Genomic DNA, 55,938 nt, shown 5'->3' with positions numbered 1-55,938 from the left:
GGCCATCCGTTGTCGCTGAAGCCGTACGACGCGGCCGACCTGGTCTCCTTCAACGGCCCCTCCAAGGGCGAGAAGGCCGACCCCGACAAGCCCCTCGAAGTCACCGTCAAGGATGACGACGTACGCATCACCGATGTGACGGCCGTCGACACGCAGGGCCGCCATCTGGCGGGCGAACTCGCCGCCGACGGACGGCGGTGGCACTCCACCACCTCGCTCGCCGCCGGCACCCGGTACACCGTCAAGGTCTCCACCGAGAACGGGGACGGGGCCCCTGGCAGCCGCACCTACGCCTTCGGTACGACCTCGGCCAAGAAGTTCCTCAAGGTCGCCTTCGGCCCGCAGGCGGGCACCTACGGCGTCGGACAGCCCCTCACGGCGGAACTCAGCGCTCCGGTCAAGGACAAGGCGGCCAGGGCCACCGTGGAGCGCGGGCTGCAGGTCCGGTCCACACCCGCGGTCACGGGCTCCTGGTACTGGGTCGACGACAAGACCCTGCACTACCGGCCCAAGGAGTACTGGCCCTCCGCCGCCACCATCGACGTCCGCAGCAACCTCAAGGGCATCAAGGTCAGCAACGCCCTCTACGGGGCCGCCGCGAAGCCGCTGAAGCTCACCACCGGCGACCGCATAGAAGCGATCACCGACGCCTCCGACCACTCCATGACCGTGCTGCGCAACGGTGAGGTGATCAACACCCTGCCGGTCACCACGGGCAAGCCCGGCTTCGACACGCGCAACGGCGTCAAGGTGGTGCTGGCCAAGGAGCAGTTCGTACGCATGCGCGGGGAGAGCATCGGCATCGCCGCCGGCTCCTCGGAGTCGTACGACCTGCCCGTCTACTGGGCGACACGCGTCACCTGGAGCGGTGAGTACGTCCACGCGGCGCCCTGGTCGACCGGCTCACAGGGCAGCGCCAACGTCAGCCACGGCTGCACGGGCATGAGCACCGCCAACGCCCAGTGGTTCTTCGAGACCGTACGTGAGGGCGACATCGTCAAGGTCGTCGGGAGCGACGGCGAGACGATGACGCCGTTCGACAACGGCTTCGGCGACTGGAACCTGGACTGGGACGCCTGGCGGAAGGGCAGTGCGCTGCACGGGGGCGGCACACCGGACTCGGGCACCGACGTCGAGGCGGCGCGGCTGCGCCCCCAGGTCTGATCCGGGGGTGCCTCACCCCCGGGAAGGGCAGTGGCCCCTCTCAGGCCTCCACGGAGAGCCTGTTGCGCAGCAGGGCGGCCAGGGCGTCCGCGAAGTCGACCGGGTCGACCGGATGGGTCACCGCGGAGTCGGCACGGCTCCACGTGGCCAGCCAGGCGTCCTGGGGGCGCCCGATCAGCAGGAGCACCGGCGGGCAGTCGAAGATCTCGTCCTTGATCTGCCGGCAGACGCCCATACCGCCCGCCGGAGCCGTCTCGCCGTCCAGCACGCAGACGTCGACACCGCCACCGTCCAGCGCGCTCAGGACGGCCGGGAGGGTCGCGCACTCCAGGAACTCCACCTGAGGCACGTCGGCCGCAGGCCTGCGGCCCGCGGCCAGCCTCACCTGCTCACGGGTGTTGGCGTCGTCGCTGTAGACCAGGACCGTGGCGGTCGGCTGCATTGTTCCTCCGTGACATCCGTGTCTTCGGGGCGCTCTGAGCTCTCGGGGCATGAACCGTTGGGCGGATCGTACTCCGGCGGACAGCCTGTCAGCACCGGTAATGACAGCGTTTCGCTGGGCCGTTCGGTGAGGACACACCCCACTGACACACCGAACGGCACCCCCCGGAGTGAGGGCGGGATAAGCGACCGACATAATGTCGGTCGTGGCGACAGCAACGACAGTAGAAACCGGGCACGCGCACCCGTCGGTCAATCGGCCGAACCTCACCAGCGTCGGAACCATCATCTGGTTGAGTTCCGAGCTGATGTTCTTCGCGGCCCTCTTCGCGATGTACTTCACCCTGCGATCGGTGATGGGACCCGCTCACTGGAAGGAGATGGCTCACCATCTGAACTTCCCGTTCTCGGCGACGAACACCACGATCCTGGTGCTTTCCTCTCTCACCTGCCAGCTCGGCGTATTCGCCGCGGAGCGGGGCGATGTGAAGAAGCTCCGCACCTGGTTCATCATCACGTTCGTGATGGGTGCGATCTTCATCGGAGGCCAGGTCCTCGAGTACACCGAGCTGGTCAAGGAGGCGGGTCTCTCCCTGTCCTCCGACCCGTACGGCTCGGTGTTCTACCTGACGACCGGCTTCCACGGTCTGCATGTGACAGGCGGTCTCATCGCCTTCCTGCTCGTACTCGGCAGGACATACGCGGCCTCGAGATTCACCCACGAGCAGGCCACCGCCGCCATCGTCGTGTCCTACTACTGGCACTTCGTCGATGTCGTCTGGATCGGCCTGTTCGCCACGATCTACATGATCAAGTAACCGGGCTCGCACCCACCCACCATCGACGCAGAAGATCCTGACACCGGGGTAATCCGTGAAAAAGCTCTCCGCACGACGACGCCATCCGCTGGCGGCGGTCGTCGTACTACTCCTCGCGCTGGCGGCTACCGGGGGGCTGTACGCCGCGTTTGCGCCTGCGGGTAAGGCGCAGGCCGACGAAACCGCCCAGTCCCTCGCCATCGACGAGGGCAAGAAGCTCTACTCCGTAGGCTGCGCCAGCTGCCACGGAACCGGCGGTCAGGGCACCTCCGACGGGCCGTCCCTCGTGGGCGTCGGCTCCGCCGCCGTCGACTTCCAGGTCGGTACCGGACGTATGCCGGCCCAGCAGCCGGGTGCCCAGGTACCGAAGAAGCCGGTCATCTACTCCCAGGCCGAGATCGACCAGCTCGCGGCGTACGTCGCGTCCCTGGGCGCCGGTCCGATCACCCCGACCGACAGCCAGGTCGACCCCGCGGGCGCCGACGTGGCCAAGGGCGGCGACCTGTTCCGTACGAACTGCGCGCAGTGCCACAACTTCACAGGTGAGGGCGGCGCGCTGACACACGGCAAGTACGCCCCGAACCTCGAAGGCGTGAGCCCGAAGCACATCTACCAGGCCATGCAGACCGGCCCGCAGAGCATGCCGTCCTTCCCCGACAGCACCATGCCGGAGCAGGAGAAGAAGGACATCATCGCGTACATCAAGACCGTCAACGGCGATGATGCCGAAACCCCAGGCGGCCTCAGCCTCGGTGGTCTCGGACCGGTCAGTGAAGGTCTGTTCGCGTGGGTCTTCGGGCTCGGCGCCCTCGTCGCAATTGCCGTTTGGGTCGCGGCCCACACCGCTAAGGCCAAGAAGTCATGAGTAGCCAAGAGATTCCAGAAGAGGTCCTGCCCGCAGAGCAGGACACCGCGCACGGCGCGGTAGAGGGTGCCGGCGATCCGTTCGCCGACCCCGGGCTGCCGGCCCACCGGCCGCGCATCCAGGACATCGACGAACGTGCCGCGCGCCGCTCCGAGCGAGCCGTCGCCTTCATGTTCACGCTGTCCATGCTGGCGACGGTGGCGTTCATCGCCTCCTACGTCATCTTCCCGGTCGACCAGATCGTCTACATCTGGCCGTTCGGGCACGTGAGCTCGCTCAACTTCTCCCTGGGCCTGACCCTGGGCGTGGCGCTCTTCTGCATCGGAGCGGGGGCCGTCCACTGGGCGCGCACCCTGATGTCCGACGTGGAGGTCGCCGACGACCGGCACGCCATCGAGGCCGAGCCCGAGGTCAAGGCGAAGGTTCTCGCCGACTTCGCGGACGGTGCCGCGGAGTCGGCGATCGGGCGGCGCAAGCTGATCCGCAACACCATGTTCGGCGCGCTGGCCCTGGTGCCGCTCTCCGGCGTCATGCTGCTGCGCGACCTCGGCCCGCTGCCGGAGAAGAAGCTCCGCGTGACCCTGTGGGCCAAGGGCAAGCAGCTCATCAACATGAACACGATGGAGCCGCTTCGTCCCGAGGACGTCGTCGTCGGTTCGCTGACCTTCGCCATGCCCGAGGGCCTGGAGGAGGACGCGCACGACTTCCAGACGCAGATCGCCAAGGCCGCCCTGATGATCATCCGCATCGAGCCGGACAACATCAAGGACAAGCGCGAGCGTGAGTGGGCCCACGAGGGAATCGTGGCCTTCTCCAAGATCTGTACCCACGTCGGCTGCCCGATCAGCCTGTACGAGCAGCAGACGCACCACGTGCTCTGCCCGTGCCACCAGTCCACCTTCGACCTCTCCGACGGCGCCCGCGTCATCTTCGGTCCGGCCGGTCACGCCCTTCCGCAGCTGCGGATCGGTGTGAACAGCGAGGGCAACCTCGAGGCGCTCGGCGACTTCGAAGAGCCCGTCGGTCCTGCCTTCTGGGAGCGCGGATGACTACTGCGACGGATTCAAAGCGCAAGGCGCCCGCCGGTGAGCGGGTAGCCGACTGGGCGGACGGCCGGCTGGGCATCTACGGCCTGGCCAAGGCCAACATGCGCAAGATCTTCCCGGACCACTGGTCCTTCATGCTCGGTGAGATCTGCCTCTACAGCTTCATCATCATCATCCTCACGGGTGTGTATCTGACGCTGTTCTTCCACCCGAGCATGAACGAGGTCGTGTACCACGGCTCGTACGAGCCGATGCAGGGCATCCGGATGTCCGAGGCCTACGCCTCGACGCTGGACATCAGCTTCGACGTCCGCGGTGGTCTGCTCGTACGGCAGATCCACCACTGGGCCGCGCTGATCTTCCTGGCCGGCATGTTCGTGCACATGATGCGCGTCTTCTTCACGGGTGCGTTCCGCAAGCCCCGTGAGATCAACTGGATGTTCGGCTTCCTGCTGTTCGTCCTGGGCATGTTCACCGGGTTCACCGGCTACTCGCTCCCGGACGACCTGCTCTCCGGTACGGGTGTCCGCTTCACCCAGGGCGCCATCCTGGCGACGCCGATCGTCGGTACGTACCTCTCGATGTTCCTGTTCGGCGGGGAGTTCCCCGGCGGCGACTTCGTGGCCCGGTTCTACTCGATCCACATCCTGCTGCTGCCGGGCATCATGCTCGGCCTGGTCGTGGCCCACCTGATCCTGGTCTTCTACCACAAGCACACGCAGTTCGCGGGTCCCGGCAAGACCAACAAGAACGTCGTCGGCATGCCGCTGCTGCCGGTGTACATGGCGAAGGCCGGAGGGTTCTTCTTCCTCGTCTTCGGTGTCATCACCGTCATCGCGGGCATCGCCTCGATCAACCCGATCTGGGCACTCGGCCCGTACCGCCCGGACCAGGTGTCCACCGGCGCCCAGCCCGACTGGTACATGGGCTTCGCCGAGGGTCTGATCCGAGTGATGCCGGGCTGGGAGATCAACCTGTGGGGCCACACGCTCGTCCTGGGTGTGTTCATCCCGCTGACGGCCTTCGGCCTGGTGCTCGCGGCGATCGCGGTCTACCCGTTCATCGAGTCCTGGGTCACCGGGGACAAGCGCGAGCACCACATCCTGGACCGCCCGCGCAACGCCCCGACCCGTACGGCCTTCGGTGTCGCATGGATCACGGAGTACGTGATCGTCTTCATCGGTGGTGGAAACGACCTGTGGGCCACGCACTTCCACCTGTCGCTGAACGCCATCTCGTGGTTCGTCCGGATCTTCATCTTCGTCGGCCCGGTCATCGCGTTCATCGTGACGAAGCGGATCTGCCTCGGCCTCCAGCGCCGCGACAGGGACAAGGTGCTGCACGGACGCGAGTCCGGCACCATCAAGCGCCTGCCGCACGGTGAGTTCGTCGAGATCCACGAGCCGCTCAGCCAGGGCCAGCTGCACACGCTCACCGCGCACGAGCAGTACAAGCCGGTCGAGATCGGCCCGACGGTCGACGAGAACGGTGTCGAGCGCAAGCCTTCGGCGCTGCAGAAGCTGCGGGCCAAGCTCAGCAAGAGCTACTACGGCGAGCAGAGCCAGATCGCCAAGCCCTCCGCCGAGGAGTACAAGGAGATCACCAGCGGCCACGGCCACCACTGATCACCTGAGCTGATCGCCACAGCAGGAGCCCCGTCCATTCGATGGACGGGGCTCTTCGCTGTCCCCGGGGCTGGATAGGGTGGGGGGATCCCTTTATCGGCTGTGGACCCCAGGAGCGGACCATGAACGTTGTGACCCCGGACGGCGGCGACAGCGTGGCGGACCGTTCCTGGCCCGGCGTGCTGATGCCCCTCCTGCGCGGCGAGAGCCTCACGGCCGAGGACACCGCGTGGGCCATGGACCGCATCATGAGCGGCGAGGCCACCGACGTACAGATCGCCGGCTTCGTGATCGCACTGCGCGCCAAGGGCGAGACCGTCGACGAGGTCACCGGACTCGTACGCACCATGTACGAGCACGCCCACACCATCCAGGTGCCCGGCCGCACCGTCGACATCGTGGGCACCGGCGGCGACCTGGCCAAGACGGTCAACATCTCCACCATGTCGGCGATCGTCGTCGCCGGGACCGGCGCCAAGGTCGTCAAGCACGGCAACCGCGCCTCCTCCTCGGCGAGCGGGGCCTCCGACGTGCTCGAGAAGCTCGGCGTCAACCTCGAGCTGACCCCGCAGGGCGTCGTCCGGGTCGCCGAGGAAGCGGGCATCACCTTCTGCTTCGCGGTGAAGTTCCACCCCGCCCTGCGGCACGCGGCGAGGGCTCGCAAGGAGCTCGGCACGCCGACCACCTTCAACATCCTCGGCCCGCTCACCAACCCCGCCCAGGTGCGCTCCCAGGCCGTCGGCGTCGCCGACCTCAAGATGGCGCCCATCGTCGCGGGTGTGCTCGCCGACCGGGGTAATTCGGCGCTGGTCTTCCGGGGCGACGACGGCCTCGACGAGCTGACCACCACGGCGACCTCCCGGGTCTGGATCGTCCGGGACGGCGCCGTGCGCGAAGAGGCCTTCGACCCGCGGGACGTCGGCCTGGAGCTGGTACCGGTCTCGGCGCTGCGCGGTGCCGACGCCTCGTTCAACGCGGACGTCGCCCGGCGGATGCTGGACGGGGAGACAGGTCCCGTACGCGAGGCGGTGCTCCTCAACTCCGCCGCCGCGCTGGTCGCGCTCGACCCGGGCGAGGGCACGCTGAACGAGCAGATCGCGGCCGGGATCGCGCGGGCCGCGGAATCGATCGACTCGGGTGCCGCCAAGCGCGCGCTGGAGCGCTGGGTGGCTGCCAGCAACGCCTGAGGCCAGGCAGGGTGAGGCGGGGCGCAGTCCGGATCGCGGACTGCGCCCTTGCGCATGTGGCCACGTATGGCAAGATGCTGCGCAGGTCATGAGTGACAGCGAATAAGCCCCGGCTCGCTGTCCGGCAACCCTCCGTCCGTGGCGGGGTGCCCCGGGTGAAGACCAGGCCGCAGGCAGCGAGGTCTGTGGCAAGCGCGGGCCCCTAGGCATCTGTGAATGCCATCCCCCGGGGTCCTGGTCCCCAGGGAGCCTCTTGTGAGCAAGCGAATGCGATAGGGCTCAACGCCCTTCTCCGCGCACCCTTTTCTCTTTTCCCTGCGCTGCCGCGTATCTGCCGGCGCCGGGATTTCGCCTGCCTGTTACGGGAGTTCGCCATGTCTGTCTCCACCGCTGCCGCCGACCAGTCCATTTGTGCCCCGCTGCCGGTCCTGGGGGCGGATGTCACCGTTCCGCTGGTTACGGGCGGCGAAGTCACCTATGCCGCCCTCGACTACGCGGCGAGCGCCCCGGCCCTGCAGCGGGTGTGGGACGACGTGGCCGCCTACGCCCCGTACTACGGCAGCGTGCACCGCGGCGCCGGCTACCTCTCGCAGCTCTCCACGGACCTCTTCGAGAGCAGCCGCGTCACCGTCGCGGAGTTCCTCGGCTGCCGTGCCGAGGACCAGGTGGTCTTCACCCGCTCGACGACGGACTCCCTCAACCTGCTGGCCGCCGCACTCCCCGCCCACTGCCAGGTGTTCGTGTTCGAGACCGAGCACCACGCCTCGCTGCTGCCCTGGCGCGACGCCCGGGTGACCTGCCTCGACGCCCCCAGGACCCCCGCCGAGGCCGTCGTGACGCTGGAGCGTGCGCTGGCCGACCGCGACCCCTACGGGCCCGCACTGGTCTGCGTCACCGGCGCGTCGAACGTCACCGGCGAACTGTGGCCGGTGAAGGAACTGGCCGCCGCCGCCCATGCGCACGGTGCCCGGATCGTCCTCGACGCCGCGCAGCTGGCCCCCCACCACCCGGTGGACATCGCGGAGCTGGACGTCGACTGGGTCGCCTTCTCCGGGCACAAGCTGTACGCGCCGTTCGGCTCGGGCGTCCTCGCGGGCCGGGCCGACTGGCTGCGGGACGCGGAGCCGTACCTCGCGGGCGGCGGCGCCTCCCGCAAGGTCGCCCGGCGCGCCGACGGCGGCGTGGACGTGGAGTGGCACACCACGGCGGCCCGGCACGAGGCCGGATCGCCCAACGTGATCGGCGTCTACTCCATCGCGGCGGCCTGCAAGGCCCTGACCGAGGCCGGGTTCGACCAGCTCGTCGCGCGTGAGCAGCAGCTCGTCACCCGGGTCCGTGAAGGCCTGGCCGAGGTCCCCGCGGTCAAGGTGCTCTCCCTGTTCGGCGACGACGCCCCGAGGGTCGGAGTCATCTCCTTCGTGGTGGAGGGCTGGAACAGCTCGCACTTCGCCGCGGCGCTCTCCGCGGAGTACGGCATCGGGGTCCGCGACGGCCTGTTCTGCGCCCACCCGCTCGTACGGACCCTGCTGGGCAGTGAGCCGCAGGACCCGGGCGAGTGCGGTGCCCCGGAGGCCGAGCCGGGCGAGCGGTCCCTCAACGCCATCCGGGTGAGCTTCGGGGCCGGTACGCCGGACGAGCACATCGAGCGGTTCCTGGGCGCGGTCCGCGAGCTGGTGGGCGCGGGTGCCCGGTGGACCTACCGCACCGAGGACGGCCGCTGCGTCCCGGACAGGGGTGCGGCGCAGGTCTGACCGGGCCGCGTACGACTTCGGCCGGGGACGGGAGGCAACTGCCCCGTCCCCGGCCGAAGCCGTACGCGCCGTCCGTCCTACGCGTCGAGACCGATGGCGAAGGCCGCCTCGAGGTCGTGCTGCGAGTACGTCCGGAACGCCACGTGTGTGTCGGTGCCCTCGACACCGGGGATCTTGCTGATCCGGCCCGGAATGACATCCGCCAGATCGTCGTGCCTGGCCACCCGGACCATGGCGATCAGGTCGTACGTACCGGTGACCGAGAAGACCTCGCTGACGCTGTCCAGCGCGGCGACGGCCTCGGCGATCTCGGGAATCCGGTCCACGCTGGTTTTGATGAGCACGATCGCGGTGATCACGGCTGGCTTTCTCCCTCGGTGGCCGTGGCTGGAGACTTCACTCTAGCCCCACCCCGGTAGCGCCCCCAGGCGTAGAGGAACCCGGCCGCGAAGCCCGCGACATGGGCGAGGTAGGCCACGCCGGGGCCGCTGCCCGCGCCCTGCGCCGCCAGCCACTGCAGCGCGAACCAGAAGACGAGCACGATCCAGGCCGGGAAGCGCAGGGGCAGGAAGAAGAGGAACGGGAAGAGGCTGGTGACCCGGGCCCGTGGAAAGAGGTACAGGAACGCGCCGAGCACCGCCGAGATCGCCCCCGACGCGCCCACCAGGGTCTGGTCGGATCCGGAGTGCGCGACCGCGTAGACGACCAGGGCCAGATAGCCGCAGCAGACGTAGAAGAAGACGAACTCGGCCCGGCCCATGCGTTCCTCGGCCATCGCCCCGAACACGTACAGGAACAGCATGTTGCCCAGCAGGTGCAGCCAGCTCCCGTGCACGAAGAGGGCGGTCAGCGGGGTGAGGGCCGCGTGCGCGGAGCCGTCCAGGAGTTCACTGGGGATCACGCCCCACCGCTCGAAGTACCCGGCCTGCGCGGCGAGCAGGGCGTCCGCGGTGCCGTACGCCGGGTTGAACCCGGAGAGCGGGCTGATCAGGAACACGGCGGAACAGACGGCGATGAGCCCGTAGGTGACCGGTGCGCCGCCCGCCGAGGCCGCGAACTCCCTCGCCCGCTCACGCCACCCGGCATCCCGCCCATCGATCACGTACAGAGCATGACGCACCGGCGGAGAACGTGACAGATCGCCTCGCCGTGCCACCGGGTAAACGCGAGGCCGTAGGGTTACCGCAGGACATTCGCAGTTCGACGGCGCACCGCGAGATCGAAGACCTGGGCAGTACGAGCTCGACGAAAGAGGACGCAACGATGACGACGGTTCCCACGCCGACCGACGGGACCCGCTGGCGCTGCACGCTCTGCGGCAATCTCACCCGCTTCGATGTGACGCGCTCCTCCAAGGTCGTGGAGTACGTCCACCTCGACCTGGCCGGGGAGTCGAGTGTCGAGGAGCGGGAGGTGGTCAGTGAGACCATCGAGTCGGTGCGCTGTCGTTGGTGCAACGCGGTGGACCAGATCGAGCTGGTCGACAGGCCGGGTGCCGACTCCTGACGGGGCCGTGCGGACAGACATATTGGGGTGATGGATGGTGGAGCAGCCGACAGGCGGCGCCGGACCGGCCGACGCGGCCGACGGCGCCGCGGAGTCGCTCGACCGTCCGCTGCCCGAGGGCGTGCGCCGCAAGGTCGTGGCGCTCGTCTCCGACGCGTTCGGCGGCCTGACCGTCGGCGAACTTCCCCCTCAGCTCAGGCAGTACGCCCGCTTCACCCCGAGCAGGCGCGCCAAGTTCGCGGGCAACGCCATGGCGGCCGCCCTCGAGAGCGACCCGGTCTTCCGCCGGCGCATCGGTGAGCGGATCGGCCAGGGCCAGCCGGAGCTGGCCGCCGCGCTGGAGTCCGGCGCGCCGCCCGCGGCCGCCGATCCGGTCGACGTGGCCGCCGCGGCGTACGTGCTGCGGCCGGCCGGCTGGGTCAAGCTGGTGGCCGCGGCGGGCGAAGAGGTGCAGCGGGCCGACGCCGAGCGGGTGGACGAGGAGACCCGGCGCGAGCTGGAGAGGCTGCGCGAGGAGCTCGCCCACGCCCGCAGCCACACCAGGAACGAGACCGAGCGGCTGCGTTCGGAACTGGACGCGGCCCGCAAGGAAGCGGAATCCCTGCAGCGCAAACTGCGCAGCGCCCTCAGCGAGGTGAAGCGCGGCGAGGCGGCCCTGCGCAAGGGCAGCGCGGAGGCGGACACCGTGCGCGCCGAGGCCGCCGCCCAGGTGTCCGCCGCCGAGAGTGAGTCCCGGCGGCTGAAGGCGCGCCTGGCCGAGGCGGAGACCTCTGTCGAGGCGAGCCGCAGAGCGGCCAGGGAAGGGCGTTCCGTCGAGGACATGCGGCTGCGGCTGCTCCTGGACACCGTGCTCGACGCCGCTCAGGGACTCCGCCGTGAACTGGCGCTGCCGCCCTCGTCGATCCGCCCGGCCGACAGTGTCGAGGCGGTGGAGCCGGGCCGGATGTCCCCGAAGGACATTGCGGCCAGGGCCCTTTCGGAGACGGATCCGGCGTTGCTCGACCAGCTGCTCGCGCTGCCGCAGGCGCATCTGATCGTGGACGGCTACAACGTCACGAAGACCGGCTATCCGCAGATGCCGCTGGAGAAGCAGCGGTTGCGGCTCCTGGGCGGCCTCTCGGTCCTCGCCGCACAGACGGGCGCCGAGATGACCTGTGTCTTCGACGGGGCCGAACTGGCCGCACCCGTCCTGCTCGCACCGCCGCGCGGAGTGCGTGTGCTGTTCAGCAAGGCGGGCGTGACGGCCGACGAGCTGATCAGGCAGCTGGCCCGCGCGGAACCGCCGGGCAGACCCGTCGTGGTGGTGTCCACCGACCGGGAAGTGGCCGACGGGGTGGCGAAGGCGGGCGCCCGGCCTGTCGCGTCCGCATTGCTCCTGAAGCGCCTTTCGCGCGTCTAGTTCGTCATGTGCCGCATGTGTGACTTGCCGGAATTTTGGGAACGTACCGTCAAGTCGCCACTACACGCGGTGTGATGAAAGTAAAGAAGTGCCTGGTGTGACGAGATTTTTCTTGTGAGGATTTGAACTGATCACAGGATGGTCACTAGGGTCAGGCCTCGAACCTTCGCACGGTTGATCACCCACCAGGGGTGACAGCGAAGGAACCGCCGAGTCCGTGACGTGCACGGAGCCGGGGATTCAGTCCCCCACAGCCCGGTAGGCGGCTCGAGGAAGAAGGAGCTCGCCTTCGTGGCGTCCCACCGTCGTCCCAAGCAGCCGAGCCGCACCCGCGTGACCGTGCTCACCGCGACCGCCGCTGCGGCCGTGGCCCTCACTTCCCAGGCTGCGCACGCCGATCCCAAGCCGACCAAGAACGAGGTCAAGGCGAAGGTCGACAAGCTCTACCACGAGGCCGAGGCCGCCACCGAGAAGTACAACGGGGCCAAGGAGCAGCAGGACAAGCTCAAGAAGCAGGTCGACGCGATCCAGGACAAGGTCGCCCGCGGCCAGGACGAGGTCAACACCATGCGCGGCGAGCTCGGTTCGCTCGCCACCGCGCAGTACCGCTCCGGTGGGATCGACCCGTCCGTCCAGCTCTTCCTCGCCTCGGACCCGGACACCTTCCTCGACCAGGCTTCGGCGCTCGACCAGCTGACGGCCAAGCAGACCGAGTCGCTGCAGAAGATCCAGTCCAAGCAGCGCACCCTCGCGCAGCAGCGCAAGGAAGCGCAGGCGAAGCTCGGCGACCTCGCCGACGTCCGCAAGACGCTGGGTGAGAACAAGAAGAAGTTCCAGGGCAAGCTCGCCGACGCCCGGGAGCTCCTGAACACCCTCACCGCCGCCGAGCGGGCCAAGATGGCCGCGGACGACCAGCGCGCCAGCCGCGCCGCCGGTGAGCGTGTCAACCTCGGCAACGAGGTCCCCGCGTCGGCTCTCGGCGGTGCCGCCCTCCGGGCCGCCGCCACGCAGCAGGGCAAGCCGTACGTCTCCGGCGGCACCGGCCCGAACTCGTTCGACTGCTCGGGTCTGACCCAGTGGGCCTACGCCCAGGCCGGCGTCCAGATCACCCGCACCACGTACACCCAGATCAACGACGGTGTCCGGATCGGCCGCAGCGCCCTGAAGCCGGGCGACCTGGTCTTCTTCAACAACACCTCGCACGTGGGCCTGTACGCGGGCAACAACCAGATCCTGCACGCCCCGAAGCCGGGCACCGTGGTCCGCTACGAGTCGATGGACTACATGGGCACCTTCCAGTTCGGCGTGCGGATCTGACGCCCGAACGGGCGAATCGCCGCACCCTTCGCTGAGCCCCGCCCCGCCGGAGACCGACAGGTCACCGGCGGGGCGGCGCTGTTTGCCCCCTTCCCGGGCCCGGCGTGGCCTTTGGCCGCTCCGTGGTCGGCCGGTTACTGTCTGCGCTGCCGTGCAGCTCCCGGTCGTCGGTCCGCCCTCCAGGGCGGCAGGGGCTGCGCACATCTGCGTACAGCGGAAGGGAGTGCGGCTTCCTGTGGTGTCGCATCGCCGTCCCACCCGGCCCGGCCCCGCCAGGGGCATCGGGGCCACCGTCCTGTCGGCCGCCGCGGCCACCGCGGCGGCCACCCTCGGCGCAGCCCCGGCGGGCGCCGAACCGCAGGACACGCGGGAGAGCACGAAGGCCAGGGTCGACCGGCTGTACGGGGAGGCCGAGCGCGCCACCGAGCACTTCAACAAGGCCCGGGAGAACGTCGGCCTGCTGCGCGGAGAGGTGGACAGGGCCCAGGACGCGGCGGCCCGCGCCCAGGAGGGCATCAACCGGATGCGGACCGCCCTCGGCTCCATGGCGGGCGCGGAGTACCGCTCGGGCGGCATCGACCCCTCGCTCGCGCTGCTGCTCTCCTCGGACCCGGACACCTTCCTGGACCGGGCCGCCGCCCTGGACCGGCTGGGCGACCGCAGGGCCGTCCTGCTCCACAAGCTCCAGCAGGCCCAGCGCAGGATCGCCCAGACCCGTGCCGAGGCCACCGGCGCCCTCGCCGGGCTGGAGCGCAACCGGGCGGCCGTCACCCGGCACAAGCGCACCGTCGAGGGCAAGCTGGCCCGGGCCCGGCAACTGCTGCACTCGCTGCCCGCCGAGGACCGCGAGAGCCTCGGCCGCGCCTCGCGGTCCGCCGGGCAGGAGGCGTTTCCCGCTTCCGGTACCGCCTCCCCGCGCGCCCTGGCGGCCCTCATGGCGGCCCGGCAGGCGCTCGGCAGCCCGTACGTGTGGGGCGCCGACGGCCCGTCCGCGTTCGACTGCTCCGGTCTGATGAAGTGGGCGTACGCCCAGGCCGGGGTCAGCCTGCCGCGGACCTCGCAGGCCCAGCGGCACGCGGGCCGCATGGTGCCGCTCGCGGAGGCCAGGCCCGGGGACCTCGTCGCCTACCGCGCCGACGCGAGCCACATCGGGATGTACGCGGGGAACGGCCAGGTCATCCACGCCCCGTACCCCGGTGCCCCGGTGCGCTACGACCCCGTCGGCATGATGCCCGTCTCCTCGGTGACCCGCGTCTGACCGTACGATCGGCTGGATGGCTGTTCGGACGCGGAACGCGCGGCGGGGGTGCACCCGCACACGGAGCACGGCGGGCGCCGTGCTCGCCGGGCTGCTCCTCGCGGCCGCCTGCTCCGCGCCGCAGGACTCCGCGGCCGGCCTCACCGCCGAGGACGTCGGCGCCACCCTGGACCGCAGGGCCGCCGCGGTGATGGGGCACGACACCGACGCCTACCTGGCCTCGCTCGACCCGCGGGCCACGTCGTTCCGGGCGGCCCAGCGCACCGAGCTGGAGAGCATGGCCGACGTACCCCTGGAGTCCTGGGCGTACAAGGTGAAGGACGTGACCGGGAAGGGTTCCGACCGGGTCACCGCCGACGTCGAGCTGCGCTACCGGTTCAAGGGCTACGACAAGGCCCCGATGTCCTCGGCCCGCACGGTGGAGCTGGTACGCCGCGGCGAGGACGGGCCCTGGTACATCGCCGCCGATCGGGCCGGCAAGGACGCTCCGGGGCTGCTGTGGCAGCAGGGCGACGTCCAGGTCGTCCGCGGCACGCACAGCCTCGTCCTCGGTGTCGGCCGCCGCGAGGGGGAGCTGCGCCGGATCGCGGACACCGCGGACCGTGCCGTGCCGGCCGTCTCCGCCGTCTGGCCGGAGCCCTGGGCGGAGCGCGTGGTCGTGCTCGTACCGGACTCCGTGGAGGACATGGCGGGCCTCCTCGGCTCACCCGTGGCGAGCTACCGCGGCATAGCGGCCGTCACCACCGGTGAGGTCGGCGGCACGGGCCGGGCACCCGCGGACCGGGTGATCGTCAACCCGCAGGCGTACGGAATGCTCGGCGAGTTCGGTCAGCGGGTCGTCCTCACCCACGAGACGGCCCACGTGGCCACCAGGGCGCACACCTCCGCGGCCACACCGGTATGGCTCTCCGAGGGCTTCGCCGACCGGGCCGCCTACCTCCAGGAGAGCCGCACCGCCGAGGAGATCGCACCCGAGCTGGCCGGCGCGGTCCGCCGCGCCGAGCTGCCCGCCGGGCTGCCGGTGGACGAGGACTTCGGCTTCGGCGGGGACGCGGCCACCCTCGCGAAGGCGTACGAGGGCGGCTGGCTGGCCTGCGAGCTGATCGCGCAGGACTGGGGCGAGGAGAAGCTGATCGCCTTCTACAAGGCCGTCGGGGCCCGTTCCGGGCGGGACGGGGCGGTGGAACAGGCCATGCGGACGGAGCTCGGGACGACTCCGGAGGACTTCACGGTGCGCTGGCGGGAGTATCTGCGCGAGCGGCTCGGCTGAACCGTCCCTCGCGCCCGGTCCGCACCCCCGGTACCGTCTCGCGCCACAGCCGCCGCGCGGCGCTCAGCGTCGCCGCGAGGAGCAGGCCGTTGCGTACGACGAGGAGCGCCACGCCCTCCGCGTCGCTGGCCACGACATGCGCGAACCCCAGCGGGAACTCCAGAAGGGTCACGCCGGTGGCCACCAGGACCAGGCACGCCGGCGGTGCCATCCTGCTGCCGCGGAACACCAGGCACACCGAGGCCAGACCGACCAGCCACACCATGTACTGCGGGCTGATGACACGGCTGGTCGTGGTGAACAGCAGCACCGCCGTGAACGCCGCGTCCGCCGGGGTGTGCACCGCGAACGTGCGGGCCCTCAGCCGCCACACCAGCAGCCAGCCGAGGGCCAGGACGCTCAGCCCCAGCGCCAGCGTGCTCACCGGCCCGACGTGGGCACCGGCGAACTCCATCGAGCCGTACCGCAGTTCCACCCGGCCCTCCCAGCCGAACTGCCGCGCCAGATGGAAGACCAGCGCCCCCAGCGACTCGACCTCCAGCCCCCGGTCCCGCTGGAACGTCAGGAACGCGAACGCGCCGGGCAGAGCCGCGGCGGCCGCCAGGAGGAGCCCGCCGGCCGTCACCGCCGCGGCCGACCAGGAGAGCCGCGTGGCCCGCCCCCGTGCCGTACCCGCCAGCAGCAGGACCGGCCACACCTTCATCAGCGCACCGAACGCCGCCAGCGCCCCCAGGACCCGCGGGTGGCGCACCCCGGCCAGCAGCGCCGCCACCGCGACCGCCGTCACCATCAGGTCGTACCGCGCGTACACCGTCGGCCCGAGCAGCGGCACACCCGCCACCCACACCCAGGCGCCCGCCGCCCGGGTACCTGGGCGGCCGGACGCGTACAGCAGGAGCAGAAGCACCAGGGCATCGCACGCCAGTACGAGGACGAAGAAGGCGGACGCGTACTCCAGGAAGGGCAGCAGCGCCGGGGAGAGCACGGCCAGCGCGGCGGCGGGCGGGTACTGCCAGGTGACGTCGGCCAGCGGATACGAACCGGCGCGGAGCACCTCGTACCAGCCGTGGTAGATCACGGAGACATCACTCGTGACGTCCGGGCCCGGCACCGTGAACACCTTGAAGACGCAGAGCAGCAGCGCCGCTCGGGTGAGGATCCAGGTGGCGAGGAGCAGACGCATAACCGTCATGATGCCGTTGCCTGATGTGCGGGAGCCGTCAAGCAGGGCCGGTCGGCAGCCCGGTACTGTCGGCGGCGATGGACAAGACCTTGATCGTGACCAACGACTTCCCGCCCCGCCCCGGTGGCATCCAGGCCTTCCTGCACAACATGGCACTGCGCGTGGACCCCGGCCGGCTCGTCGTCTACGCCTCCACCTGGAAGCGCGGCGCGGAGGGCCAGGAGGCCACCGCCGCCTTCGACGCGGAACAGCCCTTCACCGTCGTACGCGACCGTACGACGATGCTGCTGCCCACCCCGCGGGTCACCCGGCAGGCGGTCCGCCTCCTGCGCGAACACGGCTGCTCCTCCGTCTGGTTCGGCGCGGCGGCCCCCCTCGGCCTGATGGCCCCCGCGCTCCGCAGGGCCGGAGCACGCCGCATCGTGGCGACCACCCACGGGCACGAGGCGGGCTGGGCCCAGTTGCCCGGGTCCCGGCAACTGCTGCGCCGCATCGGCGAGGGCACGGACACGATCACCTACCTCGGCGAGTACACCCGCTCCAGGATCGCCGCCGCCCTCACCCCCGAGGCCGCGGGCCGCATGGTCCAGCTGCCGCCCGGTGTCGACGAGTCGACCTTCCACCCGTCCTCGGGCGGGGACCGCGTCAGGGCCCGGCTGGGGCTCGCGGACCGGCCCGTCGTCGTCTGTGTGTCCCGGCTCGTCCCGCGCAAGGGCCAGGACACCCTCATCCTCGCCATGCCCGCGATCCTGGCGCGGGTGCCGGACGCCGTCCTGCTGATCGTCGGCGGCGGCCCGTACGCGGGGCAGCTGAAGAAACTGGCGGCCGAGACGGGCGTCCAGGACTCCGTGCGCTTCACCGGGCCGGTGCCGTGGGAGGAACTGCCCGCCCACTACGGCGCGGGGGACGTCTTCGCCATGCCCTGCCGCACCCGGCGCGGCGGGCTCGACGTCGAAGGCCTCGGCATCGTGTACCTGGAGGCGTCAGCGACCGGACTGCCGGTGGTGGCGGGCGACTCGGGCGGCGCTCCCGACGCGGTGCTCGACGGCGAGACCGGGTGGGTGGTGCGGGGCGGCTCGGCAGAGGAGTCCGCCGACCGGATCGTCACCCTTCTCGGGGATCCCGAGCTGCGCCGGCGGATGGGGGAGCGGGGCAGGGCCTGGGTCGAGGAGAAGTGGCGCTGGGACCTGCTCGCGGAGAAGCTGAAGACGCTGCTCTGAACGAGTACGACGAAGCGCGTACGACGAAGCGCGTACGACGAAGGGGCCCGCACCGTCGTGGTGCGGGCCCCTCGTCATGCGTACGGCCATGTCGAGCGGCCGGCCTCGTCGTGCGGCCGGCCTCGTCGTGCCCTCAGGCGCGGTAGATCGACTCGACCTCGTCCGCGAAGTCCTTCGCCACGACGTTGCGCTTCAGCTTCAGCGACGGCGTGATGTGGCCCGCCTCCTCCGTGAACTGCTGGGCCAGGATGCGGAACTTGCGCACCGACTCCGCCTTGGACACCGCCGCGTTGCCGTCGTCGATCGCCCGCTGCACCTCGGCCAGGAGATCGGCGTCCTCGCGCAGCGACACCGCCGTCGAACCGGCCGGCTTGCCGTTCTCCTCGGCCCAACGGGAGAGGAACTCCTCGTCGAGGGTGACCAGGGCGCCGATGAACGGCCGCCCGTCGCCGACCACCATGCACTCGGCCACCAGGGCGTGTGCGCGGATCCGGTCCTCGATCACGGCCGGGGCGACGTTCTTGCCGCCCGCCGTGACGATGATCTCCTTCTTGCGGCCGGTGATCGCGAGATAGCCGTCCTCGTCGAGCGTGCCGATGTCGCCCGTGTGGAACCAGCCGTCGGCCAGCGCCTCGGCCGTCGCCGCGTCGTTCTTCCAGTACCCCGTGAACAGGTGTTCGCCGTGCAGGAGCACCTCGCCGTCGTCGGCGATGCGCACGACCGAGCCGGGCAGCGGCTGGCCGACCGTACCGATCTTCTGCCGGTCCCACGGGTTGAACGCCGTTGCGGCGCAGGTCTCGGTGAGGCCGTAGCCCTCCAGCACCGTGAAGCCGATGCCGCGGAAGAAGTGGCCGAGCCGCTCCCCGAGCGGCGCGCCGCCCGAGATCGCGTACTCACCGCGACCGCCGAGCACGGCCCGCAGCTTGCTGAACACCAGCTTGTCGAAGACCTTGTGCTTGACCTTCAGGCCCACCGACGGGCCCTGCGGCGTGCCCAGCGCGCGGCTGTACGCGATCGCCGTGTCGGCCGCCCGGTCGAAGATCTTGCCCTTGCCGTCGGCCTGCGCCTTGGCGCGCGCCGAGTTGTAGACCTTCTCGAAGACCCGCGGCACACCGAGGATCAGCGTCGGGCGGAACGAGGCCAGTTCGTCGGTGAGGTTCTTGATGTCCGGCACACAGCCGAGCTTGATCGGGGCCATCACCGAGGCGACCTCGACCAGCCGGCCGAAGACGTGCGCGGCGGGCAGGAAGAGGAGGACGGAGCACTCACCCGTACGGAAGAGGGGCTTCAGCCGCTCCACCACGTTGCCGCACTCCGCGAAGAAGCTGCGGTGGGTCAGCACACAGCCCTTGGGGCGGCCCGTGGTGCCCGAGGTGTAGACGATGGTGGCCGGGTCGTCGGCCTTGGCGCTCACCATGCGCAGATCGAGGGTCTCGTCGGAGACGCCGGCGCCCGAGGCGGTCAGCTCGCCGACCGCGCCCCGGTCGATCTGCCACACGTGCTGCAGCCCGGGGAGCGCGTCGCGCACCGAGGCGACGGACTCGGCATGGGTGTCGCTCTCCACGATGACCGCGACCGCACCGGAGTCGCCGAGTATCCACTGGACCTGCTCGGCGGAGCTGGTCTCGTAGACCGGCACGGTGACCGCGCCCGCGCTCCAGATGGCGAAGTCCAGCAGGACCCACTCGAAGCGGGTGCGGGACATGAGGGCGACCCGGTCGCCGGGCTGGATGCCCGCCGCGATCAGACCCTTGGCGGCGTCCCTGACCTCAGCCAGGAACTGGGTGGCCGTGACGTCCGTCCAGACGCCGGCCACCTTGCGGCTCATCACCGCAACATCGGGATGCTGAGCGGCATTGCGGCGGATGAGATCCGTCAGGTTGCCGTCCGTTGGGACCTCGTACAGGGCCGGAAGGCTGAACTCGCGCAAGACTGCTGCTCCTCATCGGGCTCCGGTTCCACGGCTCTGTGTGACGCACCGGATCGGTCCAAGACTGGCAGATGCTCAGTGGGGTGAGCACGACTGGACTGGCGGGACGTTACCCATCAGTACTCGGTTCCGGATAGGGGGTTCCGGCCAGATGTCTTATGCATCACACATATAAGTGGTCCTTGGGTGCACACTAGTCCACCCCTGTCACGACCCGGAAGTATCCGCAGGTCCGGTGGGCTCTACCCAGCGCGGGTGCGGAGAACCTAGGGTGATCTCCATGCGAGCCAGCGGACCGGACGGTCGAGACGCAACCGCCACCCGCGGTACGCGCGTGCACGTGGTGAGTGACGTGCACGGCAACACGGAGGCGCTGGCACGCGCCGGGGACGGCGCGGACGCCCTGATCTGCCTCGGCGACCTGGTTCTCTTCCTCGACTACGCGGACCACTCGCGCGGCATCTTCCCGGACCTGTTCGGGAAGGACAACGCGGACCGCATCGTCGAACTGCGCACGGCACGCCGCTTCGAGGAGGCGCGCGACTTCGGCCGTGCCCTGTGGGCGGGCAGGGACCGCAACGCCGCGATCCTGGGAGCCGTGCGCAAGCAGTACGCCGAGATGTTCGCCGTCCTGCCCACCCCGACGTACGCGACGTACGGCAACGTCGACGTGCCCCAGCTCTGGCCCGAGTTCGCCGGCCCCGGCACCACGGTCCTGGACGGCGAGCGCGTCGAGATCGGCGGCCGGGTCTTCGGGTTCGTCGGAGGCGGCCTCAAGACCCCGATGAACACCCCGTACGAGATCAGCGACGAGGAGTACGCCGCCAAGGTCGAGGCGCTCGGACCGGTGGACGTCCTGTGCTCGCACATCCCGCCCGAGGTGCCCGAGCTGACCTACGACACGGTGGCCCGCCGCTTCGAGCGGGGCAGCCGCGCGCTCCTGGACGCCATTCACCGCACCCGCCCGAGGTACGCGATTTTCGGCCACGTTCACCAGCCGTTGGTACGCCGGATGCGGATCGGCGTCACCGAGTGCGTCAACGTCGGCCACTTCGCGTCGACCGGGCGGCCCTGGGCCCTGGAGTGGTGAGGGCCGCGGGTCCGGGCCCGCGGACGGGGCGTGGACGGGGCGGCGCCGGGTACGCGATAGCCTGCACACGGCAGGCCTCTGCCGAACGCGACCGGTACACCGCACTGGAGGGCCACGGCGATGGCTGAACACACCAGCTCGAGCATCACGATCGAGGCGGCACCGGCCGACGTCATGGGAGTGATCTCCGACTTCGCCCGCTATCCGGAATGGACCGGCGAGGTGAAGGAGGCCGAGATCCTGGCCACCGACGACCTGGGCCGCGCCGAGCAGGTCCGGCTGGTGCTGGACGCCGGAGCGATCAAGGACGACCACGTCCTCGCCTACACCTGGAACGGCGCGAACGAGGTCAGCTGGACCCTCGTGAAGTCCCAGATGCTGCGTGCCCTCGACGGCAGCTACGCGCTCGCCCCCGTCGGCGGCGACCGCACCGAGGTCACCTACCGGCTGGCCGTCGACGTCAAGATCCCGCTGCTGGGCATGATCAAGCGCAAGGCCGAGAAGGTCATCATCGACCGCGCCCTGGCCGGACTGAAGAAGCGCGTCGAGTCCGTCCCGAAGGCCTGATCACGTGCGTACGGTCCTCGTCACCGGCCCCGGCGGCGCAGGCCGTACCACCGTCGCGGCGGCGACCGCACTGGCCGCGGCCCGCAGCGGCCGGCGCACCCTCCTGATCTCCTCGGACGCCGTACCCGGCTTCCCGGCAGCCACCGCACCCACCGAGGTCACCGACGGGCTCCACCACGCCCGAATCGACTCCGGCGAGCACTTCCGCAGCGAACTCGTCGCCCTCCAGGACCGGGCGTCCGGAGCGCTCGACCTGCTCGGCGCGGGCCGGCTGGACGGTGAGGAGCTCACCGAGCTGCCCGGCAGCGCCCAGCTCGCCCTCCTGCACACCCTGCGCCGCGCGGCCGAGGGCGACTGGTCGAAGGACGGCTACGACGTCCTCGTCGTCGACCTCCCCCCGCTGGCCGACGCCCTCGCCCTGCTCGCCCTCCCCGGCCAGCTGCGCCGCTACCTGCGCCGCCTCCTGCCCCAGGAACGCCAGGCCGCCCGCGCACTGCGCCCGATGCTCGCCCAGCTCGCCGGCGTCCCCATGCCGGCGCAGTGGCTGTACGAGGCCGCCGCCCGCAAGGACGCCGAGCTCGCCGCGGTCGAGGCACTGATCGAGGACAGCTCCACGACCGTCCGGCTGGTCGCCGAACCGGGACCGGCCGCCGAGGACACCCTGGGCGCCGCCCGCACCGGACTGGCGCTGCACGGACTGCGCGTCGACACCCTGGTGGCCAACCGCATCCTGCCCCGGCACTCCTCCGACCCCTGGTTCGCCGGTCTCGCCGCCCAGCAGGAGAAGAGCCTGGACCGCTGGCACCAGGTATGGGCCCCCGGGACCCCGCTGACCGAGGTGGCCCACCTCGGGCGTGACCCGCAGGGCCTCGACGACCTCGCCCTCCTGGGCGAGGCCTGCGCACCCGACGACCGGACACCCGGCCGTGCCGGGGACCCCTCGTGGACGGAGGACACCCGGAGCGAGGGGGGCGACGGCGTCCTCGTCTGGTGCCTGCCCCTTCCGGGAGCCGTCAAGGAGGAGCTGCGGCTCGTCCGGCGCGGTGACGAACTGCTCCTCACCGTGGGCGCTTTCCACCGGATCGTGCGCCTCGAGTCCGCGCTGCGCCGCTGCACCGTCTCAGGGGCCGCGCTGACCGACGGGGTCCTGCGTGTCCGGTTCACGCCGGACCCCGCGCTCTGGCCGAGGACACGATGAACGGCGTACCACCGTTCGGGTAACGTCGGTAGTACGTGGTCCGTGGGGCCACCACAGGCAACCGCGTCGCAGGAGTCCGCCATGAGTGAAGCCACCGATCGTCCCGTCGACGACGACGCGTGGGCCGAGGCCTGCGCCGAGGACCTCGAGGCGGAGAAGGCCCGTCGGCGGGCCCAGTACGGGCCGCAGCCCGGATCCGCCGCGGAAGAGCTGCGCAAGCTGATCGACGCGGTGGCCGACAAGGTCACCTCGCTCCAGTCGCCGCTGCTCGGCATGGCCGCCCAGGGCACCGTCCAGCAGGTGATCAGGCAGGCCAAGTCCGCGGTCGAGCCCGTCATCGAGCGCAATCCGGACCTCTTCGACCATCTCGCCGCCGCCGGCAACGAACTCCTCGCCGCCTACCGTTCCGCGGTCGAGGGCCAGGAAGGCCGCTGGACCCGCGGCACCGAGGGCGCCGGAGGCTCCACGGGCAGTACGACAAGTACCCCGGGCCCGGCGAAAAAGGCCGCCGACGACCCCTCGGACCCGCGTGACGAGGGCCCCGGCGGCAGCCAGAACATCGACCTGGACTGACCGTGGGCAGGAAATACCCGTCCCCGGCTCGGGTACGGTTGGCCGTAGCGGGGCTCGACCGAAACTGAGGGATTCATGGGACTCACCATCGGCGTCGATATCGGCGGCACGAAGATCGCGGCTGGAGTGGTCGACGAAGAGGGCCGGATCCTCTCGACGTTCAAGGTATCGACCCCGCCGACGGCCGAAGGCATCGTCGACGCGATCTGCTCGGCCGTGGCCGGGGCGAGCGAGGGACACGAAGTCGAGGCGGTCGGCATCGGCGCAGCCGGATATGTCGACGACAAGCGCGCCACCGTGCTGTTCGCTCCGAACATCAACTGGCGCCACGAGCCGCTCAAGGACAAGGTCGAGCAGCGCGTCGGCCTGCCGGTCGTCGTCGAGAACGACGCCAATGCGGCGGCCTGGGGCGAATACCGCTTCGGTGCCGGCCAGGGGCACGACGACGTCATCTGCATCACGCTCGGCACCGGCCTCGGCGGCGGCATCATCATCGGCAACAAGCTGCGCCGCGGACGCTTCGGTGTAGCGGCGGAATTCGGTCATATCCGGGTTGTCCCGGACGGCCTGCTCTGCGGCTGCGGAAGCCAGGGCTGCTGGGAGCAGTACGCATCCGGACGGGCACTCGTCCGGTACGCGAAGCAGCGCGCCAACGCCACCCCGGAGAACGCCGCGATACTGCTGTCGCTCGGCGACGGCACGGTGGACGGCATCGAGGGCAAGCACATCAGCGAGGCCGCCCGGCAGGGCGACCTGGTGGCCGTCGACTCGTTCCGTGAGCTGGCCCGCTGGGCCGGAGCCGGACTCGCCGACCTCGCGTCGCTCTTCGACCCGTCGGCGTTCATCGTCGGCGGCGGCGTCTCGGACGAGGGTGAACTGGTCCTCGACCCGATCCGCAAGTCGTTCCGGCGCTGGCTGATCGGTGGCGAGTGGCGTCCGCACGCCCAGGTCCTCGCGGCCCAACTGGGCGGCAAGGCAGGCCTGGTGGGCGCGGCCGACCTGGCGCGCCAGGGCTGAGCCCACAAGCACTACGACGACGGACGCCCGTCGCGCCCTGCGGGGAGCGGCGGGCGTCCGTCGTATCGTGCTTCGCATGGTCACGACGCCGATGCCGCTGCCCGACTCCCGTACCGAGCCGGACGGTTCGGCCGTCATCAGAGTGCTCAGCTACAACGTCCGCTCGCTGCGCGACGACACCGAGGCGCTGGCCCGCGTCATCCGCGCCTGCGCACCCGACCTGGTGTGCGTCCAGGAGGCCCCGCGCTTCTTCCGCTGGCGCAAGGCGGCGGCCCGGCTCGCCGCCATGACCGACCTGGTGATCCTCAGTGGCGGCGCCCCCGCGGCAGGACCGCTGCTGCTGTGCTCCCTGCGCGCCACGGTGGAACGCACCGAGGACGTCCTGCTGCCGCTCACCCCCGGACTTCACCGCCGGGGCCTGGCCACGGCGGTGGTACGGATCGCGGGAGCCAGGCTCGGGGTCGTGAGCTGCCATCTCAGTCTGCGGCGCGAGGAGCGCCACGCCCAGGCGGGACTCCTGCTCGCACAGCTCGACGCGATGGACGTCCCGCACGCCGTCGTGGCGGGCGACCTCAACGACGTACCGGAAGGGCGGGCGTTCCGGCGGCTGGCAGGACGGCTTCAGGACAGCCGGTCCGTACGTCCCTGGGGTGGCGAGTACACCTTTCCGCCCCACGCACCGGTCAAGCGCATCGACGCGGTCTTCGCGACGGACGGCATCGAGGTGCTCGGATGCGGTGTCCCGGCGGGCCTGCCCGGAGTCCTCGAGGCGGACCTGCGGGCGGCCACGGACCATCTGCCCGTACTGGCCGCCCTCAGAGTGCCCGCGGGGGGCTGAACGCGCGTCGGGGTCAGACGACCGCGCCGCGCCCCGGGTCGTCGTCCTCTTCGTCGTCATGGGGCATCCGGGCCACCAGGGTGGCGAAGCCGCCCAGGAAGCCGCCGATGCAGAGCGTGGTGAGCCACCACGTCATGTCCCACTGCAGCAGCACCGCGACGAGCATCAGCACCGGGCCGCCGACGACCGCGAGCCAGGCGAACTTCGCCGTCACATCGGCCTCGGGCAGCGGCGGCGGCTCCGGAGGGACGAAATGCCCCTCCTCGCTGTCGTCCGGATCGTCGACGTCGCCGTCCTGGGGTTCCACCACGTCGTAGTCGCGCGGGCCTGACACCCCGGGAGCGAAGACGACCGAACTGCCGAGCGGCTTCTTCTCCGGCGGCTTGCCGGGCGCCTTCTTGCCCGCGCCCTTGTCCGCGTCGTCACCCGCGCCCGTGTCCGTACCGGGCAGGGTGTTGAGCTGGTCGTCCTCCAGCAGGGCGAGGTCCTCGATCGACTTGAACGGCTTGGCGCCCGGCGGGTCCGGCGGCTCCTCGCCGTATCCGGCGACGATCGCCTCCCAGGCCGCGGCCTCGTCCAGCGGCCGGACCTCCTCCGTACCCTCGGGGACGGCCGTCCCCTCCGTGGGGCGCGGTTCGCGCTCCTCGTCACTGCCTGCCCGCTCCGCGTCGTGCTCAGCCACCGGACGTGCTCCCCTTCCTACCGACGCTGGGTGCGAGGCGGCCGATGAACCGGTAGCTCTCATCGAAGATCCGCTCCGCATCGTGGTCCAACGTCGCCACGTGGTAGCTCTGTTCCAGCAGGATCTCCTCGACATCCCTCGACGACACCCGGCTGAGGATCCGGGCCGAGTCGGCCGGCGGCACGACATGGTCCTGCGGGCTGTGCAGCAGCACGATCGGCTGCGTGACCTGAGGCAGCTCGGCGTCGACCAGCCGGAAGAACTTCCGGACCGAATGCGCGGCGTGCAGCGGCACCCGGTCGTAACCGACCTCTTCGGAGTCCGCCATGGCGATATCGCTGGTCAGCCCCTTCGTCGTCCGCACCAGATGCCGGGCGACCGGCAGGGCGTACGCGGACAGACCGTGCACCTTGTTCGCCGGGTTCACCAGGACCAGGCCACGGATCGCGTCGCCGTGCTTCGCCGCGAGGCGCAGCGACAGCGCGCCCCCCATGGAGAGCCCGAAGACGAAGACCTGCTCGCACCGGGCCAGCAGGACGCGCAGCTCCCGGTCCACTTCCGCGTACCAGTCCTGCCAGCCCGTGACCGCCATGTCCTCCCAGCGCGTGCCGTGTCCGGGCAGCAGCGGGAGGGACACGGTCAGGCCGCGCTCCGCGAGGTAGTCGGCCCAGGGGCGCAGCGACTGCGGCGATCCGGTGAATCCGTGACAGAGAAGGACGCCGACCTCTCCGCCCTCGTGGCGGAACGGCTCGGCTCCAGGAAGGACCGGCACCGGGGTCTCCTGTTCATGAGCGGGACGGGGGCGTGCAAGGGGAGTGCAAAAGGATTACTTCACCGTACGCGACCGGACCGACACCGACCAGGGCCGTCACTGTCCGAGCCGTCGTCTCCGGGTCATCGATTCCCGGCCGCCGGCCGGCCGGGGTGCCCGCCGCGGCGGGGAGCACCGTCACATGCCGGGCGGAAGAGGCCGAGGCCCCACAGGCTAAGGTCGGACGGACAGCACACAGGAGGCATCCGAGTTGATCTACGGCGCAATGAAGTTCTCCATCGGCGGGTCTCTGAAGCTCGCCTTCAGGCCGTGGGTGGAGGGCCTGGAGAACATCCCCGAACAGGGGCCGGCGATCCTCGCGAGCAACCATCTGTCGTTCTCCGACTCGTTCTTCCTGCCGGCCGTCCTCGACCGCAAGGTGACGTTCATCGCCAAGGCCGAGTACTTCACCGCCCCCGGAGTGAAGGGCAGGCTCACCGCCGCCTTCTTCAAGGGCGTGGGCCAGCTCCCGGTGGACCGCTCCGGTGGCCGCGGCGCCGGTGAGGCGGCCATCAGGGCCGGCATCCAGGTCATCGAGAGCGGCGGGCTCTTCGGCATCTACCCGGAGGGCACCCGGTCACCCGACGGACGGCTCTACCGGGGCAAGCCCGGCGGTCTCGCCCGGGTGGCCCTCGCCACCGGCGCACCCGTCATCCCCGTCGCGATGATCGACACGGAGAAGATCCAGCCACCGGGCCAGGTGGTGCCCAAGCTGATGCGCCCGGGCATCAGGATCGGCAAGCCGCTCGACTTCAGCCGCTACCAGGGCATGGACGGGGACCGTTTCATCCTGCGCTCGGTGACCGACGAGGTCATGTACGAGATCATGAAGCTCTCCGGCCAGGAGTACGTGGACATCTACGCGACCGCGGCCAAGCGCCGGATCGCCGAAGAGGCGAAGAAGAAGGGGACGGAACGGTCCGGCGCGTAACAACGTCGTTCACCGTCCGGGGCAGGAAACGGGGGAGGGGACATGGCCAAAATCGAGCGGGTCGTACGGATGTCGGTCGAGCAGCCGCTGTGGCGCGCGCTGACCGCGTACCGCGTACTGACGCTGATCTACGCGGTGCTGCTCGCGGGCTTCCGCGACAAGACGTACGACCGTCCCTGGGTGACCATCGCCTTCCTCGCGGTCATGGGCATCTGGACGCTGGCCACCCTCCCCAGGGTGGCGGGCGCCGCGAGCTGCACCAAACGCTTCCTCGGCATCGACCTCGCCATCGCCCTGACGGGGATCCTGCTGTCCCCGCTCGCCGACTTCAGCGCCCGGCACGTCGACGGCCCGACCCTTCCCTCGATCTGGACCGCCGGCTCGGTCCTCGCCTTCGCGCTCAAGGGCGGCTGGCGCTGGGCGGCCTTCGCCTCCACGCTCGTCGCCGCCGCGAACATCGTCGAGCGCGGCGAGCCCAGCCGGGACACCTTCCACAACGTCCTGCTGGTCTGGGTCGCGTCGATAGCGATCGGCTACGTCGTCGAGGTCGCCCGCGCCAGTGAGCGCACCCTGGCCCGCGCCCTGGAGATCGAGGCCGCCACCCGGGAGCGCGAGCGCCTCGCCCGCGACATCCACGACAGCGTGCTGCAGGTCCTCGCGATGGTGCAGCGCCGGGGTTCGGCGCTCGGCGGCGAGGCCGCCGAGCTGGGCCGGATGGCGGGCGAGCAGGAGGTCGCCCTGCGCACCCTGGTCTCCAGCGGCCTCGTGCCCACCACCCGGGTCTCCGAGGACACCGCCGAGGGCGCGGTGGTCCGCACCGTGGACGTGGACACCGACGAGGAGTCCGGGTCCGCATGCGATCTGCGCACCCTCCTCGCCCGGCACGCCGGCTCCCGGGTCAGCTTCGCGGAACCCGGCGCACCGGTGCTGCTCGCGTCCGGCGCCGCGCGTGAGCTCGCCGCCGCGGTGAGCGCCGCGCTGGACAACGTGCGGGTCCACGCCGGAGAGGGCGCGCAGGCCTGGATCCTGGTCGAGGACGAGCCCGACGAGGTGATCGTCACGGTCCGGGACGACGGGCCCGGCATCCCGGAGGGCAGGCTCGACCAGGCGGAGGGCGAAGGGCGGCTCGGCGTCGCCCTGTCGATCCGCGGTCGGCTGCGCGAACTGGGCGGCACAGCAGAGCTGATCTCGGTACCCGGACAGGGCACCGAGGTCGAGTTGAAGGTTCCGAAGGTTTCACGGGGGAAGGCAGGATCGGCCCGATGAGTACACCGAACACCCAGGCAGCCGGGGAGCGGCCCATCAAGGTGATGGTCGTCGACGACCATCCGATGTGGCGCGACGCCGTGGCCCGCGACCTGGCCGAGTCCGGCTTCGACGTGGTGGCGACCGCGGGTGACGGCCCGCAGGCCGTGCGCCGCGCCAGGGCGGCCGGCCCCGACGTCCTCGTCCTGGACCTCAACCTGCCCGGCATGCCGGGCGTCCAGGTCTGCAAGGAGCTGGTCGGCTCCCACCCCGGCCTGCGCGTCCTGGTGCTCTCCGCCAGCGGTGAGCACGCCGATGTGCTGGAGGCCGTGAAGTCGGGCGCCACCGGCTATCTGCTCAAGTCGGCCAGCACCCAGGAGCTGACCGACGCCGTGCGCGCGACGGCGGCCGGCGACCCGGTCTTCACCCCGGGCCTCGCCGGACTGGTCCTCGGCGAGTACCGCAGGCTCGCCTCCGACCCCGCCCCGGCCGCCTCCGACGAGCCGAAGGCCCCGCAGCTCACCGAACGCGAGACCGAGGTGCTGCGGCTCGTCGCCAAGGGACTCTCGTACAAGCAGATCGCCGAACGCCTGGTCATCTCGCACCGCACCGTGCAGAACCACGTGCAGAACACCCTGGGCAAACTCCAGCTGCACAACCGCGTGGAGCTCGTGCGGTACGCCATCGAGACGGGCCTCGACGACGCCTGACAGGAACAAACACCGCCCGCTGCACGGGAATTGACCGTCCGACCCATCCCGGAGTGACCTGGATCACCATTAGCGTGACCCGTAGAGAGCTCACTTCGGCGAAGGGATGCTTCCATGCGGGTCGGAGTACTGACCGGGGGCGGCGACTGCCCCGGACTCAATGCGGTCATCCGCGCCATCGTCCGCAAGGGCGTGCAGGAGTACGGCTACGACTTCACCGGCTTCCGGGACGGCTGGCGCGGACCACTGGAGGGCGAGACGGTACCGCTCTCCATCCCGGCGGTGCGCGGCATCCTGCCGCGCGGCGGCACGATCCTCGGCTCCTCCCGTACCAATCCGTTCGACGCCGAGTACGCCGGGCAGGGAGTCCGCCGGATCAGGGAGAACCTCGCCAAGTACGAGGTCGACTCCCTCATCACGATCGGCGGCGAGGACACGCTCGGCGTCGCGGCGACCCTGTCCGACGAGTACGGCATCAAGTGCGTCGGCGTTCCCAAGACCATCGACAACGACCTCTCCGCCACCGACTACACCTTCGGCTTCGACACCGCCGTCGGCATCGCGACCGAGGCGATCGACCGGCTCCACACCACGGCCGAATCCCATATGCGCGTCCTCGTCGTCGAGGTGATGGGCCGGCACGCGGGCTGGATCGCCCTCCACTCCGGTCTGGCCGGCGGCGCCAACGTCATCCTCATCCCGGAACAGCGCTTCGACATCGACCAGGTCTGCGACTGGGTGACCTCCCGTTTCAGCGCGAGCTACGCGCCGATCGTGGTGGTCGCCGAGGGGGCGGCGCCCGCACACGGCGAGATGGTCCTCAAGGACGGGTCGCACGACTCCTTCGGGCACGTCCGGCTCTCCGGCGTCGGCGAATGGCTGGCCAAGGAGATCGAGAGCCGAACGGGCAAGGAGGCCAGGACCACCGTCCTGGGGCATGTCCAGCGCGGCGGCACACCCAGTGCCTTCGACCGCTGGCTCGCCACCCGTTTCGGGCTGCACGCCATCGAAGCCGTGCACGACGGCGACTTCGGCATCATGGTGGCGCTGCAGGGCACGAACATCGGGCGCGTACCGATCGCGGAGGCGACAGCCCGCCTCAAGACCGTCGATCCCGCCCTGTACGCGGAGGCCGGGGTCTTCTTCGGCTGACCGGCGCACCGGGGGTGCGGGCCGTATATTCGCGACGACAGGCCCCACCCCCAACCCGGGAGACGTCGTGGAAATCCTGGCATTCGGTGTGCAGTCCGACGAGAAGCCGCTGATCGAGAAGGCCTTCGCCGGACTGCACGACGTCCGCTGCCTGGACGTCTTCCTGACCAAGGACACCGCCCCCATCGCGGCCGGCTACGAGATCATCTCCACCAGCGTCAACGCCGACCTCGGGAGCCCCGTCCTGCAGACCCTGGCCGCGGGCGGCACGCAGATGATCGCCCAGCGCTCCACGGGCTTCAACAACATCGACCTCGACGTCGCCGAACGCCTCGCCCTGCGGGTCGCCAGGGTCTCGTACTACTCGCCCCACTCGGTCGCCGAGTTCGCCTGGACCCTCGCCATGGCGGTCAACCGCAACATCGTCCGCGCCGTGAGCCGCACCCGTGACTTCGACTTCCGGCTCGACGGGCTCCTCGGGCGGGACATGCACGGCCGCACCGCCGGTGTGGTCGGCACGGGCAAGATCGGCGAGGCGTTCACCCGGATCGCCCACGGCTTCGGGATGAATCTGCTGGGCTGGGACGTCGCGGAGAACCCCGCCTGCACCGCGCTCGGCATGACCTACGTCGACAAGGAGCGGCTCTTCGCCGAGGCGGACCTGATCAGCCTCCACGTACCGCTGCTGCCCGCCACCCACCACCTCATCGGCAAGGACAGCCTGTCCCTGATGAAGGACGACGCGATCCTGGTCAACTCCAGCCGCGGCGGCCTCATCGACACCGAGGCGCTCGTCACCGAACTGCGGGCCGGCCGCTTCACCGGGGTCGGACTCGACGTGTACGAGGCGGAGGCGGGGCTGTTCTACCTCGACAAGTCCCTGGAGGGCGTCGACGACGACACCCTGGCCCGGCTCGTCACCTTCCCGAACGTCGTCGTGACCTCGCACCAGGCGTACTACACGCGCGACGCCGTGGGACAGATCATCGAAGCCACCGTGCAGAACGTCACCGACTACCTGGCGGGCCGCCGCAGCGCCAACGTCCTCGTACCGGCCGCTCCCTAGCTCCGTGGGGCCCCGGACGCCCGGGGCCCCACGGGACTGCCTCAGCCGGCCACCGGCAGCGCCGCCAGCAGACCGGTGACGATCGCGGCCCCGCGCAGGGTCAGCACCGACTCCGGGTGGAACTGGACCGACGCGAAGCCCTTGCCCCGCAGCGCGTGCAGCTCCCCGGAGCCCGCGTCCCGGCTCACCTCGATGCCGTGCGCCCCCAGCTCGGTGGCGGCGGCCTCGTCGCAGCGCGCCGTGAAGCTGTTGTAGAAGCCGACGGTCTCCGGCCGGCCGAACAGCTCGATCCGGGTCTGCGCACCCTGGTACGGCACGGTTTTCCGCACGATCTCCAGACCCAGCTCCGCCGCGATCAGCTCATGGCCCAGGCATACGCCCAGCAGCCCGTGGCGGTGGTCCGCGACCAGCTCGGCGGTCAGGCCGCGCAGCAGCCGCATCTTCGGGTCGGCGGCGTCCCCGGGGTTGCCGGGCCCCGGGCCCAGGACGACGGGTCCCTCGTGCGCCCGCACGGTGTCGCGCAGGCCGGGCTCGTCGTACCGGTGCACCGACACCGTGAGGCCCGAGGAGCGCAGCAGGTGCGCCAGCATCGCGGTGAACGTGTCCTCGCCGTCCACCACCAGCGCGTGCCCGGACAGTTCCCGGGTGCGCTCCTGCATGCGCAGCCAGAAGGGGGCGAGGCCGCCGCGCCGGTCGTCCAGGGCGGCCTGCACCCGCGGATCGGAGGCCAGCTGCGGACGGCCCGCCTCCGCCTCGGGCCGGCCGGGCCGTACGCCCAGCGCGGCGAGCACGCCGGCCGCCTTCGCATGGGTCTCGGCGACCTCGCCCGCCGGGTCGGAGTGGCGCACCAGCGTGGCCCCGACCGGTACCCGCAGCCGGCCGTCGGCCGAGATGTCCGCGGTGCGGATCAGGATGGGGGAGTCCAGCGTCTGCGTCCCGCCGGGCTCCCGGCGCAGCAGGGCCAGGGCGCCCGCGTAGTAGCCGCGGCCGCCGGGCTCGTACCGCTCGATCACCCGGCAGGCGTTCTGCACCGGGGACCCGGTGACCGTCGCCGCGAACATCGTCTCCCTGAGGACCTCGCGCACATCCAGCGAGGAGCGCCCGCGCAGCTCGTACTCGGTGTGTGCGAGGTGGGCCATCTCCTTGAGCCGGGGGCCGACCACCACACCGCCCATGTCGCCGACGGTGCACATCATCTTGAGTTCCTCGTCGACCACCATGGAGAGCTCCTCGGTCTCCTTGCGGTCGCCGAGGAAGGCCAGCAGGCTCTCGGCGCTCGGCCCCTCGGCGGGGTAGCGGTAGGTCCCGCTGATCGGGTTCATCACGACGGTCCCGCCGGACATCCGCACATGCACCTCGGGACTGGCGCCGACCAGCGTCCTGTCCCCGGTGTGCACGACGAACGTCCAGTACGCGCCCCGCTCACCGGCCAGCAGCCGCCGGAACAGCGCCAGCGCGTCGGCCCGGCCGAAGCCCGGGATCTCGCCCTCGAAGGTCCGCCGGATCACGAAGTTCGCGCCTTCGCCCTGCCCGATCTCGTCCTCGATGACCCGCCGGACGATGTCCGCGTACTCCCCGTCGGGGACGTCGAAGGCACCGTCCTCGACCCGTACGTCATGGGCGGGCAGCCGCGCCAGCACCTCCTCCAGCGGCAGCTCCCAGGACTCCTCGGCGACCAGCACGGCCAGCGGGGTGCCGTCGTCGCGTACGTCGAAGCCGCGCTCGGCGATCTGCCGGAACGGCACCAGGGCAAGGGACGGCTGCTCGCCCACCGGGAGGCCGGCGAGCCTGTCCACCTCGTGGACCCCGCCGATCAGGACCTCGACGGTGTCGTGGTCCCGGCCGGGTGTGCGCCTGCGCAGCAGCGCGAAGGGAGGGCAGTCGTCCCGGAGCAGTCTGCGAACCAGGTCGGTGGCACGGTCGGGCATGGGAGTTCCTTCCGGATGGAGGAACGGCTCCCGGCTCCAGAACGCAGAGAAGGCCGCCCCTCGGGCGGCCTTCGCGAAGTCTGTACGCGCGATGAGTCAGCGGGCCGCCGGATGAGCGGTCCACCACCAGTTCTGGGTCGTCTGCGCGAACATGTCCCGAACCCTAGCGGATCCACCGGACAAACGAGCGCGCGTCTCAATTGTTGAGCGCAGGGCTGGACGGGCTCCCCGACCCCGTAATGTTGGGGGTGTGACCGTGAACGCCAATACCTCCGTCGCCGGTGCCCATACCTGGCGTGACCTTCCCGCGGCGCAGCAGCCCGAGTACCCCGATGCCGAGGCTCTGCGCGATGTGCTCGCGGAGCTCGAATCGTATCCGCCGCTCGTCTTCGCGGGCGAGTGCGACCAGCTGCGATCCCGCCTGGCAGCCGTTGCCAAGGGCGAGGCGTTCCTGCTGCAGGGCGGTGACTGCGCCGAGGCCTTCGACGCGGTGTCCGCCGAGCACATCCGGGCCAAACTGAAGACGCTGCTCCAGATGAGCGCCGTCCTCACCTACGCGGCTTCCGTGCCCGTGGTCAAGATCGGCCGGATCGCGGGCCAGTACTCCAAGCCGCGCTCCAAGTCGACCGAGACCCGCGACGGCGTGACCCTGCCGACCTACCGCGGCGACTCCGTCAACGGCTTCGCCTTCACCGAGGAAGCCCGGATCCCGGACCCCGAGCGGCTGAAGCGGATGTACCACGCATCCGCCTCCACGCTGAACCTGGTCCGTGCCTTCACCACCGGCGGCTACGCCGACCTGCGCCAGGTGCACGCCTGGAACCAGGACTTCGTGAAGTCCTCGCCCTCCGGCCAGCGTTACGAGGCACTGGCCCGCGAGATCGACAACGCGCTGAACTTCATGAAGGCGTGCGGCACGGACCCGGCCGAGTTCAAGGCGGTCGAGTTCTACGCCTCGCACGAGGCGCTCCTGCTGGACTACGAGTCCTCGCTCACCCGCACCGACTCGCGCACGGGCCAGCTGTACGACACCTCGGGCCACATGGTCTGGGTCGGTGAGCGCACCCGCCAGATGGACGGCGCGCACATCGAGTTCGCCTCGAAGGTCCGCAACCCCATCGGTATCAAGCTCGGCCCGACGACCACCGTCGACGAGGCGCTCGGCTACGTCGACCGTCTCGACCCCGACCGCGAGCCGGGCCGGCTGACCTTCATCGTGCGCATGGGCGCCGACAAGGTCCGCGACAAGCTCCCCGAGCTGGTCGAGAAGGTCACCGCCTCCGGCGCCACGGTGGTGTGGGTGACCGACCCGATGCACGGCAACACCTTCGAGGCCGCGTCCGGACACAAGACGCGCCGCTTCGACGACGTCCTGGACGAGGTCAAGGGCTTCTTCGAGGTCCACAAGGCCCTGGGCACCCACCCGGGCGGCATCCACGTCGAGCTCACCGGTGACGATGTCACCGAGTGCGTGGGCGGCGGCCACGAGATCTTCGTGGACGATCTGCACCAGCGCTACGAGACGGCCTGCGACCCGCGCCTCAACCGCAGCCAGTCCCTCGACCTGGCCTTCCTGGTCGCCGAGATGTACCGCGACCAGTAGGGACCACCGCTGGGAGCACCTGTGGGGCACGGATCCATGTGATCCGTGCCCCACAGTCGTAGCCGGGGCTTTTACGGGCCTGGCGCGACGGGTAAGGTTAGGTTAGCCTCACCGAAACATCGGGACGGCGCAGCGATCGACCCCGTCGGGAGGTGAACCGCGTGTACGTCTGCTCCTGCTTCGGCATCACGGAACAGCAGGTCAAGAAGCATGCGGACGACGGGGCGTGCACGCCCCGCCAGATAGCCTCCGCCTGCAAGGCGGGGACGGACTGCGGCGGCTGCGTCCGCAGGATCCAGGCACTGCTCGGACGCGGCGACTGCCCGCGTCGTGAGCTCCTCGAGGGGCGGACGGAGCCGACGGGCGCTCCTGCCGGTGCGCCCGTCACCTTCGCCGGTCCGCCGGACGTCCGGCTCTCCGACGCCGCCTGAGCGGGCCCGGCGGTCAGCTCTCCGGCTGCTCGATCAGCTGGGCGATGTAGAGCGGCTCCCCGAGCTTCTCCACCAGCTCCAGCTGGGTGTCGAGGTAGTCGATGTGGTGCTCCTCGTCCGCCAGGATGGACTCGAAAATGTTCGCCGAGGTGACGTCGCCCTTGGCCCGCATCACGTCGATGCCCCGCTTCAGGCGGTCGATCGCCTCCACCTCGACCTGACGGTCGGCCTGGAACATCTCGGTGACCGTCTGGCCGACCCGTACGTGGAAGAGCCGCTGATAGTTGGGCAGGCCCTCCAGGAAGAGGATCCGGTCGGTGAGGATCTCGGCGTGCTTCATCTCGTCGAACGACTCGGCCCGGGTGTACTTGGCGAGCTTCGTCCAGCCGAAGTTGTCCTGCATCTTGGCGTGCAGGAAGTACTGGTTGATGGCAGTCAATTCGGCGGTCAGCTGTTCGTTCAGAAACTCGAGGACCTCGGGGTCGCCCTGCATCGCAGAGGCTCCTTCCAACCGGTGAACTGGGCATGTTTGCGCCGCATCCTTGCATCGCACCCCGCAGCCGTCCAGTAAGTGCACGCTTAGTATGAGTTGCCCGAATCGGGTCTCCCCTGGTCATAACCACCCCTGCCTGTCTGTCACCATGGAGGCATGGGTCAGCCGGAAAGCCGGGAACGCGGCACAGCAGAGCAGTCCGGGCTACCGCCGGGGCAGCGACTGCAGCGTGGCTGGCCGGTCACCCATTACGGGCCGGTGCCCAAGTTCAAGCCCGACCGCTGGGAGTTCAGGGTCTTCGGGGCCACGGCGGACGGTGAGAAGCGCTGCTGGAACCACCAGGAATTCTCCGCGCTGCCGTACTCCTCGGTCGTCGCCGATCTCCACTGCGTGACGAAGTTCAGCATGCTCGGAGCCGAATGGGGCGGAATCCTCGCGCGCTCGGTCGTGGAACTGGCGCCGCCCGCACCCCATGTCACCCATGTGATGGTCTGGGCCGAATACGGATTCAGCTCGAATCTGCGGCTGTCCGACTTCATGTCCGACCGCACGCTCTTCGCCACCCACAAGGACGGCGAACTCCTCACCGCCGAACACGGATTCCCGCTGCGGCTGGTCGTACCGCACCTGTACGCCTGGAAGGGCCCCAAGTGGGTGCGCGGCATCGAGTACATGAGCGCCGACCGCCGTGGATTCTGGGAAGAGCGCGGCTACCACAACATCGGTGATCCGTGGACCGAGCAGCGCTACTCCTACCAGGAGGAGCCCGGGGACGGCCCCGAGCTCTGACCCCGCGGCAGCCGGTACACCCGCACGGAGTACCCCGTCGCGTTCACCTCACGGGCCGACGGGGCCCCGGAGTTCCTTCAGACGCGCCACGTCCGCCGCGTGCCCCTCCTTGCCGCCGGGCGTCTCGATGATCAGCGGCACCCCTTCGGTCGCGGGATGCGAGAACAGCTCCCGGAAGGGTTCGGCGCCGATATGGCCCGCCCCGATGTTCTCGTGGCGGTCCTTGTGCGCGCCCACGACATCCTTGGAGTCATTGGCGTGGATCAGCTTCAGCCGGCCCTCGCCGACCGTGTCCACCAGCAGATCCAGGGTCTGTCGCATGCCGCCGGGACCCGCCAGATCGTGGCCCGCCGCGTAGATGTGGCAGGTGTCCAGGCAGATCCCCAGCTTGGGGTGGGAGTCCAGGGCCTCGAAGTACGGGCCGAAGTCCCAGGTCCGTGAACAGAGCGAGAACCCCTGCCCGGCCGTCGACTCCAGCAGAAGGAACGGATCGTCGTCATGGGTCAGCTCGTCGAGCAGCGGCCTCATGTGCGTACGCACCTGTGCGAGGGCCTCGGACCGCGGTCGCCCGCCCGTCGCCGACCCCGTGTGCACCACCACGCCCAGGGCACCGATCTCCCTGGCCCGGCGCAGCGAGTGGCGCAGCGACTCGACGGACCGCTCGACCGTGGCCTCGGTGTGCGAGCCGAAGTTGATCAGGTACGGGGCGTGGACGTACGCGGGGACGGACTCGGCCGCGCACTCCGAGCGGAACAGCTCGTCCTGCGCCGGGTTCCCCGGCGGCGTCGCCCAGCCGCGCGGATTGGCGACGAAGACCTGTACGGTCTCCGCCGCCAGCTCCCGCGCATAGCCGAGGCCGATTTTCGCGAGGCCGCCCGCCACGGGGACGTGACCGCCTACTGGGTTGCGCATGTGTTCTAGAGACCCTTGGTCTTGATGGTGATCGTGGAGCCTTCCGGGGCCTGTTCGCCGCCGTCGACCGACTGACTCGCGATCGTGTCGCTGAAGGAGAGGAACGCGCGGTCGACCTTGACCTCGAACCCCGCCTCCTCCAGTTCGCTCCTGGCCTCGTCCACGTCCTTCCCGGTGACGTCCGGGACGTCGAGCATGCGCGGGCCCTTGGAGACCGTGAGCTCGACGGTGTCGCCCTCCGCGGCCTCCGCGTCGTCGCCGGGGGTCTGGCGGGCTACGGTGCCCTCGGCCTCGGCGGAGTTGACCCGGTCGGGCAGCACCTCGGTCCTGAGACCCGCCTCCTCCAGCGCGGCCCTCGCGGCCTCGACGCCGAGCCCCGTGACGTCGGGGACGTCGACCGGGCTGCCCTTGCTGATGACCAGGGCGACCGCCGAGTCGGGGTGGCGGTCGGTGCCGACGGCGGGATCCGTACGGATCACCTCGCCCCGCGCGATCTCCTCGCTGAACTCCCGGGTCACCATCCCAGGCACCAGGCCGACCTTCTTCAGCTCGCGCCGGGCATCGGCGAGCGCGATGCCCTCGACGTCGGGCACCTGCACGATCTCCGGCCCGCGCGAGATCACCAGCTTCACCGCGTCGTTGCCCCGGATCCGCTCGCCCGATCCGGGATCGCTGCTGATCACCCTGCCGCGGTCCACCGTGTCGCTGTAGGAACGCTTGACGCCCCCCACATCGAGACCGGCGTCCGCGAGCCGCTTCTCCGCCGCCGTCTGGGTCTGGCCCAGCAGCGCGGGGACCCGGGTGAACTGCCCCGAATTGATGTACCAGACACCCGCACCGACCCCCAGGACCAGCAGGAGGGCGACGAGCGCCGCGAACACCCCCCGCCGGGATCCGGCGGCGAACGGCCGGCGGCCACCCGCCCGCGGCGGCAGCGGGGGCATCTCCAGGCGGCTGGTGTGGTGCGCGGTGCCCTGGCCGGCCGGGATCACCCGCGGGATCACGCTCGTACGGTCGTCGGCGGCGTCATGCGTCTCGGCGATGGCCTGCGGAGGCATCGCGTCCAGCTGCTCCTCGGTCAGACCGGCACGCACCTCGCGGGACCGGGCCAGCAGGGCCACCGCGTCATGGGGCCGGGCCTCGGGGTTGCGGGCGGTGGCGCCCGCCACCAGCTCGTCCAGTCCGGCGGCCAGGCCCGGAACCGCGCGGGACGGGGCCGGGACGTCCTCGTTGAGGTGCTGGTAGATGACCTGCGCGGCGGTTTCACCGGTGTGCGGCTTGCCGCCGGTCAGCATCTCGTACAGCACGACTCCGCACGCGTACACATCGACGCGGGTGTCGGCCGTGCCGTGCTCGATCTGCTCCGGTGCGAGGTACGAGACCGTGCCCAGGAGCGAGCCGGTGGTGTCCGTGACGGTGCCCACCGCCCGTACGAGACCGAAGTCGGCGACCTTCACCCGGCCGTCGTCCCCTATCAGGACGTTCTCCGGCTTCATGTCGCGGTGGACGAAGCCCGCCCGGTGCGCGGCACCGAGCGCGGCGAGGACCGGCTCCAGGATGTCCAGTGCGGCCCGCGGCTGCAGGGCGCCGCGCTCACGCAGGACGTCGCGCAGGGTGCACCCCGCGACGTACTCCATCGCCAGGTACACGTACGCGCCCTGGGCGCCCTGGTCGAAGACGGCCACCACATTGGGGTGCGCCAGCCGGGCCACGGACTTGGCCTCGCGGATGAAGCGCTCCACGAACGCGGCGTCGGTCGCCAGAGCCGGATGCATCACCTTGAGGGCGAGCACCCGGTCGAGACGGGTGTCCACGGCCCGGTAGACCGTGGCCATGCCGCCGACGGCGATGCGCGCGTCGATGCGGTAGCGGCCGTCGAGCAGCTGCCCGACGAGGGGGTCCTGGAGGGTCGTGTCCACGGGTCGAGTCTACGAGCCGCCACGGACACGACGGACGGGCCGGGGCTGCCCGGGGACCGTTCTGAAGCCGAGCCGTGACAGGGACATGCATGTGTTGTGACCGGAGCGCGGCCGGTGGGGCAGCCGTGCCGCCCGGCCGAGCAGTCCCGTCAGAAGGCCGGGCGCTCCGGATCCAGCACCGCCCGGCCCCCGGCGGGCGAGGACGCCTCGGCGAAATGCCGCCTCGGGATCCGGCCGGCCCGGTACGCCAGGCGCCCGCCGTCCACCGCGTGCCGCATGGCCGCGGCCATCAGCTCCGGCTCCTGCGCCCGGGTCACCGCTGAGGCGAGCATCACAGCGGCGCACCCCAGCTCCATCGCCAGCGCCGCGTCCGACGCCGTCCCCGCCCCGGCGTCGAGGATCACCGGGACCGCGGCCTGCTCGATGATCAGCTGGAAGTTGTGCGGGTTGCGGATGCCGAGCCCGGAGCCGATGGGGGAGCCGAGCGGCATGATCGCCGCGCACCCGACGTCCTGGAGCTTCCGGGCGAGGACCGGGTCGTCATTGGTGTACGGAAGGACGGTGAAGCCCTCGTCGGCCAGGGTCTCGGCGGCGTCCAGCAGCTCGATCGGATCGGGCAGCAGGGTCCGCTCGTCGGCCACGACCTCCAGCTTGATCCAGTCGGTGCCGAGCGCCTCCCTGGCCAGCCGGGCGGTCAGTACGGCCTCGCCCGCGGTGAAACAGCCGGCGGTGTTGGGCAGGACGCGGATGGAGAGCCGCTCCAGGACGGAGAGCACCGAGCCCTGCACGGTCGGGTCGAGCCGGCGCATCGCGACGGTGGTCAGCTCGGTTCCCGAGGCGACCAGGGAACGCTCCAGCACCTCGAGGCTGGGCGCACCGCCCGTTCCCATGATCAGCCGGGACGAGAAGGTGGTGGAGCCGAGCGTGAAGAGATCGTCCGACATGGTCAGCCTCCCTGGACCGCGGTGAGGACCTCGACGCGGTCACCTTCGCCGAGGGCGGTGGCGGACCACTGGCTGCGCGGCACGACGGCCTCGTTGACCGCGGCGGCGACACCGGAGTGCGCCGTGGTCAGGGTCGCGACCAGGGCGTCCAGCGCGGTGCCGGCCGGGACGGTGCGGTGCTCCCCGTTGACGGACACGGACACGGACACGGATCCGGAGGTGGACGCAGGTGCGGAAACGGTGGTGGGCAGGGGCTCGGTCATGCGGGCTGCTCCTGAGGTGCTGGAGAGGGGGCTCCGGGGGAGAGGTGCGGCGAGGCGGGGCCCCGGCCGGAGGACGCGAAGCGGCTCGGCGCGAAGGGGCGGGCCTCGGCGGGCAGTTCGCCGGTGGTCAGCACGTGGGCCATCACGTCACCGGTGACGGGCGTCAGCAGCACCCCGTTGCGGTGGTGGCCGGTGGCGAGGTGCAGGCCGGGCAGTGCCGTCGGACCCAGCAGCGGTGCGTTGTCCGGAGAGGCGGGACGCAGGCCCGCGCGGGTCTCGGTCAGCGGAAGTTCGGTGATGCCCGGCACCAGCTCGTGGGCGTCGCGCAGCAGTTCGTAGACCCCGCCCGCGGTGACCGTGGTGTCCCAGCCCATCTCCTCGCTGGTCGCGCCCACGACCAGCTCGCCGTTGGCGCGCGGGACGAGGTAGACGTGACTGCCGCGGACCACCGCCCGCACGGTCCGGCTGAGGAAGGGGGCGTACGCGGGCGGCACGGCCAGCCGCAGCACCTGTCCCTTGACCGGGCGGACCGGTGGCACGACCTCCTCGGGGACCCCGGCGAGCCTGCCGCTGAGACTGCCGGCGGCCAGCACGACCTGGTCGGCGCTCAGCTCCGTACCGTCCGCGAGGACCGCTCCGGCCGCCCGGCCGCCCGTCACACGGAGCCGTTCCGCCCGGACCCGGTGGAAGACCACTCCGGCCCGCTCGCACGCGGTGACCAGGGCCGAGGCCAGTCGGCGGGGATCCACCTGGTGGTCGCCGTCGGCCCGCAGCCCACCGCGCACCCCGGGGGCGAGCATCGGCTCCAGCCGGCGGCACTCGCGGCCGCTCAGCCACTCCGACTCCAGCCCCGAACGCTGCTGCAGGGCGTGCAGCTCCCGCAGATGGGCCCGGTCGTCGGAGTCCAGCGCGACGGCCAGCGTGCCGCAGGTACGGAAACCGGTCTCCTGTCCGCTCGCTTCCTCCAGCTCGGCCACGAACGCCGGATAGCGGGCGGCGGAGGCGACATTGAGGCCGAGCAGCGTCTGCTCGCCGTAGTGGAGTTCGGTGACGGCGGCGAGCATGCCGGCCGCGACCTGGGCGGCCCCGCCGCCCGGTTCGGGATCGGCGACCGCGACGGACATGCCGCGCCCGGCCGCCCGCCAGGCGGTCACCAGGCCGATGATGCCGCCCCCGACGACCAGGACGTCGGATCCGTTCTCGGAGATGCGCATGGGCGTCCAGCCCCTCCCTTCGCCGGCATGACCCGGATCAGGTTCGTACGGTCGGAGGCCGGCCAGCCTCCCTCTCAGCCCGGTGCGTCCGGGCTCCCGCGAGTGCCTTACGTTGGCCACCCTAAACCCCGTCACCCGCAGCCAGTAAGGGAGCAGCCGCCGTGGCCCGTTCACTCGACGGACTCGTCCTGTCGCCCGTCGTCGACCAGGCACCCGGCCAGGTCGGCACCCGCACACGCTTCGCCTACCGTGAGCGGGAGGGCCGGATCTGGGCCGAGTACGCGGGCGGTGACGTCGTCCGCGGACATCTCGTCGGCACCAGGCAGGGCGACACCCTGGACTTCCGGTACGTGCAGCTGAAGCAGGACGGAACGACCTCCGGCGGCCACTGCGTCTCCACCGTCACGGAACTTCCCGACGGCCGCGTGCGGCTGGACGAGCGGTGGGAGTGGGAGTCCCAGGAGGGCAGCGGGACGAGCGTGGTGGAGGAGCTCGCCACCTGACGGAACGTCAGGTGATTAGGGTGGCCGGGTGAGCGAGCAGACGGAACAGCGGGAAACGGGACAGCAGCCGCGCCGGGTCGTGGTCGTCGGCGCGGGCATGGCCGGCGTGCAGACCGCTGTGGCCCTGCGCGAACAGGGCTTCGCCGGCCGGGTCACCCTGATCGGCGCGGAACCGCACCAGCCGTACGACAGGCCGCCCCTGTCGAAGGCGGTCCTGCTCGGCAAGGCCGAGGACTCCGCCTTCGACGTCGACTTCGAGGGCCTGGACATCACCCTCCGCCTGGGCCTCGACGTGAGCGGACTGCGCGCCGCCGCACACGAGCTGGACACCCCCGAGGGCCCCGTCCCGTACGACGCGCTGGTTCTCGCCACCGGGGCCGAGCCCGTCGTCCTGCCCGGCTCCGAGGGCGTTCCCGGTGTCCATCTGCTGCGCACCGTCGACGATGCCGCACGGCTGCGGCCCGTCCTGGAGCGGCAGCACGACGTCGTGGTCGTGGGAGCCGGCTGGATCGGTGCCGAATTCACCACCGCCGCCCGTGCCGCGGGCTGCGCGGTCACCGTCGTCGAAGCCGCGGAACGCCCCCTCGCGGGCACCCTGCCCGCCGAGGTCGCCGCTCCGATGGCCCGCTGGTACGCCGGGAGCGGGGCCGAACTCCTCACCGGCGCCCGGGTGGCACGCGTCGACCCCGGTGCCGTCCACCTCGCGGACGGCCGGGTGATCCCCGCCGGAGCGGTGATCGTGGGCATCGGCGCACGGCCCGCCACCGGCTGGCTGGAAGGCTCCGGCATCGCGCTCGGCCCGGACGGCTCGATCACCGCCGACGGCTCCCTGCGCACCTCCCTGCCCGACGTGTACGCGGTGGGTGACTGCGCCTCCTTCCCCTCCGCCCGCTACGGCGAACGGCTGCTCGTCCACCACTGGGACAACGCCCTCCAGGGGCCCCGGACGGTCGCAGCCGCCCTCGCGGACGGGCGGCCCCGGACGTACGACCCGGTGCCCTACTTCTGGTCCGAGCAGTTCGGCCGGTTCGTGCAGTACGCCGGTCACCACGCCGCGGCCGACACCCTGCTGTGGCGCGGCGACCCGGCGGACCCGTCGTGGACGGTCTGCTGGCTGCGCGAGGGCGCCCTGGTGGCGGTGCTCGCCGTCAGCCGGCCGCGCGACCTCGCCCAGGCGCGCAAGCTCATCGAGGCCGGGGCGCCCATTGATCCGGTGCGTGCCGCGGACCCCTCCGTACCGCTGAAGGCGGCGGCGCTGTAGGACCCGGGTACCTCCTTACGGGCGGCCCGGCTACCGACTGTCGGTCCGGGATGGCAGGCTTGTCCCTGTGACCGAGATTGACGCAAAGATCGATGTTCTCGTCCCCGACTGGCTCCACCTTCCCGACATCGCGGAAATGCTCGATGTCGAGGTGACGCGCGTACGGCAGCTGGTCAAGGAGGGCCAGCTCATCGCCGTACGACGTGGTGAGAGGCGGACGCTCCAGGTGCCTGCCGCCTTCATCGACGGCAACAAGGTGGTCAAGGGCCTCGCGGGGACCCTGACGCTCCTGAAGGACGACGGCTACAGCGATGAAGAGATGCTGGAGTGGCTCTTCACCCCCGACCCGAGCCTGCCCGGCACGCCCGCGCAGGCCCTCAGTGAGAATCGCGGTACGGAGGTGAAGCGCCGGGCCCAGGCGCTCGCCGTCTGACCGGACGACCGTATGCGGGGTGCGGGCCGTGCTTCACGGTCCGCACTCTGCCGTGACCGGCACCTGCCGGACCGGCGACCACCGGGTCGGCGGCCCGTGGGGCCGACGACCTTTATCAACGGGGGGAATCCACCATGTCCACGCCTCGCTCGCTGCTGGCCGACGCCCGGCTCTACCTCTGCACGGACGCCCGCAAACAGCAGGGCGACCTTCCCGCGTTCCTCGATGCCGTGCTCTCCTCCGGCGTCGACATCGTGCAGCTGCGCGACAAGGGCATGGAAGCCGCGGAGGAGCTCGAACACCTGGCCGTGTTCGCGGACGCCTGCAAGCGCCACGGCAAGCTCCTCGCGGTGAACGACCGGGCCGACGTCGCCCACGCCATCGGCTCCGACGTGCTGCACCTCGGGCAGGGCGATCTCCCGGTGCCCGCCGCCCGCGGCGTCATCGGCGCCGAGGTGGTGATCGGCCGGTCCACCCACGCCGAGTCCGAGGTGGACGCGGCCGTCGCCGAGGCGGGCGTGGACTACTTCTGCACAGGCCCCTGCTGGCCCACCCCGACCAAGCCCGGCCGGTACGCCCCGGGTCTGGGGCTCGTCCGCTACGCCGCCTCACTCGACCAGCCGCGCCCCTGGTTCGCCATCGGCGGAATCAACGCGGGCAATCTGGACGAGGTGCTGGACGCGGGCGCCCGGCGGGTCGTTGTCGTGCGGGCGATCACCGAAGCGGCGGATCCCGCCGCGGCGACCGCGGCACTCGCCGCGCGCATCCGGGCGCGCGCGGCCTGAACAGGGCGGGCCTCGCGCCCCACGGGAGCCGGCTGTCCGAGGGGTGGACAGCAATCCCATTAATCCGGGCGAAAAGCCCCGGTCTGGTTGGGGTACCGCCGAGCCCTGGTTAACCTCCCAGTATGGCTCTTGGCACACCCTCCACCAGGACTGATCACGCTCGCACCGTGCGTGAGCTGCTCGCGACCGGCAGAACGTCGTACTCGTTCGAGTTCTGGGCGCCCAAGACCGAGAAGGGCGAACGGAACCTCTGGAACGCCCTGCGGCGCGTCGAGGCGGTGGGCCCGAGCTTCGTCTCCGTGACGTACGGAGCCGGCGGTTCCACCCGTGCGGGGACGGTGCGGGCGACCCAGCAGATCGCCGCCGACTCCACGCTCACCCCCGTCGCGCACCTCACCGCCGTCGACCACTCCGTCGCCCAGCTGCGCAACATGGTCGGGCAGTACGCCGACGCCGGTATCCGCAACATCCTCGCGGTGCGCGGAGACCCGCCGGGCGACCCGATGGCCGAGTGGGTCAAGCACCCGCAGGGCGTGCGGTACGCGGCGGATCTCGTCCGGCTCATCAAGGAGTCCGGTGATTTCTGCGTCGGCGTCGCGGCCTTTCCCGAAATGCATCCGCGGTCGGCCGACTGGGACTCCGACATCAGGCATTTCGTGGACAAGTGCCGCGCGGGTGCCGACTATGCGATCACCCAGATGTTCTTCCAGCCGGAGAGCTATCTGCAGATGCGTGACCGCGTGGTCGCTGCCGGTTGCGACACCCCGGTCATCCCCGAGGTGATGCCGCTCACGAGCGTCCGGCAGCTGGAGAGATTCGCCCAACTCAGCAACGCGTCCCTGCCTTCCTCGCTGAAAGAGCGCATCCTCGCCGCGAAGGACGATCCCGCCGCTGTACGCTCCATTGGCATCGAGTTCGCCACGGAGTTCTGCGCGAAGCTGCTCTCCGAGGGTGTCCCGGGGCTGCACTTCATTACGCTCAACAACTCGACGGCAACACTCGAGATCTACGAGAATCTCGGACTGCACAAGCAGTCGTGACCGGCCGTACCCGCCACCAACCGGGGCGGTGGCCGTAGGAGGGGGCGGGCGTGGGCTGGACGGTCCTCTACATCGCATTCGGCGTCGTGGCGCTGTGGCTGCTGGGCGAGGTGCTGCTGCAGTACAAGGCGCGGCTGCGCTGGCGGCTGCTCGCCTTCGCCGGCTTCCTCGGTGTGGTTCTCGGTGTACTGATTCCCTCGGTGCTGGTGATCGCCCTCGGCGCGATCGCCTTCGCGACGGGGCAGACGTATGTGACCCTCTCCTTCCGACGGGGCTTCTCGACGGGCTGGGCCATAGGCGGCAGCCCCGGCGAGAGCCGCCGCCGCCGTGCGGCCGGCGACGCACCCGGCCGGAAACAGCCCACGCTCGAGGTCTCCGGCCTGGAGTACCAGGAACCCGGACCGGAAGCCGCGGACGAGACCGCGGCATCCGCGGTCTACGAACCGCAGCCGCTGCCGGACGACACCGGGCAGTACGGCATATACACCGACGCCGCCTACGCCGCCGCCGGCAGCCAGGAACAGCAGGGCGAGCAGCAGCAGTACGCCGCCTACGACCCGTACACCGACTACGCGCAGCCGGCCCAGGACACCTACAGCGGCCAGGGCGCCTACCAGGGCCAGGGCGCCTATCCGGGCCAGGAGACCTACCAGGGCCAGGACACCTACGCCGGCCAGTACGACTACGGCACGCCCACGCCGGACTACGCCCCCTACTCCGACCCGTACATCGGGACGGGCGCGGCGACGGGCCCCGGCCAGTACACCTCGTACGACAGCTACGGCAACGGTTACGACAGCTACGGGGGCCAGCAGCAGTACACCGGCCCCTACGCCGAGCAGTACGCCCCGGAGACGCCGCCGGGAGGCGTCTGGGTCCCGCAGCAGCGCGAGGGCGAGCAGTACCCCCCGCTGCCGCCCGAGCAGCCCGCCCCGTACGGCAACGGGTACGACACCGGCCAGAACGAGCAGTACCGCTACTGACCGCCCGCGGTCACGAGGACGAGCGCTCCGCGGCTCACTGCGAGCCGCGGAAGCCGTCACCCTCCACCACGAGGCCCGCCACCAGGGCACCCGACATCCCGGCATGCGCCAGTCCGCCGCCGGGATGCGACCAGCCGCCGGCCAGATACAGGCCGGGCAGCCCGGTGCGGTTCCCGGAGTGCAGATACGCGCCCCGCGCTCCCGCCAGCGCGGGCGCGGGCACCGAACCGCCCTCGGCGCCGGTGTCGGCGGCGGTCTCCGCCGGGGTGCGCACCTCGGCGTGGAGAATGCGCTCCCGCAGGCCGGGAACGGCCACGCAGGCGCGATCGATCAGCACCTCGGCGTACCGCTCGCGCAGCGCCGCGTCCGTCCAGTCGACCGGGCCGTGCGGGGCCACCGTCGCCATCAGGGTCACCGCCTCGTGCGCCTCGTCGGGGCGGGTGGCGGGGTCGTCGGGACGCAGCACCGTCACGGTGGGCCGCTCCGCGGTCCGTCCGCCGAACACCGCGTCCTGCTCGGCGGCCCCGTCCTCGCAGTGCACCACGCTCCGGTGCACCGCACCGGCCTCCCGGGCGCCGCGCAGCGACAGCAGCACCAGGAAGCGGCCCGGCACCGTTCGCTGCCCGGCACCCTCCACTCCTCCTGCTTCTCCGCCGAACCGCCGCTCCTGACCGGGCAGCAGCCCGGGCCACGGCTGCGCGCCCAGAACGACATGATCGGCCTCGACGCTCTCGCCGTCCGCCAGTTCGACGCCTGCGGCCCTGCCGTCCTTCTCGGCCACCCGGACCACCTCGGCACCGAAAACGAACGTCACACGGCGCTCCAGGCACCGCTCGTACACCGCCTCGGCGAGCGCACGCATGCCCCCGGCGACGTACCAACTGCCGAAGGTCTCCTCCATGTAGGGCAGCAGGGCGGCGGCGGCCGGCGCGCGGCGGGGATCCAGGCCGTACGACAGGGCGTACCCGTCGAGCAGGGCGGCCAGCCGGGGGTCCGCCAGCTCCCAGGCACCGATCTCGGCGACCGTGCCCGCCTCCCGGACGGTCAGCAGCCTGCGCCTGCGGAGCGCGGGGTAGGGATCGCGGCCAAGCACCTGCCGGTCGTCCCGCAGGGGCTCCTCCAGCAGCGGCCTGCGCGAGCGGTCCCACGCGGTCCCCGCCCGGTCCAGGAACTCCCCCCAGCGGGCTCCCGATCCCTTGCCGAGCGCCCCGTCCAGCGCGCCGACCACTCCGGCCCGCGAGGCGTTCGGCAGTGAGACCGCGGTGCCGTCCGCGAAATGGTGGCGGCTCGCGGGGTCGACCTGGGTGAGCGTCACGCGCTGCTCCAGGGGTGCCTTGCCGGTCTTCACGAACAGGTCGCGATAGACCGCGGGAAGGTGCAGCAGCGAGGGACCGGTGTCGAAGACGAACCCCTCACGGGCATACCGGCCGAGCGAGCCGCCATAGGTCCCGGACCGCTCGTACACCGTCACCCGGTGGCCTGCCACGGCCAGCCGCGCGGCCGCTGCCATCGCGCCCGCCCCGGCGCCGATCACCGCAATTCGTGCCATGTCAGAGACCCTAAGGGGTGGCACCGACAGCTCACTCGTGAGGCCAGTGCCTGCCCGCTCCGGCCATGCGTTTCTCTTCGCGGCGCTGGGCTCTGCGACGTAGGAAGCGGCGGATGCGCGAGGCGAGGAAGACCAGTATCACCAGGCCGAGCACCAGGAGCGTCGCGGCGATCACGGCCGCGGCCACGGGGTTGAATATGGCGAACGTGATGATTCCGGCGACGCCGAGATCCTCCGCGACGCTCACCGCGACGTTGCTGAACGGTTCGGGTGAGGTGTTGACCGCCATCCTGGTGCCCGCCTTCACCAGATGGCTCATCAACGCGGTGGAACCGCCGACCGCCGCGGCCGCGAGCTCCGGGAGCGATCCGCTCTCGCCCGCCAGCAGCGCCGCGACGACCGCCCCGGCGACCGGACGTACGACCGTGTGGACCGCGTCCCAGGCCGAGTCCACATAGGGGATCTTGTCGGCCACCGCCTCGCACAGGAAGAGCACTCCCGCCGCCACGAGCACATCGGTGCGCTGCAACGACTCGGGCACCTCGTCGGTGAGTCCGGTCGCGCCGAAGAGGCCGAGCATGAGGACCACCGCGTAGGCGTTGATCCCGCTCGCCCAGCCACTCGTGAACACCAGGGGGAGTACGGACACGGACGCGATCGTAACCAGTCGCCGCCGGCCCCGGGTGGGCCCCCGCACACAGCTCTGAGTATCCGTACCTAGTGGGGGAGATGAGTAGGGACGCGGATGGGCCCCCACCTGCACGGACGGCAGAGTGGAGACCACGGAAGGGGCGCAGCGCCAGGACCGCCGGCACGGGGCGGCGGAACGGCGAGGCACCCCGGACGCAACGGGGGTGTACGACGCGGAGCCCGGGGACCACGGGGGAATCGGGGTCACGGGGAAGGGCGCCGCGGCAGCACCGAGGACGCCGGGCCGGTGGAATTCGAGGGGGATCGAATGCCACCGGCCCGGCGTCTTCGTGTGCCGTGCGCTCCCGTGCCTCCTCAGCGCCCGCTGACGCGCCCGTGCAGCAGCAGGGACAGGGCCGAGTGCACATCGTCGATCGACCGCTCCGGCTGGAACGCCTGCCAGTCGAGGGCCGCGACCAGGACCATCCCGACGAGTGCGGCGGCCGTCAGCTGGATGTCGATCTCCTCGCTGAGCTCTCCGTTCGCGACACCTTCCCGGAGCACCCCCTCGACGACCGCGACGGCCTCCTGGCGCAGCACCAGGAGGGTCGACTGCCAGGCGCGGTTGGTGCGCCAGAGCTCGGCGACGTACAGCTGGGTGAAGGCCGGGTAGCGGTCGATGAAGACCAGACCGGCCCGGATCATCGCGTCCAGGGCCTCCACCCGGGTGCCGTCGCGCTCGTCGGTCTCCTCGGCCGCGGAGCGCAGCGACTGCGTGAGCAGTCCGACGCCGTGCCGCAGCAGCTCCTCGAAGAGTTCGGTCTTGCTCTTGAAGTTGTAGTAGACCGTGCCCTTGGCCACCCCGGCACGCTCGGCGATCTCGTCCACCGTGGTCGCCGAGAAACCCTTCTCCGCGATGAGGGTCACAGCCGCCTCGTAGAGCTTCTGCCGCGTGGCCTGGCGGCGTGTGGTGCTACTGCTGTCCATACGGTCGATTCTCACAGGTCCCGGCGTGCTCACAGACTGAGCTCCGGATGCAGCCGGTCCAGGGTCCACACCTGCCTGCGGCGGGCGGAGAGCGCGGTCAGGGCCAGAGCGCCCGCGGTGAAGGCCAGCAGCACGGCACAGGCCTGCCAGACCGGCCCGAGACCGCCCCCCGTGATCAGCCTGCGCAGCCCCTCCACGACGTACGTCATCGGCAGGTAGGGGTGGATCGCGCCGAAGAGGCCGGGGCTGGTCTGGACGGGGTACGTGCCACCCGCGGAGGTCAGCTGGAGCATCAGCACCGCCAGCACGAGGATCCGTCCCGCCGCGCCGAAGCGGGCGTTCAGCCACTGGACGATCGCGGCGAAGCAGCAGGTGACCAGGGCCAGGAAGCCGATCGTTCCGGCGGCGTGCGCCATCTGGAGGCCGAGCCGCCAGTGCAGCACGGACATCAGGGCGACGACCTGGAGCAGGCCGATCGCGGCGACCGGCAGCCAGCCGGCGAAGGCGATGCGCCAGGCCGGTGCCCCGGCCGAGAGCGCACGCCGGTTGAGCGGCTGGATCAGCATGTACGCCACCATCGCCCCCACCCAGAGGGAGAGCGGGATGAAGTACGGGGCGAAGCCGGTGCCGTAGTTGGGAGCCGCGTGCAGCGACGAGGAGGCCAGCTGCACGGGGTCGGCCATGACACCGGTGCGGGCGTCGCGGTCCTCCTTGTCGTAGTCGGGGATCCGGCCGACACCGTCGTTCAGCCCCTGGGCCAGGGTCGCGGACCCGTCACCGAGCCGGAACAGCCCGCTGTCCAGAGTCTTGGCCCCCTTCTTGAGCTTTCCGAGCCCGGTGTCCAGGTCCGCGGACCCGGTCTTCGCGGTGCCGAGCCCCGTGTGGAGTGCGTCGGCGCCCTTGGCGACCTTGTGGGCACCGGTGTTGAGGGAGTTGATCTTCGAGACGGCGGACTCCAGGTCCGTGTCCAGGTTCGGCGAACGCTTGGCGAGGGCGTCGGCCTGCTTCTGCAGGGTGGTCAGCTGGGCGCGCAGCTTCTTCAGGTCCCCGTTCTGGTTGGTGACCAGGGCGTTGACGTCGTCGGAGACCTTCGCGACGTCGGCCGCCGCTGTCTTGGCGCGCTTCAGCTGCGGGCACACGCCGGGGTCGGGCAGCGGCTGCTCCGTGCAGCGGATGCGGTAGACGTCGGCCAGATCGTCGGAGGCCGTGTGTGCGGCGGCCGACGCGGTGGGCGCGGCCTCGACCAGCAGGTCGAGGTTGTCCCGCACGGTCTTCGAGGAGTCGGCGACCAGCCGTGCCGTGTCCCCGATCGTCCTGCCGTTGTCCTTCAGGAACGGGCGGACGTCGCCGGCGACCTTGTTGACCTTGTCGGCGAGGAGCTGGGTGCCGGAGGCGACCTGCCGGGATCCGGTCTCGAGGTCGCCGGCACCCTTGTTGAGCCTGACGATTCCGGCGGACAGCGTGCCGCTGCCCGCCTTGGCGTCCTTCAGCCCGTCCGCGAGGTCCTTCGAGCCCTTCTTCGCCTTGGCGACGCCGCCCTTGAGGTCGTCGGCGCCCGCGGCCGCCTTCGCCGTCGCGTCATGGAGGCCGGAGAAGTTGATGAAGATCCGGTCGAGGAAGCCGCGCGAGGCCTTCGTCGACGCGGCGCTGCGGACCTCGGCGAACACCGTCCGGGAGATCTGCCCGACGATGTAGTTGTTGGCGTCGTTCGTACGGACCTGCAGGGCGCCGGTCTCGGGGGAGTCACCGGAACTCGATGCGATCCGCTCGCTGAAGTCGGACGGCATGGTCAGCGAGAGGTAGTACGTTCCGTCCTCGACGCCCCTGCGGGCCTCGGCGGAGTCGACCTCGTGCCAGTCGAAGACCTTGGAGTCCAGGAGCCTGCCGGCTATCTCGTCACCTGCCGCGAGGCGCTTGCCCTCCGCGCTCGCGCCCTTGTCGTCGTTGACGAGCGCGACGGGGATCCTGTCGAGCCGCCCGTACGGATCCCAGAAGGACCACAGGTACAGGGCTCCGTACAGCAGGGGCAGCAGCAGGAGGGCCACGAGTGCGGCCCGCGGCATCCGGCCCCTGCCGAACCGCCTCAGCTCAAGCGCGGCCAGTTTCGGCGATCGCATCGGCCGTCCCCTCTCCGGTCGTGTCGTCCTCGGTCGTCGCGTTCCCGCTCGCGTCGTCCCCGGCCGAGTTGTCCTCGGCCACGTCGTCCTCGGCCGCGTCGTCCTCGCCTGTGGGGCCTTCGGCCGCCCCGTCCGGCTGCTCGGCGGCGGGTGTTCCGGTGCGTACGGTGAACGCGTCCTCGGGTGCCTCGCTGCACACGGCGAGCACCGTCGTCCCGGAGTCCGCGAGGGTTCTCAGCAGCTCCCAGGCCTCGGCGCGGTCCGCGTCGGAGAGCTTGAGGTCGGTGTCGTCCACCGCGAGGAGCCGGGGCCGGGCCATCAGCGCAAGGGCGATGGACAGCCGCAGGGCCTCGAGGCGCTCCAGGTCCCGTACGGAGGTCCGTTCGGCCTTGGGCAGGGCCGACGGGTCCAGCCGGACGGCCTCCAGCGCGGCGTCGACGGTGGCCCGGGCCGTCGCGGTCCGCTGGGCCCGGGGCCGCAGCAGGGTGCGCAGCGATCCGTCGAAGCGGCGCTGCAGCAGGGCCCGTTCGCGCAGATGCTCGGCGACGGTGAAGGCGGGGTCGAGTTCACTGACCCCGGGCACCGGGCCCAGCGCGCTGATCCTCCGGACGGCGGCGAGCCTGCCGGGCATGCGCAGACCGCCGACCTCCGCGTGCCCCTGCGTGGAGCGCATCCGGCCGGTGAGCGCGAGCAGCAGGCAGGTTCGGCCCGAGCCGGACGGACCCTCGATCGCGACGAGCGTTCCGGGATCCGCGGCGAAGTCCACACCCCGGAAGGCCCAGCCGCGCGGCCCCTCGAGCCCGAAGTCCTCGGCGCTCACTTCCGCCCCGTGCGGGCTGTCCACAACCCCACCCCCATTTTTGAACTGACCAGTCAGTGCAAAAAACTAGCCCGAACTTGCGCTCGAAGCAAAGTGCCAGGTCAGCGACGGGTTCGACCGGATTGTCAGTGGGGGCCGTCACGATGGATACATACGGCCACGAAGCCGTCACACGACGACAGGAGGTTCGTCATGGCCAGCTCGTCCGCAGCCGCCGCTCCGCGGCGCCGCGCAGGCAGCCCTGCCCCCTCACTGACCGGTCCGGCAACCGACGTCCACCCCGTTACGCGTCGCACCACTGCGCCGCCCGCCGCTCTCGATCTGCTCGTCCAGGCCCGTTCCGGCCTGGACGAGGCCGCCGTACTCGACGTGCCGAACGAGCGGTATGCCACCGCTCACCTCGCCGCGCTGCGTACCGCAGCCGCCGTGCTCGCCGCCCGTGGCCGTCCCGAAACCAGCAGGCGCCGCCGGGAGAGGATCCGCAGCGCCTGGGAGGTCCTCCCGGAAATAGCTCCCGAACTCACCGAATGGAGCGCCCTGTTCGCCTCCGGGGCCCCGCGCAGGGCCCGGGCGGAGGCAGGCATACCGGGCGCGGCCACCAGCCGCGACGCCGACGATCTGCTGAGGGACGCCGCCATGTTCCTGCGCCTGGTCGAGCGGCTCCTGGTGCTCCAGCCGGTCCTGCCGCAGCCACGGAAGGACCGGCCCCGGTAACGGCCGGGAGGCGGTCCGACGCGGGGTGACCGGGACGGCGGTGCGAGGCAATAGGGTGGAGAGCCCGTACCACCTGCACCGTTCACGCTCCGCCGTCCGTGGCGGCATCGTGCCGAGGAGTCAACTGCCGTGTCGGACCAGCTGCGCCCCCGTGCCTCCCTCCGTACCGCCGTGGTCTGGGAGGTCCTGAAGGACGCTCTCGAGCGCCGCGTCAAGGCGACCGGCAGGGACGCCCTGGACGTACTGGACACGGGCGGCGGCACCGGCAACTTCGCGGTGCCCGTCGCCCGTCTCGGTCACCGGGTCACCGTCGTCGACCCCAGCCCCAACGCGCTGTTCGCGCTGGAGCGCCGCGCCGCCGAGGCCGGGGTCGCCGAGAGGGTCCGCGGAGTCCAGGGCGACATCCTCGGCCTGTTCGACGTCGTGGAGCGCACCGGCTACGACGCGGTCCTGTGCCACGGCGTCCTGGAGTACGTGGACGACCCCGCCGAAGGCGTACGGAACGCGGTCGACGCGCTCCGTCCGTCCGGGGCGCTCAGCCTGTTGGGTGCCGGGCTCGGCGGCGCCGTCCTGGCCCGCGCGCTCGCCGGGCACTTCACCGAGGCCAGGCAGGCGCTGACGGACCCGGCCGGGCGCTGGGGGGAGGGCGACCCCGTGCCCCGCAGGTTCACCGCCGACCAGCTCGCCGAGCTGGTGTCGGCCGCAGGCGTGGAGGTCGGCGCGGTCCACGGTGTGCGGGTCTTCGCGGACCTCGTGCCGGGGGTTCTCGTGGACACCGAGCCCGGCGCCATGGATGCCCTCCTGAGGCTCGAGGCCGCCGTCGCGGAACTGCCGGCGTTCCATTCGGTGGCGACCCAGCTGCACGTATTGGGCGAGAAGCGCGTCTGAGCCATGACGCGGACACGGCCGAAACGTGGCCGTGGGGCGACCGGAGCACGGCTGATCAGCAACGCAGCTGCAGACGGAGTACGGCCCAGAACACCCGATCGGGGCGCAGGCCCCGTATGATCGGGTGACACCATCCGGCATGACGGATCGGCGGTCGGGGAATCTACGCCTCAGCAGCCGGACCAACATGGCGGTCCGGACTGGCTATGGCTAGAGGGCGGGTTTCACGGGGGCGAATCCCTGCCTATTCTGGAAGGGCCGCATACCGGTCGCCCCCCGCGGCCGACGACGAGGAGGACTCCGTGCCGCTCTCGGAGCACGAGCAGCGAATGCTCGAGCAGATGGAGCGAGCGCTGTACGCCGAAGATCCCAAGTTCGCGACAGCGCTTGAGGGAAGCGGGCTGCGCAGGTACACCCGGCGACGGGTCTACCAGGCGGTGGCCGGTTTTCTGGTGGGTATCGCGCTCCTCATGGCCGGAATGGTCTTTAAGCAGACCTGGATCAGCGTGGTGGGATTCCTCGTCATGCTGGGCTGCGCCGTGCTGGTTGTCACCGGGTGGCGCAAAGCGCCCAAGCCCGGCGAGCAGCCGCAGGCGGGGAGCGAGAGCGGGGGCGGAGGCGAACGCCGACATCCCAAGCAGCGCCGGTCGATGATGAACCGGATCGAGCAACGGTGGCAGCGCCGCCGCGACGAACAGGGCCAGTGAACACCCGGTTCGGCAGGCGTCGGCCCGCCCGGCCCTGATCCGGACCGTGAACACCGAAACTTGCTGCAGGACTCATGAGTGAGGGGCGGGGGCCGGGGGGGCGGCCGGCCGCCCGCGGGGGGGGCGGGGCCAGGCGGCCCCCCGCGGGCGCCGGGCCTCGGCTGG

General features: G+C 71.0%; 56 protein-coding genes and 2 riboswitches (1 of these 58 only partly in view). Of the genes, 36 read left to right on the top strand and 20 right to left on the bottom strand.

Going from position 1 to position 55,938, the window contains the following annotated elements; genetic code table 11:
• Positions 1-1,164, top strand: the 3' portion of a protein-coding gene (locus ACFQ6X_RS32335; RefSeq protein WP_383186783.1) for an Ig-like domain-containing protein. Its footprint begins 93 nt before the window's first position; only the last 1,164 of its 1,257 coding nucleotides appear in the window; the start codon falls outside the window, past its left edge; it ends in the stop codon at positions 1,162-1,164.
• Positions 1,165-1,204: 40 nt separating this feature from the next.
• On the opposite strand, the gene ACFQ6X_RS32330 is transcribed toward ACFQ6X_RS32335, so the two are convergent.
• Positions 1,205-1,606: a hypothetical protein gene (locus tag ACFQ6X_RS32330; protein WP_383186781.1), complete on the bottom strand. Its 402-nt coding sequence runs from the start codon at positions 1,604-1,606 to the stop codon at positions 1,205-1,207.
• 196 nt (positions 1,607-1,802) lie between these two features.
• Between ACFQ6X_RS32330 and ACFQ6X_RS32325 the strand changes: the two genes are divergently transcribed.
• The 6 genes from ACFQ6X_RS32325 to ACFQ6X_RS32300 all read left to right on the top strand — a co-directional run bounded on the left by ACFQ6X_RS32325 (position 1,803) and on the right by ACFQ6X_RS32300 (position 8,897).
• Positions 1,803-2,423 carry a heme-copper oxidase subunit III gene (locus ACFQ6X_RS32325; RefSeq protein WP_329211890.1) on the top strand — a complete coding sequence of 207 codons (621 nt, stop codon included), beginning with the start codon at positions 1,803-1,805 and terminating at the stop codon, positions 2,421-2,423.
• A 55-nt stretch (positions 2,424-2,478) separates the two neighbouring features.
• Positions 2,479-3,288 carry a c-type cytochrome gene (locus ACFQ6X_RS32320; RefSeq protein ID WP_383186779.1) on the top strand — a complete coding sequence of 270 codons (810 nt, stop codon included), beginning with the start codon at positions 2,479-2,481 and terminating at the stop codon, positions 3,286-3,288.
• A complete protein-coding gene (locus tag ACFQ6X_RS32315) occupies positions 3,285-4,337 on the top strand; it encodes a Rieske 2Fe-2S domain-containing protein (protein WP_383186777.1) in 1,053 nt (350 codons plus the stop codon). Before ACFQ6X_RS32320 ends, ACFQ6X_RS32315 begins: the two co-directional genes overlap by 4 nt.
• Complete coding sequence (locus ACFQ6X_RS32310) at positions 4,334-5,959, top strand: ubiquinol-cytochrome c reductase cytochrome b subunit (protein ID WP_329211896.1); 1,626 nt, start codon at positions 4,334-4,336, stop codon at positions 5,957-5,959. The genes ACFQ6X_RS32315 and ACFQ6X_RS32310 overlap by 4 nt, the downstream gene beginning before the upstream one ends.
• 122 nt (positions 5,960-6,081) lie before the next feature.
• Positions 6,082-7,146, top strand: a complete 1,065-nt coding sequence (gene trpD, locus ACFQ6X_RS32305; RefSeq protein ID WP_383186776.1) for an anthranilate phosphoribosyltransferase — start codon at positions 6,082-6,084, stop codon at positions 7,144-7,146.
• Between the two features lie 84 nt (positions 7,147-7,230).
• A riboswitch (SAM riboswitch) is annotated at positions 7,231-7,347 on the top strand.
• Positions 7,348-7,520: 173 nt separating this feature from the next.
• Positions 7,521-8,897 carry an aminotransferase class V-fold PLP-dependent enzyme gene (locus ACFQ6X_RS32300; protein ID WP_383186774.1) on the top strand — a complete coding sequence of 459 codons (1,377 nt, stop codon included), beginning with the start codon at positions 7,521-7,523 and terminating at the stop codon, positions 8,895-8,897.
• A 77-nt stretch (positions 8,898-8,974) separates the two neighbouring features.
• Here ACFQ6X_RS32300 and ACFQ6X_RS32295 read toward each other — a convergent pair whose 3' ends face one another.
• Positions 8,975-9,256: an Lrp/AsnC ligand binding domain-containing protein gene (locus ACFQ6X_RS32295; protein WP_329211901.1), complete on the bottom strand. Its 282-nt coding sequence runs from the start codon at positions 9,254-9,256 to the stop codon at positions 8,975-8,977.
• Positions 9,253-9,999, bottom strand: a complete 747-nt coding sequence (locus ACFQ6X_RS32290) for a rhomboid family intramembrane serine protease (RefSeq protein ID WP_383186772.1) — start codon at positions 9,997-9,999, stop codon at positions 9,253-9,255. The genes ACFQ6X_RS32295 and ACFQ6X_RS32290 overlap by 4 nt, the downstream gene beginning before the upstream one ends.
• Before the next feature lie 161 nt (positions 10,000-10,160).
• Here ACFQ6X_RS32290 and ACFQ6X_RS32285 point away from each other — a divergent pair, with 161 nt between their 5' ends.
• From ACFQ6X_RS32285 to ACFQ6X_RS32265, 5 genes are all read left to right on the top strand, one after another.
• Complete coding sequence (locus tag ACFQ6X_RS32285; protein WP_329211905.1) at positions 10,161-10,403, top strand: hypothetical protein; 243 nt, start codon at positions 10,161-10,163, stop codon at positions 10,401-10,403.
• Positions 10,404-10,440: 37 nt separating this feature from the next.
• Positions 10,441-11,802 (top strand): NYN domain-containing protein, encoded by a 1,362-nt coding sequence (locus ACFQ6X_RS32280; protein ID WP_383186770.1) that lies wholly within the window; start codon positions 10,441-10,443, stop codon positions 11,800-11,802.
• Between the two features lie 291 nt (positions 11,803-12,093).
• Complete coding sequence (locus ACFQ6X_RS32275) at positions 12,094-13,119, top strand: NlpC/P60 family protein (protein WP_383186768.1); 1,026 nt, start codon at positions 12,094-12,096, stop codon at positions 13,117-13,119.
• Between the two features lie 235 nt (positions 13,120-13,354).
• Positions 13,355-14,377: a C40 family peptidase gene (locus ACFQ6X_RS32270; protein ID WP_383186766.1), complete on the top strand. Its 1,023-nt coding sequence runs from the start codon at positions 13,355-13,357 to the stop codon at positions 14,375-14,377.
• A gap of 16 nt (positions 14,378-14,393) precedes the next feature.
• Positions 14,394-15,647: a hypothetical protein gene (locus tag ACFQ6X_RS32265; protein WP_383186764.1), complete on the top strand. Its 1,254-nt coding sequence runs from the start codon at positions 14,394-14,396 to the stop codon at positions 15,645-15,647.
• On the opposite strand, the gene ACFQ6X_RS32260 is transcribed toward ACFQ6X_RS32265, so the two are convergent.
• Entirely contained in the window at positions 15,604-16,830 is a 1,227-nt protein-coding gene (locus tag ACFQ6X_RS32260; RefSeq protein ID WP_383186787.1) for a glycosyltransferase 87 family protein, read from the bottom strand. The genes ACFQ6X_RS32265 and ACFQ6X_RS32260 overlap by 44 nt on opposite strands.
• Before the next feature lie 77 nt (positions 16,831-16,907).
• Between ACFQ6X_RS32260 and ACFQ6X_RS32255 the strand changes: the two genes are divergently transcribed.
• Entirely contained in the window at positions 16,908-18,050 is a 1,143-nt protein-coding gene (locus ACFQ6X_RS32255) for a glycosyltransferase family 4 protein (RefSeq protein ID WP_383186762.1), read from the top strand.
• A 133-nt stretch (positions 18,051-18,183) separates the two neighbouring features.
• Here the strand turns inward: ACFQ6X_RS32255 and ACFQ6X_RS32250 are convergent, their stop codons facing one another.
• Positions 18,184-19,980, bottom strand: a complete 1,797-nt coding sequence (locus ACFQ6X_RS32250) for an AMP-dependent synthetase/ligase (RefSeq protein WP_383186761.1) — start codon at positions 19,978-19,980, stop codon at positions 18,184-18,186.
• A 280-nt stretch (positions 19,981-20,260) separates the two neighbouring features.
• On the opposite strand from ACFQ6X_RS32250, the gene ACFQ6X_RS32245 reads away from it, so the two are divergent.
• The 6 genes from ACFQ6X_RS32245 (at position 20,261) to ACFQ6X_RS32220 (ending at position 25,263) form a co-directional block, all read left to right on the top strand.
• Positions 20,261-21,070 (top strand): metallophosphoesterase, encoded by an 810-nt coding sequence (locus tag ACFQ6X_RS32245; RefSeq protein ID WP_383186759.1) that lies wholly within the window; start codon positions 20,261-20,263, stop codon positions 21,068-21,070.
• 120 nt (positions 21,071-21,190) lie between these two features.
• Complete coding sequence (locus ACFQ6X_RS32240) at positions 21,191-21,637, top strand: SRPBCC family protein (RefSeq protein ID WP_329211922.1); 447 nt, start codon at positions 21,191-21,193, stop codon at positions 21,635-21,637.
• A gap of 4 nt (positions 21,638-21,641) precedes the next feature.
• Complete coding sequence (locus ACFQ6X_RS32235; protein WP_383186756.1) at positions 21,642-22,835, top strand: ArsA-related P-loop ATPase; 1,194 nt, start codon at positions 21,642-21,644, stop codon at positions 22,833-22,835.
• 81 nt (positions 22,836-22,916) lie between these two features.
• The gene (locus ACFQ6X_RS32230; RefSeq protein ID WP_383186754.1) at positions 22,917-23,408 is read left to right on the top strand and encodes a DUF5304 domain-containing protein; all 492 of its coding nucleotides are present in this window, start codon (positions 22,917-22,919) and stop codon (positions 23,406-23,408) included.
• A gap of 75 nt (positions 23,409-23,483) precedes the next feature.
• On the top strand, positions 23,484-24,425 hold the full coding sequence (locus ACFQ6X_RS32225) for an ROK family glucokinase (protein ID WP_329211926.1): 942 nt from the start codon (positions 23,484-23,486) through the stop codon (positions 24,423-24,425).
• A 76-nt stretch (positions 24,426-24,501) separates the two neighbouring features.
• Positions 24,502-25,263 carry an endonuclease/exonuclease/phosphatase family protein gene (locus ACFQ6X_RS32220; protein ID WP_383186752.1) on the top strand — a complete coding sequence of 254 codons (762 nt, stop codon included), beginning with the start codon at positions 24,502-24,504 and terminating at the stop codon, positions 25,261-25,263.
• A 13-nt stretch (positions 25,264-25,276) separates the two neighbouring features.
• On the opposite strand, the gene ACFQ6X_RS32215 is transcribed toward ACFQ6X_RS32220, so the two are convergent.
• Positions 25,277-25,945: a hypothetical protein gene (locus ACFQ6X_RS32215; RefSeq protein ID WP_383186750.1), complete on the bottom strand. Its 669-nt coding sequence runs from the start codon at positions 25,943-25,945 to the stop codon at positions 25,277-25,279.
• On the bottom strand, positions 25,938-26,717 hold the full coding sequence (locus ACFQ6X_RS32210) for an alpha/beta hydrolase (RefSeq protein WP_383186749.1): 780 nt from the start codon (positions 26,715-26,717) through the stop codon (positions 25,938-25,940). The genes ACFQ6X_RS32215 and ACFQ6X_RS32210 overlap by 8 nt, the downstream gene beginning before the upstream one ends.
• Positions 26,718-26,967: 250 nt before the next feature.
• Here ACFQ6X_RS32210 and ACFQ6X_RS32205 point away from each other — a divergent pair, with 250 nt between their 5' ends.
• The 5 genes from ACFQ6X_RS32205 to ACFQ6X_RS32185 all read left to right on the top strand — a co-directional run bounded on the left by ACFQ6X_RS32205 (position 26,968) and on the right by ACFQ6X_RS32185 (position 31,860).
• Positions 26,968-27,687, top strand: a complete 720-nt coding sequence (locus tag ACFQ6X_RS32205) for a lysophospholipid acyltransferase family protein (RefSeq protein WP_383186747.1) — start codon at positions 26,968-26,970, stop codon at positions 27,685-27,687.
• A 42-nt stretch (positions 27,688-27,729) separates the two neighbouring features.
• Positions 27,730-28,953 carry a MacS family sensor histidine kinase gene (gene macS, locus ACFQ6X_RS32200; protein WP_383186745.1) on the top strand — a complete coding sequence of 408 codons (1,224 nt, stop codon included), beginning with the start codon at positions 27,730-27,732 and terminating at the stop codon, positions 28,951-28,953.
• On the top strand, positions 28,950-29,642 hold the full coding sequence (locus ACFQ6X_RS32195) for a response regulator (protein WP_383186744.1): 693 nt from the start codon (positions 28,950-28,952) through the stop codon (positions 29,640-29,642). Before macS ends, ACFQ6X_RS32195 begins: the two co-directional genes overlap by 4 nt.
• Positions 29,643-29,756: 114 nt before the next feature.
• Entirely contained in the window at positions 29,757-30,794 is a 1,038-nt protein-coding gene (locus tag ACFQ6X_RS32190; RefSeq protein ID WP_383186742.1) for a 6-phosphofructokinase, read from the top strand.
• A gap of 67 nt (positions 30,795-30,861) precedes the next feature.
• Positions 30,862-31,860 carry a 2-hydroxyacid dehydrogenase gene (locus ACFQ6X_RS32185; RefSeq protein ID WP_383186740.1) on the top strand — a complete coding sequence of 333 codons (999 nt, stop codon included), beginning with the start codon at positions 30,862-30,864 and terminating at the stop codon, positions 31,858-31,860.
• A gap of 41 nt (positions 31,861-31,901) precedes the next feature.
• Here ACFQ6X_RS32185 and ACFQ6X_RS32180 read toward each other — a convergent pair whose 3' ends face one another.
• Both ACFQ6X_RS32180 and ACFQ6X_RS32175 read right to left on the bottom strand, forming a co-directional pair.
• The gene (locus ACFQ6X_RS32180; protein ID WP_383186738.1) at positions 31,902-33,788 is read right to left on the bottom strand and encodes an anthranilate synthase family protein; all 1,887 of its coding nucleotides are present in this window, start codon (positions 33,786-33,788) and stop codon (positions 31,902-31,904) included.
• Between the two features lie 96 nt (positions 33,789-33,884).
• Positions 33,885-33,941, bottom strand: coding sequence for a trp operon leader peptide (locus ACFQ6X_RS32175; protein ID WP_124277238.1), 57 nt, complete (start codon positions 33,939-33,941; stop codon positions 33,885-33,887).
• A 97-nt stretch (positions 33,942-34,038) separates the two neighbouring features.
• On the opposite strand from ACFQ6X_RS32175, the gene ACFQ6X_RS32170 reads away from it, so the two are divergent.
• Entirely contained in the window at positions 34,039-35,391 is a 1,353-nt protein-coding gene (locus ACFQ6X_RS32170) for a class II 3-deoxy-7-phosphoheptulonate synthase (protein ID WP_383186736.1), read from the top strand.
• 161 nt (positions 35,392-35,552) lie between these two features.
• Entirely contained in the window at positions 35,553-35,822 is a 270-nt protein-coding gene (locus ACFQ6X_RS32165) for a (2Fe-2S)-binding protein (protein ID WP_329215387.1), read from the top strand.
• A gap of 13 nt (positions 35,823-35,835) precedes the next feature.
• Here the strand turns inward: ACFQ6X_RS32165 and bfr are convergent, their stop codons facing one another.
• The gene (bfr, locus tag ACFQ6X_RS32160) at positions 35,836-36,315 is read right to left on the bottom strand and encodes a bacterioferritin (protein ID WP_329211947.1); all 480 of its coding nucleotides are present in this window, start codon (positions 36,313-36,315) and stop codon (positions 35,836-35,838) included.
• Positions 36,316-36,471: 156 nt separating this feature from the next.
• Between bfr and ACFQ6X_RS32155 the strand changes: the two genes are divergently transcribed.
• A complete protein-coding gene (locus ACFQ6X_RS32155) occupies positions 36,472-37,104 on the top strand; it encodes a sulfite oxidase-like oxidoreductase (protein ID WP_383186734.1) in 633 nt (210 codons plus the stop codon).
• Positions 37,105-37,152: 48 nt separating this feature from the next.
• Here the strand turns inward: ACFQ6X_RS32155 and ACFQ6X_RS32150 are convergent, their stop codons facing one another.
• The 5 genes from ACFQ6X_RS32150 to thiO all read right to left on the bottom strand — a co-directional run bounded on the left by ACFQ6X_RS32150 (position 37,153) and on the right by thiO (position 42,356).
• On the bottom strand, positions 37,153-38,016 hold the full coding sequence (locus tag ACFQ6X_RS32150; protein ID WP_383186732.1) for a deoxyribonuclease IV: 864 nt from the start codon (positions 38,014-38,016) through the stop codon (positions 37,153-37,155).
• A 5-nt stretch (positions 38,017-38,021) separates the two neighbouring features.
• Positions 38,022-39,935: a Stk1 family PASTA domain-containing Ser/Thr kinase gene (gene pknB / locus ACFQ6X_RS32145; RefSeq protein WP_383186730.1), complete on the bottom strand. Its 1,914-nt coding sequence runs from the start codon at positions 39,933-39,935 to the stop codon at positions 38,022-38,024.
• Between the two features lie 149 nt (positions 39,936-40,084).
• Positions 40,085-40,879: a thiazole synthase gene (locus ACFQ6X_RS32140; protein ID WP_383186729.1), complete on the bottom strand. Its 795-nt coding sequence runs from the start codon at positions 40,877-40,879 to the stop codon at positions 40,085-40,087.
• A 2-nt stretch (positions 40,880-40,881) separates the two neighbouring features.
• Positions 40,882-41,142 carry a sulfur carrier protein ThiS gene (thiS, locus tag ACFQ6X_RS32135; RefSeq protein WP_383186727.1) on the bottom strand — a complete coding sequence of 87 codons (261 nt, stop codon included), beginning with the start codon at positions 41,140-41,142 and terminating at the stop codon, positions 40,882-40,884.
• A complete protein-coding gene (thiO, locus tag ACFQ6X_RS32130) occupies positions 41,139-42,356 on the bottom strand; it encodes a glycine oxidase ThiO (protein WP_383186725.1) in 1,218 nt (405 codons plus the stop codon). Before thiO ends, thiS begins: the two co-directional genes overlap by 4 nt.
• Positions 42,354-42,466: riboswitch (TPP riboswitch) on the bottom strand. Its footprint overlaps the gene before it by 3 nt.
• A 51-nt stretch (positions 42,467-42,517) precedes the next feature.
• On the opposite strand from thiO, the gene ACFQ6X_RS32125 reads away from it, so the two are divergent.
• The 6 genes from ACFQ6X_RS32125 (at position 42,518) to ACFQ6X_RS32100 (ending at position 47,361) form a co-directional block, all read left to right on the top strand.
• Positions 42,518-42,859, top strand: coding sequence for a hypothetical protein (locus ACFQ6X_RS32125; protein ID WP_383186723.1), 342 nt, complete (start codon positions 42,518-42,520; stop codon positions 42,857-42,859).
• Positions 42,860-42,956: 97 nt separating this feature from the next.
• Entirely contained in the window at positions 42,957-44,120 is a 1,164-nt protein-coding gene (locus tag ACFQ6X_RS32120; RefSeq protein ID WP_383186785.1) for an NAD(P)/FAD-dependent oxidoreductase, read from the top strand.
• Positions 44,121-44,187: 67 nt separating this feature from the next.
• Complete coding sequence (locus ACFQ6X_RS32115) at positions 44,188-44,553, top strand: Rv2175c family DNA-binding protein (protein ID WP_383186721.1); 366 nt, start codon at positions 44,188-44,190, stop codon at positions 44,551-44,553.
• 134 nt (positions 44,554-44,687) lie between these two features.
• On the top strand, positions 44,688-45,338 hold the full coding sequence (gene thiE, locus ACFQ6X_RS32110) for a thiamine phosphate synthase (protein ID WP_383186719.1): 651 nt from the start codon (positions 44,688-44,690) through the stop codon (positions 45,336-45,338).
• Positions 45,339-45,460: 122 nt separating this feature from the next.
• Entirely contained in the window at positions 45,461-46,378 is a 918-nt protein-coding gene (gene metF / locus ACFQ6X_RS32105; RefSeq protein WP_383186717.1) for a methylenetetrahydrofolate reductase [NAD(P)H], read from the top strand.
• A 50-nt stretch (positions 46,379-46,428) separates the two neighbouring features.
• The gene (locus ACFQ6X_RS32100) at positions 46,429-47,361 is read left to right on the top strand and encodes a hypothetical protein (RefSeq protein ID WP_383186715.1); all 933 of its coding nucleotides are present in this window, start codon (positions 46,429-46,431) and stop codon (positions 47,359-47,361) included.
• A gap of 34 nt (positions 47,362-47,395) precedes the next feature.
• Here ACFQ6X_RS32100 and ACFQ6X_RS32095 read toward each other — a convergent pair whose 3' ends face one another.
• The 5 genes from ACFQ6X_RS32095 to ACFQ6X_RS32075 form a co-directional block, all read right to left on the bottom strand.
• Positions 47,396-48,910 (bottom strand): phytoene desaturase family protein, encoded by a 1,515-nt coding sequence (locus ACFQ6X_RS32095; RefSeq protein WP_383186713.1) that lies wholly within the window; start codon positions 48,908-48,910, stop codon positions 47,396-47,398.
• A 31-nt stretch (positions 48,911-48,941) separates the two neighbouring features.
• Entirely contained in the window at positions 48,942-49,559 is a 618-nt protein-coding gene (locus ACFQ6X_RS32090) for a DUF4126 domain-containing protein (RefSeq protein WP_383186711.1), read from the bottom strand.
• 356 nt (positions 49,560-49,915) lie between these two features.
• The gene (locus ACFQ6X_RS32085; protein WP_329211977.1) at positions 49,916-50,527 is read right to left on the bottom strand and encodes a TetR/AcrR family transcriptional regulator; all 612 of its coding nucleotides are present in this window, start codon (positions 50,525-50,527) and stop codon (positions 49,916-49,918) included.
• 29 nt (positions 50,528-50,556) lie between these two features.
• Complete coding sequence (locus ACFQ6X_RS32080) at positions 50,557-52,644, bottom strand: YhgE/Pip family protein (RefSeq protein ID WP_383186709.1); 2,088 nt, start codon at positions 52,642-52,644, stop codon at positions 50,557-50,559.
• The gene (locus ACFQ6X_RS32075; protein ID WP_383186707.1) at positions 52,616-53,488 is read right to left on the bottom strand and encodes an ATP-binding cassette domain-containing protein; all 873 of its coding nucleotides are present in this window, start codon (positions 53,486-53,488) and stop codon (positions 52,616-52,618) included. Before ACFQ6X_RS32075 ends, ACFQ6X_RS32080 begins: the two co-directional genes overlap by 29 nt.
• 168 nt (positions 53,489-53,656) lie before the next feature.
• Between ACFQ6X_RS32075 and ACFQ6X_RS32070 the strand changes: the two genes are divergently transcribed.
• From ACFQ6X_RS32070 to ACFQ6X_RS32060, 3 genes are all read left to right on the top strand, one after another.
• Complete coding sequence (locus tag ACFQ6X_RS32070) at positions 53,657-54,178, top strand: SAV_6107 family HEPN domain-containing protein (protein WP_383186705.1); 522 nt, start codon at positions 53,657-53,659, stop codon at positions 54,176-54,178.
• Between the two features lie 129 nt (positions 54,179-54,307).
• A complete protein-coding gene (locus ACFQ6X_RS32065; RefSeq protein ID WP_383186703.1) occupies positions 54,308-55,066 on the top strand; it encodes a class I SAM-dependent methyltransferase in 759 nt (252 codons plus the stop codon).
• A gap of 302 nt (positions 55,067-55,368) precedes the next feature.
• Positions 55,369-55,773: a DUF3040 domain-containing protein gene (locus ACFQ6X_RS32060; protein WP_329211987.1), complete on the top strand. Its 405-nt coding sequence runs from the start codon at positions 55,369-55,371 to the stop codon at positions 55,771-55,773.
• Positions 55,774-55,938 lie beyond the last annotated feature (165 nt).

The sequence above is a fragment of the Streptomyces sp. NPDC056452 genome (assembly GCF_042796085.1).
Classification (GTDB): domain Bacteria; phylum Actinomycetota; class Actinomycetes; order Streptomycetales; family Streptomycetaceae; genus Streptomyces.
Note: the sequence above shows the minus strand (reverse complement) of the source record. Positions and strands in the feature narration are given on the sequence as shown.

Excerpts from the sequence above, each read along its gene's own strand:
- ACFQ6X_RS32285 (WP_329211905.1), top strand. The coding sequence starts at position 10,161 with ATGACGACGGTTCCCACGCCGACCGACGGGACCCGCTGGCGCTGCACG.
- metF (WP_383186717.1), top strand. The coding sequence starts at position 45,461 with ATGGCTCTTGGCACACCCTCCACCAGGACTGATCACGCTCGCACCGTG.
- bfr (WP_329211947.1), bottom strand. The coding sequence starts at position 36,315 with ATGCAGGGCGACCCCGAGGTCCTCGAGTTTCTGAACGAACAGCTGACC.
- ACFQ6X_RS32240 (WP_329211922.1), top strand. The coding sequence starts at position 21,191 with ATGGCTGAACACACCAGCTCGAGCATCACGATCGAGGCGGCACCGGCC.
- ACFQ6X_RS32085 (WP_329211977.1), bottom strand. The coding sequence starts at position 50,527 with ATGGACAGCAGTAGCACCACACGCCGCCAGGCCACGCGGCAGAAGCTC.
- ACFQ6X_RS32310 (WP_329211896.1), top strand. The coding sequence starts at position 4,334 with ATGACTACTGCGACGGATTCAAAGCGCAAGGCGCCCGCCGGTGAGCGG.
- ACFQ6X_RS32225 (WP_329211926.1), top strand. The coding sequence starts at position 23,484 with ATGGGACTCACCATCGGCGTCGATATCGGCGGCACGAAGATCGCGGCT.
- ACFQ6X_RS32325 (WP_329211890.1), top strand. The coding sequence starts at position 1,803 with ATGTCGGTCGTGGCGACAGCAACGACAGTAGAAACCGGGCACGCGCAC.
- thiE (WP_383186719.1), top strand. The coding sequence starts at position 44,688 with ATGTCCACGCCTCGCTCGCTGCTGGCCGACGCCCGGCTCTACCTCTGC.
- ACFQ6X_RS32265 (WP_383186764.1), top strand. The coding sequence starts at position 14,394 with ATGGCTGTTCGGACGCGGAACGCGCGGCGGGGGTGCACCCGCACACGG.
- ACFQ6X_RS32095 (WP_383186713.1), bottom strand. The coding sequence starts at position 48,910 with ATGGCACGAATTGCGGTGATCGGCGCCGGGGCGGGCGCGATGGCAGCG.
- macS (WP_383186745.1), top strand. The coding sequence starts at position 27,730 with ATGGCCAAAATCGAGCGGGTCGTACGGATGTCGGTCGAGCAGCCGCTG.
- thiS (WP_383186727.1), bottom strand. The coding sequence starts at position 41,142 with ATGACCGAGCCCCTGCCCACCACCGTTTCCGCACCTGCGTCCACCTCC.
- ACFQ6X_RS32155 (WP_383186734.1), top strand. The coding sequence starts at position 36,472 with ATGGGTCAGCCGGAAAGCCGGGAACGCGGCACAGCAGAGCAGTCCGGG.
- ACFQ6X_RS32070 (WP_383186705.1), top strand. The coding sequence starts at position 53,657 with ATGGCCAGCTCGTCCGCAGCCGCCGCTCCGCGGCGCCGCGCAGGCAGC.
- ACFQ6X_RS32190 (WP_383186742.1), top strand. The coding sequence starts at position 29,757 with ATGCGGGTCGGAGTACTGACCGGGGGCGGCGACTGCCCCGGACTCAAT.
- ACFQ6X_RS32120 (WP_383186785.1), top strand. The coding sequence starts at position 42,957 with ATGGCCGGCGTGCAGACCGCTGTGGCCCTGCGCGAACAGGGCTTCGCC.
- ACFQ6X_RS32300 (WP_383186774.1), top strand. The coding sequence starts at position 7,521 with ATGTCTGTCTCCACCGCTGCCGCCGACCAGTCCATTTGTGCCCCGCTG.
- ACFQ6X_RS32330 (WP_383186781.1), bottom strand. The coding sequence starts at position 1,606 with ATGCAGCCGACCGCCACGGTCCTGGTCTACAGCGACGACGCCAACACC.
- ACFQ6X_RS32230 (WP_383186754.1), top strand. The coding sequence starts at position 22,917 with ATGAGTGAAGCCACCGATCGTCCCGTCGACGACGACGCGTGGGCCGAG.
- ACFQ6X_RS32150 (WP_383186732.1), bottom strand. The coding sequence starts at position 38,016 with ATGCGCAACCCAGTAGGCGGTCACGTCCCCGTGGCGGGCGGCCTCGCG.
- ACFQ6X_RS32195 (WP_383186744.1), top strand. The coding sequence starts at position 28,950 with ATGAGTACACCGAACACCCAGGCAGCCGGGGAGCGGCCCATCAAGGTG.
- ACFQ6X_RS32260 (WP_383186787.1), bottom strand. The coding sequence starts at position 16,830 with ATGCGTCTGCTCCTCGCCACCTGGATCCTCACCCGAGCGGCGCTGCTG.
- ACFQ6X_RS32315 (WP_383186777.1), top strand. The coding sequence starts at position 3,285 with ATGAGTAGCCAAGAGATTCCAGAAGAGGTCCTGCCCGCAGAGCAGGAC.
- ACFQ6X_RS32140 (WP_383186729.1), bottom strand. The coding sequence starts at position 40,879 with ATGTCGGACGATCTCTTCACGCTCGGCTCCACCACCTTCTCGTCCCGG.
- ACFQ6X_RS32080 (WP_383186709.1), bottom strand. The coding sequence starts at position 52,644 with ATGCGATCGCCGAAACTGGCCGCGCTTGAGCTGAGGCGGTTCGGCAGG.
- trpD (WP_383186776.1), top strand. The coding sequence starts at position 6,082 with ATGAACGTTGTGACCCCGGACGGCGGCGACAGCGTGGCGGACCGTTCC.
- ACFQ6X_RS32255 (WP_383186762.1), top strand. The coding sequence starts at position 16,908 with ATGGACAAGACCTTGATCGTGACCAACGACTTCCCGCCCCGCCCCGGT.
- thiO (WP_383186725.1), bottom strand. The coding sequence starts at position 42,356 with ATGCGCATCTCCGAGAACGGATCCGACGTCCTGGTCGTCGGGGGCGGC.
- ACFQ6X_RS32245 (WP_383186759.1), top strand. The coding sequence starts at position 20,261 with ATGCGAGCCAGCGGACCGGACGGTCGAGACGCAACCGCCACCCGCGGT.
- ACFQ6X_RS32220 (WP_383186752.1), top strand. The coding sequence starts at position 24,502 with ATGGTCACGACGCCGATGCCGCTGCCCGACTCCCGTACCGAGCCGGAC.
- ACFQ6X_RS32180 (WP_383186738.1), bottom strand. The coding sequence starts at position 33,788 with ATGCCCGACCGTGCCACCGACCTGGTTCGCAGACTGCTCCGGGACGAC.